The sequence below is a fragment of the Pantoea sp. EKM103V genome, assembly GCF_011800365.1.
Taxonomy (GTDB): Bacteria; Pseudomonadota; Gammaproteobacteria; order Enterobacterales; family Enterobacteriaceae; genus Pantoea; species Pantoea anthophila.
The window spans coordinates 368,858-416,596 of the sequence record NZ_JAALFQ010000003.1 but is presented as its reverse complement, the minus strand read 5'-3'; the positions used below and the strand labels follow the sequence as shown (position 1 = coordinate 416,596).

Genomic DNA, 47,739 nt, shown 5'->3' with positions numbered 1-47,739 from the left:
CCCTGCCTCTTCGCGACATCCCTGTCGCTCGTCCTGAAATCCCTCATCCGCTCAGCGGCTCAGACGGCCTCCCTCCCCGCTGTTAACTTTTCTATCTATCTGGCTCTCATATCGCGATGCGTTTAGGAGACTGCTTTAGCCTTCAGGCCAGCAGACGATGCTTCACATCAGAAAATAGAAGATTTCAAAGGCGGGGGAGAGGCATCCGGCGCGCTGAGGAGCAACCGGAGGCCAGGATGAGCCGACAGGACGTCGGCGAGAGGACGGCACGAGCCAGGGATGGCGAGTCCGGACGGTCCGTCGGCCGCAGGGCGTGACGAAGGCACCCCGCAACGCGGGGCGCGGAGGCTGCCGGACGCCGGGATTGTTAAGGGGCGGGCGTCCGCCCCTTGACGCGTCCGCCTGCACGGGCAGGCTGAAACTCCCTCACGCCTGGCGGGCGAAACCTACTCAGAGCCGGCCCACCGCCAGGTGAAAACGCCCCGCGCCTGGCAGGCCCCCCAGTATTAACTCACTAACATCAGCTCCCGCTCCTCGTTCAGCGGCGTGTTCAGCAGCGACAGCAGGATATTTTTCACCGCCTGCGCGGAAGGCGACAGCGGCAACCGCGCGGAGATGTTCAGCGACAGCGGCAGGCTGAGTGAGGGACTGTTGATGCGCGCCATCCAGGCATCCGTCGACCCCACCAGCGAACGGGCGGCGGATTCCGGTAATACGGTTACGCCCATGCCGCTGGAAATGGCGGCGGTCAGGGTAGAAATCGATTCAATCTCACCGATAATGCGGGCGCTCAGGCGACGCAGGGAAAACGCCTCATCAACCCGCTTACGCACCGCACTGTAGTCACGCGGCAGGAACAGGCTCATCTGGGCCACATCCGCCAGATCGACACTGGCACCCGGGCAGTCGGTGGCGCCCACCAGATAGAGATCCTCTTTCATCAGCGGCATGCTGTTGATCCCGGCTGTGGGCGCGCGGTCGTAGAGCACCGCCATATCCAGCTGACCGGACATCACTTTCTCATTCAGTACGCTGCCGCTGTTTTCGTGCAGGTAGACCAGGACTTCAGGAAACTGATCGCGAACGGTCTGCAGCAGCGGCATCGTCAGCGAAGAGGCCGCGGTGCCTGGTGCCAGACCAATTGAAACCTGACCACTGAGGATCTGACCGGCATTGATGACCGCCGTCTGGGCCTGCTCACACTGGCGCAGAATGGTGCGCGCATGACCGTAGAGAATCTTACCGGCCTCTGTCGGCGTGACGCCCCGCTTGGTGCGGATCAGTAACTGCTGATCCAGTTCATTCTCCAGCGTGGCGACCTGCTGACTGAGTGCAGGCTGGGCGATATGCAGCACTTCCGCTGCCTGCGTCAGACTGCCGATATCGACGATTTTCACAAAGTATTTCAGTCGTCTTAAATTCATCTTGCCTCCGTCACTAGCCCTGAATAGCGAATAGGATCTGCGTCCTTCGCCTGATAAGAGGGATTTTGCAAGATGCAGGCCAGGTTTAAATATCGCTCACTGACAAGGCTCAGGATTTTTCCTAACGGCCCGGAAAATAAGCGTTTCTGATTACCTCTTAGGGGTTAATAAGGATCGGGAATGGCTGAGCCGGGAAGCCAGACCGCCCGGACGCACTGTGACAGTGCATTTGCTGCGAGGCGGGTGTGCAGAAAAGTGATGACGGGTTGTACAGTTTTAGTGCAGTGAAAGGGCATGACATCGGCTGAAGGCCTGTCTGGCCTGCATTGCGGCTTAACCGGCCTGAAAACGATGTAACCGCTATCAGCGGGATTTCTTATCATGAAGCGCCGTGATGGATAAACAGCAGGCGCTGCCCTCTCCCTGAAGCTAAAGAGGGCAACGGTTGCCGGTCAGCGTTTTTTGCGGTTGCGATGCATATCGATAGAGACGGCGGCCACGATAATGATCCCTTTAATAATGTCCTGAATATAGGCATCGACACCCACGAAGGTGAAGCCGCTTTTAATCAGGCCGAGGATCACCGCACCAATCAATGTACCCGTGATACGCCCGACGCCGCCCATCAGACTGCTGCCACCGATAACGGCTGCGGCAATGGCGTCCAGCTCGTAGGACATCCCCATGCTTGACTGACCGCTGCTGACGCGCGCCGCCAGAACCACACCAGCCAGACCCGACAGGGCACCCGCAATGGTGTAGACAATGATCAGATACTTATTAACGTTGATCCCGGAGACTTTCGCCGAGGTCATGTTGCCGCCGATGGCATACACATATTTGCCGTAGCGGGTATGTTTCAGAGCGATATGGAACAGCAGCGCGACCGCCAGGAAAATCACGACCGGCATGGCGCCCTGGCCTATGGCGGTAAAGCCGTCAGAGAGGAAGCTGATCGGATTGCCCTGAGTGTAGTACTGCGCAAGGCCGCGGGCCGACACCATCATACCCAGCGTGGCGATAAAGGGCGGAATACCGGTGCGGGTAATCAGCACCCCGTTGACCAGCCCTGCCAGCAGCCCGACCCCGATACCGGCAGCAACCGGGATGACCGCGGGCATATTGACCAGTGACGGGAACATCGGTGAGAGACTGTCGGAGGTCTGCGCCAGACTTGCAGCCACCACCGCCGCCAGGGCGATCACGGAACCGGAGGAGAGATCGATGCCGGTCGTAATGATGACCTGGGTCACGCCGACGGCAATAATCCCGATAATCGCCACCTGCAGCACAATCAGGATCAGGCGATTGGTGTTGAGCAGGAAAGACTGGTCACGCACATACCAGCCGAACATTTCAAAAATCAGTGCAATCCCCACCATCACCACAAAAATGCCGGTATCTTTCGGCAGCTTATGACGCAGACTGGCAAAAAAAGAGGGTTGCTGCGGGGCTGCCGGGGTGGCAGTAACTTTCATATTGCTCATAGTGGTTTCGCGCCTCATTCGGATGCCAACGACAGAATGGTTTCCTGATCGGCTTCTTCTTTATCGAGGATGCCGGTTATACGCCCGCCGTGCATGACCATCACCCGATCGCTCATGCCAAGGATTTCCGGCAGTTCAGAGGAGACCATGATGATCGCCACGCCACGGTTGGCGAGTTCACTGATTAAGCGGTAAATCTCCGCTTTTGCGCCGACGTCAATGCCACGGGTCGGCTCGTCCAGAATCAGAATCTTCGGCTGAGCCAGCAGCCAGCGGGCAATCAGGACTTTCTGCTGATTCCCGCCGCTGAGGTTATTGATGATCTGATCCATGGTCGGGGTTTTGATATTGAGACGGCGGATTTGGTCCATGCAGTCCTGCGCCATCTTCACATGGCTGACAAAGCCGCTTTTACCGCTGTATTCCGGCATATTGACGATGCTCATGTTCTCCATCACCGAAAGCACCAGAAAGAGTCCGGATTTCTTACGGTCTTCGGTCAGGAACGCCATGCCCTTTTCGATCGCGGTGGACGGCGAGTCGATCGTCACCGGTACGCCATCAATTAAGATCTCGCCGCTGTCAAAGCTCTCCATGCCAAACAGACTCTCCATCACCTCGCTGCGACCGGCGCCCACCAGCCCGGCGACGCCGAGGATCTCCCCGCGCCGCACGCTGAAGCTGACATCGGTGAAACGATCTTTGCAGGTGAGGTTTCGCACCGTCAGCACCTCTTCGCCAATGGCGCTGTTAAATTTCGGAAACAGCTGGGTCAGTTCACGCCCGACCATCTGGGTGATCAGCGACTGGCGGGTATACTTCTCCGTCTGGTCGCTGGCGATCCAGCTGCCATCGCGGAAAATGCTGACCTCATCGGTGATGGTGAAGATTTCATCCATCTTGTGACTGATGTAGATGATCGCTTTGCCCTGCTCGCGCAGGTCGCGAATGATGGTGAAGAGATGCGCCACTTCGGTTTCCGTGAGCGCGGAGGTGGGCTCGTCCATAATGACGACGTCCGAGTCCCAGGAGACCGCTCTGGCAATCTCGACCATCTGCTGTGAGGCGATGCTCAGTTCGCCCACCATCCGATCGGCTTTCAGGCGGATATTCAGGCGGTTGAGCAGCTCCTGTGTCACCTGATTGAGCCGGGCGTGATCGACAAAACCAAATTTCATCGGCTCGCGGCCCAGCCAGATATTCTCAGCGACGGTCATGTAGGGCACCAGGTTAAGCTCCTGGTGAATCATCGAAATGCCGGAACGCAACGCGTCCATGGTGTCGTGAAACTGCACCGGCTCCCCTTTAATTTTGATGGTGCCCTTATCGGGACGATAGATCCCGATAAGGCACTTCATTAAAGTGGATTTGCCCGCGCCATTTTCGCCCATCAAGGCATGTACCGTTCCCGGACGCACCCGCAACGAGACGTTGTCGAGGGCTTTCACGCCGGGGAAGAACTTGCTGATGCCTTCGGCTTCAAGCGCAAACGCGTTCATACATCACCTCCGTCAGGCTGAGTCGGGAACGATTATTTCTGGTTACGCTGGGTAAACTGTTCCATGTTCTCTTTGGTAATCAGCTGGTAAGGGATGTTGATAATTTTCTGGACCTGTTCGCCTTTCACCAGTTTGATCGCCGTCTGCACCGAGCCTTCGCCCTGCCCCTTCGCATCCTGGAAGACGGTGGCGACCATCTTGCCCTGCTTCAGCATCTGCAGTGCATCCGGTGTACCATCGACGCCAGCAATCAGGATTTTGTTCGGGTTTTTACCCAGTGCCTGCAGCGCACCGATTGCCATTTCATCGTTGTTCGACGCGATAGCATTGATTTCATCACCGGCCGTCATCCAGTTACTGACCACATCCACCGCGTCGTTACGGGTAAATTTGGCGGTCTGCTTCTGAACAATTTTGATGCCAGGATATTTAGCGGCCACCTCTTCCACACCTTTGGTACGGTCGCGGGTCGATTCATTCGCCAGGTCACCCATCAGAATGGCGACGTTGCCTTTGCCGTTCATTGCTTTAGCCAGCGCTTCCATTTGTAACCGCCCGGCCAGTTCTGAATCGGACCCCACATAGGCCATTTTGCCGGTGAGTTCAGCTCCTGGACGGCGGTTAACAAAGATCAGCGGGATGCCCGCTTTTGACGCCTGATCCATAATCGGTTTTACCGCGTTGGTGTCGACCGGGTTGACGATCAGGGCATCGACACCCTGACCGATAAAGTTCTGCACCTGCTGCAGCTGCTGTGAAACGTCGCCTTTTGCATCCTCAACCTGCCCTTTAACGCCATCTTTCTGCATCTCTTTCTGCATGGCCGTGCGCAGAATGGTGAGGAAGTTGTCATCAAACAGCGCCATTGAGACGCCGACCGAAATATCTTTTGCCATAACCGCGGCAGGTAACATGCAGGCTAACAGTGAGGCGACAATCGTTTTTTTGATGTTCATAGGGACCCTTCTTATTTGTTAACTTGCTCAGCGGCTGTGACCGCGAATGAAAAATATCTTTTACATTCACCCAGCCTGTCTGGCGTCTGTTTCGGGAATTTTGAGGTTAGACTTCGGCTTCTGGCTATTTTTGTGATCGACCACTCCTTTTCACAATCACTTGATCTGCAAACAGTTACTTCCGACCTGCCGTTTCAGTTTCCGGGGAAAGTGACGACCGTAACGCTAAGCAGTTTATTTATTCCATAAAATCTCGTTTTGAAATTTTTATCATAAAAGCACTGAAACGGCTGTTTTGACATCGGCAAAGAACAAAACTTTGACATGCCTCTAACATCTGCAGAGAAATGCCCGCAAAGTGAGATCCTGTTGGCAGTTTGAAAAGCCAGCAGATTCGGGAAAAATTCACCAATCCGCTGCTTTTACGAGCATCCGAACGCATTTCGTTAAACAGGGCTTTGACAAGCGGGATCGGCGCCGCTAATATTCGCCCCGTTCAAGCGATTCCTCTGTAGTTCAGTCGGTAGAACGGCGGACTGTTAATCCGTATGTCACTGGTTCGAGTCCAGTCAGAGGAGCCAGAATTAGAAAAGCCCGCTCAGGGAAACCTGAGCGGGCTTTTTGCTTTCTCTCTCCGGGCAATACGGGAGGTCATCCAGGGCGGGAGGATTACACCTCAAACCCGTAGTGTGAGCCGTCCGGCAGTTCCACAACCAGGCGCAGTTTACCGCCTGCCGCATCAACATAGCGTTTCAGGGTTGAGAGCTTCAGGTCACGGCCTGGTTTCTCCATTCCGGCAACGGTAGGTTGTCTGATGCCCAGCGCTTCCGCCATTTCAACCTGCGTTTTCTGCACTTTTTCGCGCAGTTCAGCAAGGTGTATGTTAAGAAGGATATCCGTTGCCTTCCCCTCAGCGTCAGCAACGACGTCCGGTTTTTCATCCGCAATAAGCTGTTCCAGCGTTCTGCCCATCACGTTACTCCCTATATTTAAAGGTGTTCAGCCAGTGTGTGAATTCTAGATCGGCAATCGGAAGCATCTCCCGATAAAAGCGTTTGTCGCTGCCGGCCTTATTTCCGGCACAGAGCACGACCGCAGTACGATTCGGGTCAAATGCAAAAAATGCCCTGATGGGATCACCCCGGCTCTGAATACGCAGCTCCTTCATATTGATATAGGCTGAACCTCTGAGCGTATCTGCATAAGGTCTTCCCAGGCCCGGCCCTTTCTCCCGCAATACCATTAATGCAGCCAGCACACAGGCACGGTCGGTGTCATTCAGTAAGCTAAACCAGCGATCAAACCTGTCGGTCGTTTTAACCATCCACACAAGATATCCTTATCAATATAGTTCAGGGGCTATATAGGTGTAAAGCGATAATCGAGTGTGATGAAGAATCAGCCGGAATGCATGCGTCCCTGGCGCGAACAGCGAGAGGTATTCCGCCTTATCAGTGAAGAACACATAGTAATTTCACTGTTTTGCGACCCACGCCGGATCAGATAAGGGTGCGGCTCAGGGGATGGCTACACTAAATGAAAAAGCCCGCTCGGGCTGACTGAGCGGGCTTATAAATCGGGAGGGTTTGAAACGGGATGGTAAGCGGTTGCAGAATATGCGCCTTCTTACTGACGCTATGCTCTCTCTTTGTCCGGCTTCTGCAAAATGAAGCCGGTTCACTTCAGCGCTTTTTTCGCCAGAACAGAAAAGTTGCCAGCGCGGTCAGTACACCGATCAATGGCATCGTCGCCGCACTGGCAAGGAAGTTATGCTGATCGATACGCTGGTTTCTGTGCATATCTGCCAGCCGTGCCAGTGCCTGCTGCTCATCCGGGGCGCGGACCTCCTCAAACTGTTTTTTATACCCCTGCTCCGTCAGCGCGACGGCACGGGTGACGTCTGATCGATTCACTGCAACCGTGTGTCTGCCCCTGGTGTAAAAGTTATAGTCTGACATTCATGTAAGCTCGCGTGCGTAAGGGTAAACAACCTGCATTAATCAGCTCTGCGTAACAAATCCCTTAGCCTGCCTGACATATTATCTTTAAAAGAGTAAATAAATTGATCTTAATCAAAAAAAATTTCTCAAATTAATGTAACGGCATCACCTGCATCAGACATTCCCATTTGATTTTAAAATCAATGACATTAAGGTTTCCCCCTGAAGATTAGCAGGCCGATAGTTTCCAGGGAAAACAATGGCATTCTAATTAAGAAGATAAACTGAAATATATAATTTTTATTAAAGATTCACCCCACCCTGACGATAAGAAGAAGATGACAGAGATTATTTAATCGCCTCTCTCCCGCTTCAGAAACCTCATTAAAGGTGAAACTTATGGGCCTTGCTCAACACATCTCCAGTATTAAAATTGGGAAAAAACTGGGTGCCGGTTTTATCATCGTCATCGCCGCCTCTCTGGCTATTACCTGGCTCGCTTTCGATTGCTTCAGTCGTATCAAAGATAACTCGGCACGACGCACCATCACCGTTCAGATGGTAAACACCTTAAGTACTGCGCGCCTTAACCGCACGCTCTACCAGTACACTAAAGATCCTGAATTTGCCGCCCGTAACGTGCAGGCGCTGAAGGAGTTGGATACGCTGTATCAACGCCTCAGTGGCTTTCAGTGGGACGAACTCGGTCAGCAGAAAGTCGCGCAGATGGGGCAGTTGCTCAACGATTATCAGAAGCAGCGACAGAAATTTGTCACCGCCGCACAGACCACATCTCACGCCTTTGATGCCATTAAACCGGACGCCCTGATTGCCCTTGCGCATCAGTCGGAGTCGCTGGATCTGGCACTGACACCTGATGCCGGATTACCGGTCATGCGTCTGGCCGCCGCGCTGTTTGATGCCGCAAACATTGAACAGGCGTTTCTGGATAAACCTTCTCAGGCCAGCAGAGAGTCGGTTGTTGAGGAGTTCACGGCGATCACCACGCTGAGTGAGCAGCTGGACAGCTTTGCACAGCCTGCAATTAACGAGGTGTCCCGCACTGTCCTCAGCACCCTTGCGCAGCAGCGCGAGGCGTTAACGCGCTATGTCGATGCTGCAGAGAAAGAGAAAAGTGAGTCGGCGGGTCTGACCACCAGCGCCGAGCGTCTTAATGCGGCGGTTTCCGATACATTCGCTTTCCAGTCACAGCTCTCTGCGGAATTTATTAAACAGGCAGAGTGGCGCATTGCCTTTGCCGCACTGATTTGTGTGGTACTGAGTCTGCTGATCGCCTGGCGGATCACCCGCAGCATTACCCAGCCTCTGAAAGAGACGCTGAGCGCCGCGCAGCGTATTGCCGGGGGAGATTTAACCACCTCACTGACCACAACACGTGGAGATGAATTCGGTCAGCTGATGCTGGCGGTCGATGCCATGAACAGCAGCCTGCAGAACATCATCACCAACGTGCGTGACGGCGTCAGCAGCGTGGCACGTGCCTCAGCGGAAATCGCAGCAGGCAATACCGATCTCTCCTCCCGTACAGAACAGCAGTCTGCGGCCGTGGTCCAGACCGCAGCCAGTATGGAAGAGCTGTCGTCGACGGTTAAACAGAATGCGGAAAATGCGCATCATGCGAGTCAGCTGGCGACAGAGGCGTCGGTGAATGCCGGTCGCGGTGGCGAGATCATCCGTGATGTGACGGTGACAATGAACAGCATCAGCCAGAGTTCCGGCAAAATTGGTGAAATCATTCACGTCATCAACAGCATCTCCTTCCAGACCAATATCCTGGCGCTCAACGCCGCGGTCGAAGCCGCACGTGCCGGTGAACAGGGACGCGGGTTTGCAGTGGTCGCGGGTGAAGTGAGAAATCTGGCACAGCGCAGCGCGCTGGCGGCCAAAGAGATTGAGACGCTGATCCGGGAGTCACTGGACCGGGTCAGTGAAGGGTCCGGATTTGTAGAACGCGCGGGGTCCACCATGGATGATATCGTCCGCTCCGTCAGTCAGGTGAAAGATATCATGGGCGAAATCGCTGCGGCCTCGGACGAGCAGAACCGGGGCATCTCCCAGATCGCCGTGGCGATGGCCGAGATGGACACGACGACCCAGCAGAACGCCGCACTGGTTGAAGAGTCCTCTGCCGCAGCGAGTTCACTGGAAGCACAGGCAGAGGAGCTGGAAAAAACGGTGGCGGTGTTCCGCCTCTCTGGTGCTCAGCACGCCGTCAGCCGCCCCGCGCCTGCTTCAGCGCCTCGCCTTGTTCCGGCCGTGCCGCTTAAGGCTTCTGCAGAGAGCAGCTGGGAAAGTTTTTAACTGGGTATCGTCTGGCCAGTCCTGATCAACAGGGCTGGCTGCGCGATGATCGTTCAGGCTGAATAACGCGGGCGGGGAGATAAATAGGGTCTGGCGAGAGGAGTGTCGTCCATGACAGTTTCTCCGGCCGGTATACGCTTTCGCGCAACCTGTGAGGTTATTCGCTTCGTCGTTTTCCGGCCGGAGCCGGACTACGTCCACTGGTGTCAGTTCAGTTGCTGCTAGTTCAGTTCGTCGTTCAGGCCTGTAAGTGTCTGCAGATACGGCACCTGTTGCTGGGCAATCGCCGGTGACGTAAAACTGCTCAGCCAGCTTCGGGCCTCGGAGATCTGCGTCAGCCGGTCGGGGTTGCTCTCGGATTTCGCCATGTATCCCAGTTGAGTAAAGAGTGATGCGATACTGATTTCCCTCTCACCCAGGGCAAGGCTCAGTGCCGCTTCGCCAATAATTACGTGGCCTTTCTCGTCGTTTTGAATTAACACAGAAAATCCTCCATTGGTACGAATTGAAAACAACCTCACCAGAGACTGTAGTCGTAAAAGAGAGAACTGCCCGAATTTATCACTAAAAATCGCGCAAGTTGCTGAACAAAATACTAAATGTTTTTTTGCCATCCCTTCACTGTGTCTCTGCCCTGCCAGACCGGGAGTCGTCACTCAACACACAATCGGTTATGATCCTCTGCCCTTCATCGTCCGGTTTTACTATGTCTGCCATTGTCGATACGTTTATTGCTCCACCCTGCCATGACGAGATCACCCTTCTGTTTCAGGATGATCATCTGCTGGTGGTGAATAAACCCAGCGGGCTGCTCAGCCTTTCCGGTAAGAATCCGCAAAACCTCGATTCAGTGCATCACCGGCTGGTCAGACTGTTTCCGGGCTGTACGCTGGTGCACCGGCTCGATTTTGGCACCTCGGGACTGATGGTCGTCGCGCTGAATAAAGCGATCAACGCGGCGCTCAGTCAGCAGTTCAGCCAGCGCAGCGTGAGCAAAACGTATCAGGCGCTGCTGTGCGGCCATCTGGCTGAGGATGAAGGTGTGATTGATGCCGCCATCGCGAAAGATCCGGCGCAGTTTCCCCGCATGACAATCTGCCCGCTTCAGGGCAAGCCTGCGCGATCGCGCTTCCGGGTTATCGCGCGCGGCCACTGGCAGGGACGAGAAGGAATGGAGGTGGCGGTTACACGGGTTGAGCTGACGCCGGAAACGGGGCGTACCCATCAGCTGCGCATTCACTGTCAGCAGCTGGGGCACCCGATTCTGGGCTGTGATCTCTATGGCGGGCAGGTGCTGCCGGGCGCTGAGCAGGCGGAGAGGCTGATGCTGCACGCCAGTGGATTAGCGTTTACACATCCGGTCAGCGGTGAGCCTGTACACTGCTCAGCCGCCAGCCCCTTCTGACTGCCTCAGTCCGCGGTTACCACATCAGGTCGTCCGGTACTTTGAAATCGGCATAAGGATCATCTTCGTCCTGCACGTCTTCGCTCAGTGCGCTGTTCAGGACGATAGCACTGGCATCACGCTGGGCAATTTTATCCGCCACGCTGGCCGGGATAATGGCGTACTGGCTTTCGCCATTTTTGTCAGCAGTCAGGCGGGCAATGGCGAGACGGCCATTAATCAGCTGGGTCTGCGTCAGCTTATCCACCACGATTTTTTTAATCAGGTTGTTGTCGGTAAAGTTAAAGCTGATGTCGCCTTTTGCCACCTCGATTTTGTTCATTTCAATCAGCTGTTTGACCTGTGCTTTGTACTCTTTCGACAGGACGGCCAGTTTCTGCTGCTCGTTAAGTTGCTTATCACGCTCAAGCTGCGCTTTTTTGTTGTCTTCGACCGCCGCTCTGGCTTCACGCGCCTGAACCCGGGATTTCTTCGCTGTGCGCTGAACCTTATCCATTTTTTTGCTGGATACCAGGCCTGCTTTCAGCATCTGCTCTTGTAAGGTGAGTTTTGTCATTGTCGTCTCTGAATCTGTTAAATATTGTTCGGGATTATACCTGTAATCTTTCAGGCTGTGCCAGGCTGACGCCGCGATTGCGGGCTACGCCTCAACACTGTGCTACCATTCCCCGGTCAGAATCACCTTATTGAGCACCATGTCCGAAATTACGAAACGCAAAAATGACCCGGAAGGGCTGAAAAAACGCATTATCGCAGGCGCACTGAAAACCTTCGCAGAGTTTGGTATGCAGGGTGCCAGACTGGAGCAGATCGCCGAACACGCTCAGACCACCAAACGCATGGTGGTCTATCACTTCGGCAGCAAGGAGCAGCTCTACATCGAAGTGCTGGAGCAGGTCTATCAGCAGATACGCGCGCATGAAACCGATCTGAACCTGGCCGCCATGACGCCGGAGCTGGCCATGACCCGCCTGGTGGAAGCGAGCTTCGATTACCACGTTGCCCATCCCGACTTTATGCGGCTGGTCTGCAGTGAGAACCTGCTGCGCGGTCGCTACATCACGCAGTCACCGCAGATTAAAGCGCTTAACCGCAGCGCGCTGGATCTGCTGGATGACATCCTGGCCCGCGGTCAGCAGGAGGGCGTGTTTATCGCCGATGTGCAGACCATCGACGTTCATCGTCTGATCAGCAGTATCTGTGTTCATCACGTCTCAAACCGCTACACCTTCAATGCCCTCTTCAGTCCGGATAACAGCGAAGAAGAGAGTATCCGGCGCAATCGTCAGCTCGCTGTCACCGCCACACTGCGCTATATCTGCAAATAATTGCTCACCGCTCTGGCTCCGCTTACTCATGGTCTACGCTTAGTAAACATTCGTCATTAAATTGCCATAAAAGGAACGCTGTTGTGAGCAGAGACGCACGCCTCTATCCGCTTCGCCAGACTCATGTTGAACCCGATGATGATGCGCTCTGGAACTGGGCGCAGAACGCTAAAATCGGCAGCCGTCATCAGGTTCAGCGCCCCGCCAGCGAAGCGGAATTACAGACGCTTATCCGGGAGTCACGCGGCCAGATTCGGGTCATCGGCAGCAAGCTCTCCCCCGGACGGATGCTGCACGTCAGTGAAGATGATTTACTGCTCGACCTCAGCGCGCTCAGCGGTCAGCTCGCCAGCGATGAGGATAGCGTGACCTTCGGGGGAGCCACCCCGCTGGATCAGGTTTATCGCACCCTGACCCGCATGAACCGCATGCTGGCGTCGTCGCCGGGTGTGATTGCCATTCAGACCCTGGCAGGGGCGATGGCCACCGGCACGCACGGCCAGGGATTGCAGCAGAGTTCGATTGCCGATGAAGCACTGGCCATCCGCATGGTGCTGGCTGACGGCAGCGTGCGCGAGTTTGTCCGGGGCGACGCGGATTTCCCGGCAGCTCAGGTCTCTCTGGGGGCGCTGGGTATTGTCACCGCCGTGACGCTGCGCACCGGTCCATACCGCATCTTCACCTGTCATAAGAACGCGGTCTCTGCGGATACGCTGGAAGAGGATCTGCTGCGCTGGAACAACGATTACCCTCTCAGCAAAGCCTGGTGGTTCGTTGACGACAATCTGATGCATGTCTGGAACGCCCATGAAGCCAGCGAGGAGGAGCGCCAGCGCTATGAGCAGCAGGGGCGCAAAGTGGTCGAGCATGAGGGCGAAGCGGATGACAGTCTGAACGAGACGATCGATCAGACCCTGGCGCACATGCACCGCGATACCCAGATTCAGGGGAAAGGCGGCAAGCAGTTTCGCACCGTGACCCGTTTTCGCGACTTCACGGATGTTACCGGTGACATCTATCAGCTCTTCTGCCGGGGCATTGCGGTGCCACAGATCAACGTGGAGATCGGCGTCCCGCTGGCAAAAACGCCAGCCATCATCCGCCGGATAAAGCAGTGGTATGCAGAGAACCGGCCGCATATGCACTACCCGATTATCCTGCGCTGCACCGGCGCCTCCTCGGCCTGGCTCAGCCCGGCCGCCGATCAGCCCACCTGCTTTTTCGGCTTTGTCGTCTATTACGCTGACGATGGTTCGCTGTCGCAGGAGGGACTCCACTTCCTGACGGAAGTGGAGAAACTGCTGGCCGAAGAGGGAGGACGCCCGCACTGGGGCAAATATTACGATGAAGAACGCTACAACTGGCGTGAGATCTACCCGCAATGGGACGCCTTCCGCGCCCTGCGCAGCCAGCTCGACCCACAGGGACGACTGGGTAACGACTACATCACGCCACTTTTTGACTGAGGAAAGCCATGTTTGCCTGGGTAACGCTGTTAACACAACCCGATTATCTGGTGGGCGTACAAGCGCTGCACCGTTCGCTGCAACAGAGCCACAGCCAGTGGCCACTGGTGGTGATGACGACTCCCGCCATTTCTGAGGCGGACTGTCAGCGTCTGCAGGATGCAGGCTGCGTGATTGAGCCGGTTGAGCCACTCTATCCGCGTGAAGATCTGGATCAGCACTATGCTTCGGCGCAGTTCGGCGAGGTCTGGACCAAGCTGCGCGCCTGGCAACTGACGGATTACGAGCGCGTCGTTTTTCTGGATGCGGACATGCTCGTGCTGCAGAACATGGATGAGCTGTTTACTCTGGATCTGGGTGATAATCTGCTGGCGGCCTGCCACGCCTGCCGCTGCAATCCCAACCAGATCGCCTCCTATCCGCCAGAATGGCAGCCGGAGCAGTGCCACTACACCTGGCAGGCCCGCGGTGAGACAGCACCACAGAGTGTGGATCTCTACCTCAACGGCGGTTTTCTGGTGCTGAAGCCCGATAATGCGGTGTTTGAGGCGATGGAAAAACGTATTGCCGCCATTGATGACCTGAGCGCCTACCCTTTCTCGGAGCAGGATCTGCTGAATGAAATCTTTGCCGACCGTTGGAAGCCGCTCTCTTATATCTACAATGCGCTGAAAACGCTGCCCTTCCAGCACCGCGGGCTCTGGCAGGACGATGAGGTGAAAAACCTGCATTACATACTGGCCAAGCCGTGGAAGCGCGATCTTAACCAGCCTGAGAGCCAGCGCGATCGCTTCTATGCGCTGGATAAGCTGTGGTGGGAGAAAAGCGGCCTGATCTGATTTTAAAGGGCGGGAAGCTCTCTTCCCGCCCTGCCCCCTTCTTATCTGCACTCTTCCTGATCTGCCGTTACACTTCCACCCAGCGCCGCTGCTCAGCAGAGTGCGCGATCGCTTCCAGCACCTTCTGCACCTGCAACCCCTCAGCAAAATCGGGCCACATGCGGTCGTCCGCCGCGATACCGTTAATCAGATCGCGGACCTCCACCGTTTTCTGGTCGTTAAAGCCGATGCCATGTCCGGCTGAAACACAGAAGTTCGCATAGTCAGGATGGGCGGGTCCTGTCAGGATCGTTTTAAATCCCTGTCGCCCGGCGGGCTCGTCATGCAGATAAAGCTCAAGTTCAGCCATGCGCTCCTGGGTGTAACGCAGCGTGCCTTTGGTTCCGGTCACAACATAGGTCAGGCCCATTTTCGCGCCGCAGGCGATACGCGAGGTTTCAATGACGCCGTGCGCGCCATTGCGGAAGCGCAGCAGCGCACTGGCCTGATCTTCGTTTTCCACCGCTAACTGACGTCCGGGCGCTTTCGGGTCGGGTCGTGCGGTGATGACCGTCATCATGTCACCGCTGACTTCCGCAATATCACCGACCAGATAGTGCGCCATGTTGACGATATGCGCCGCCAGATCGCCCAGCGCACCCAGCCCTGCCAGCGCTTTCTGACAGTGCCAGTCGAGCGGTGTCTCCGGTCTGGCAAGATAATCCTCGTTATGCGTGCCGTAAAAATGGACCACCTCGCCAATTTCTCCGCGGGCAATGATCTCTTTCGCCAGCTGGCTGGTCGGGTTCTTCATATAGTTAAAGCCGACCAGCGTTTTCACCCCTGCCGCCTGCGCAGCGCTCACCATCTCCTGCGCATCCGCCACGCTTAATGACAGCGGTTTTTCTGAGTAGACATGCTTGCCGTGGCGTATCGCCGCCAGTGCCATCTCTTTGTGCAGAAAGTTGGGCGCGCAGATATCCACCACATCAATGGCGGGATCGCTGACCAGCTCGCGCCAGTCTCCCGTGGAACGCGTAAAGCCAAAGGTGGCTGCCTGACGGGCCGCCAGCTCTGGATTTACCTCGGCCAGCATCTCCCGCACGATCTCACCTTTCAGCGCAAACACCGTCGGGGCCTGAGCATAAGCAATCGCATGGCAGCGCCCGATATAACCACTGCCGATCATGCCGATTCGGACTTGTTTCATTTCAGCTCCGGATATTCATTTCAGGGTTGAAATGAAATCTACGTTTCGTTTTATCTGCTGACAAAGGCGTAATGAAAACTTTGTGACGGCAGTAAAAAACTATCCGGGCAAACCACGCCTCGTGCCGCCTGGCAAGGGAGGCGGAACGGTAAAACACCTCATAAATACCTCAGTCTGCCGCACGGACTGTTACACCCCTGTTCAGCGTCTGACGGACTTCTTCTGGCGTATTAAACGCCGTTCTGGCGACTATTTCAGCAGTCGCGCAGATTTATGAAAAAGAGCTTTGACATGGCTCAGCGTGGCCGTTACTATGCGCCCCGTTCAAACGATTCCTCTGTAGTTCAGTCGGTAGAACGGCGGACTGTTAATCCGTATGTCACTGGTTCGAGTCCAGTCAGAGGAGCCAGATTCGAGAAACCCGCTCAGGGAAACCTGAGCGGGTTTTTTATTGGCTTTCAGTCATATCGGCGATTCAGTTCAGAATGGCTTCCAGCCGTGCCAGCACTTCGTTCACGATAGCGTCAGGAAGTCTCTCAAGCCGCCTGCCTTCGCGGGCTTCCATATTGAGCGTTCTCGGCTGATCGCAGCGAACGACACCCTTTGTTCTGCACCCCGCTCCATCCAGTGAAACAGCAAAGCCTGCTGCGCGGGCAAAATTCCCACCGCTGGTCACCGGCACCACAATCGGTAATCGGGTAAATGCGTTAAAGGAAGCCGGAGAAACGATAAGTACCGGACGCTTCCCGCTTTGTTCATGACCTGCTGTAGGATCGAGGGTCACCAGCCAGATTTCTCCTCTCTCCATTTACAGGTTCTCCTTACCTGCTGCAGGTGCATCAATCCAGTCTCGAACTTCTTTACTGATTTCCGCATGCGGATCGCATTGCGCAAGCAGTTCCTCAAGTGAATAGCGCGGTCGGGTCCTGGGTTTGACGATCAGATAACCATTATCGATGGTCATTCCGACTTCGCTGTTTGCCGACAACGACAGCGTTTTCAGAACGGCGGGAGGAACCGCCAGCATGACCGATCCGCCTACCTTTTTAAGACGCGTGATGAACATAAATCTCCTCCTGATGTTATATTTTAATATAACACCGGCGGGCGATGGCGAGCAATTATTAATCAGTTCCATTGTACTATCCTCCTGAAGCGGACCTGCGCGGGGATTGCCTGTCTTCGTCAGGATGAGAGTAAAAAATGTGTCGAGGGAGGCAAAGGATTACGCCAGATCCGATAAAAATTTTGCGGCGAGGATTCCATACAGAGATAACAGGAGCCGTAATCAGAAGAAGCGCGGCAAAAAAAACTGCACCCTACTCAGTCGGGTCTCCGACCTTTGAGGTGCAGCCAGGTTTCAGCTTTTAGAGCTATCAGAGTTCAAAGCGATCCAGATTCATCACTTTGGTCCAGGCGGCCACAAAGTCTTTGACGAATTTTTCACGGGCGTCGCTGCTGGCGTAAACTTCCGCCGAAGCGCGTAACACCGCGTTGGAGCCGAACACCAGATCGGCGCGGGTCGCGGTGTATCGGGTTTCACCGCTGACGCGATCGCGTCCGATGAAGGACTCGTTGCTCGCATCGGCAGCCTTCCACTCGGTGCGCATATCCAGCAGATTGACAAAGAAGTCCGTGTTCAGCGAACCCACCTTGTCCGTGAAGATGCCGTGCTGGCTGCCATCGAAGTTAGCGCCCAGTGCACGCATCCCGCCCACCAGTACCGTTAACTCCGGCACGGTCAGGGTCAGCTGCTGCGCCTTGTCGATCAGCAGGTTTTCGGTGGTGGTTTTGCCGAAGCCGGTGCCGTAGTTACGGAAACCATCGGCACGCGGTTTCAGCAGGTTGAACGACTCAATGTCGGTCTGATCCTGACGCGCATCGACACGTCCTGGCGTAAAGGGCACGTCGACGGTCACGCCTGCCGCTTTCGCCGCCTGCTCAACCCCGACCACACCAGCCAGCACAATCACATCCGCCAGCGAAGCCTTGTTCACTTCACGCTGAACCGCTTCCAGCGTCGGCAGCACGCGCGCCGCAACGGCGTTAACGTCCCACTCGCGCTGCGGCAGCAGTGCCAGTCGGGCACCGTTGGCACCACCCCGTTTGTCGCCACCGCGGAAGGTTGACGCCGACGCCCAGGCAACGGAAACCAGCTCGCTGACGCTGAGGCCGGATGCGGCAATCTTCTCTTTCAGCTGCGCAATATCCGCGACGGTCGGATGATAAACCGGTGCAGGCAGCGGATCCTGCCAGATCAGATCTTCCTGTGGTACTTCAGGTCCGATGTAGCGCGCTTTCGGCCCCATATCGCGGTGCGTCAGCTTAAACCATGCACGAGCAAACGCTTCGTTGAACGCCTGCGGGTCGTTAAGGAAGCGACGCGAAATTTTTTCAAATTCCGGATCAAAACGCAGCGTCAGGTCGGTCACCAGCATGGTCGGCTTGTGTTTTTTCGCCGTGTCAAAGGCATCCGGGATAATTTCCGGCGCATTGACCGCTTCAAACTGGATAGCGCCTGCCGGGCTGCGCGTCTGCACCCACTCATATTTGAACAGGTTCTCGAAGAAATAGTTGCTCCACTGGGTAGGCGTTTGCGACCAGATCACTTCCAGGCCAGAGGTAATCGCATCGGCACCTACGCCGCTGCCGTGGCTGTTGACCCAGCCCAGACCCTGCGCTTCAATCGGAGCGGTTTCCGGGTCGACACCGACATGGCTGGCCGGAGCGGCACCGTGGGTTTTACCCAGCGTATGGCCACCCGCAATCAGTGCCACGATCTCTTCGTCGTTCATGCCCATGTTGCCAAAGGTGGCACGAATAGCCGGGGCGGCAGAGGCGGGCTCGCCACTGTGTTCCGGGCCTTCCGGGTTGACGTAGATCAGACCCATCTCGGTCGCGCCAAGCGGTGACTGCGCCAGCGATTCCGGATGACGATGTTCCAGCCAGGTCGCTTCTTCGCCCCAGTTCACATCCATATCCGGTTCCCAGACATCTTCACGTCCGGCACCAAAGCCGAAGGTGCGGAAGCCGGAATTTTCCAGCGCGACGTTACCCGCCAGGATGTAGAGGTCGGCCCAGGAGATCTTCTGACCATACTTCTGTTTTACCGGCCACAGCAGGCGGCGGGCTTTATCCAGGCTGACGTTGTCCGGCCAGGAGTTTAACGGAGCGAAACGTTGCTGACCACGACCTGAACCACCACGTCCGTCTACGGAGCGATAGGTTCCGGCGCTGTGCCAGGCCATACGAATAAAGAGACCGATATAGCTGCCCCAGTCAGCGGGCCACCAGGCCTGTGACTCCGTGAGCAACCCTTTGATGTCCGCTTTCAGCGCTGAGTAGTCTAATTTTGCAAATTCTTTGCGGTAATCGAAGGATTCATCAAGGGGATTTGAACGGGATGAGTGCTGATTCAGCAGGTCAACGCGCAGCTGATTAGGCCACCAGTCACGGTTCGTTGTTCCGCCGCCCGGCGCCTGATTTGGCTGCGCTGACTTCCCTGCATGAAAGGGGCATTTGCCCGCTGGTGCTTCACGGTCAGCTTCACGGTCGGCTTCGACGATTGGCTTTGCATCTTTTGCATCTTCATCAATGGAATTGCTCATGGTCACACCTCTTTTTGTATTTTCATCGCTACTCTATAGAGGATTTTCAGGAAGGCACACCTGTCTTATCCTATATGATTGATAGCTTATCCCTTTGAATAAGGTCTTATTTAACAGTTCCCAGCGATGGCAAACGGCTGTTATGCGCGTCACCTTCAGCGAAACGACACCGTTCTTCATCAGACTATTCTGACAAACCACGTTTAACAACCGGCTGATGAAAGAGTTGCTGAGCGGTGACACAATCCGGTGCATAAAGCGTGCGTGATCTGTTGCCAGAACAGCCTGGAAAAGGCGTGGGAATACAGAGAAAAAAGAACAGGCAGAGCGGAAGAGAAAAGAGGTGGGGCTGACGAGGGGATCGGATCAGGGATAAAACCGCAGCGCCCTCCGCAGGAGAGCGCTGCCGGTCATTAACGCCAGCCCAGCTCCGGAGCGACGTACTTCAGAATCGCTTCAATCACATGGGCGTTATAAGCCACACCCAGCTGATTTGGCACGGTAAGCAGCAGCGTATCGGCTTCAGCAATCGCCTCATCCTGCGCCAGTTGCTTAATCAATACCTCTGGCTCAGCGGCATAGCTGCGGCCAAAGATGGCGCGGGTTTTCTCATCGAGAAAACCGACAGAGTCACGGTCGTTGCCGCTGCGGCCAAAGTAAGCGCGGTCCATGTCGTTGACCAGCGCAAAGATGCTGCGGCTGACAGAGACACGAGGGGTATGCTGATGCCCCGCCGCTTTCCAGGCTTCACGGTAGGCGCGGATCTGCTTCGCCTGCTGAATGTGGAACGGCTCGCCCGTTTCATCATCTTTCAGCGTCGAACTCTGCAGGTTCATGCCCATTTTCGCCGCCCACTCCGCCGTTGCGTTGGAGCCGGAGCCCCACCAGATACGGTCGCGTAACCCTTCAGACAGCGGCTCCGGGCGCAGCAGACCTGGCGGGTTCGGGAACATCGGCTGAGGGTTCGGCTTAGCAAAGCCTTCTCCGCGCAGCACCTCCAGAAACTCCTCGGTGTGACGACGGCCCATATCGGCATCGCTTTCCCCTGGTTTAGGTTCAAAACCAAAGTAGCGCCAGCCATCAATGACCTGCTCCGGTGAGCCGCGGCTCAGACCGAGCTGCAGACGACCGTTGGAGATCAGATCGGCCGCGCTGGCATCTTCCACCATATAGAGCGGGTTTTCGTAACGCATGTCGATTACGCCAGTGCCGATCTCAATCCGGCTGGTGCGTGCCGCGACCGCCGCCAGCAGCGGAAACGGTGAACTGAGCTGACGGGCAAAGTGGTGGACACGGAAGTAAGCGCCATCGGCACCCAGCTCTTCCGCGGCAACCGCTAAGTCGATCGACTGCAGTAATACATCCTGCGCCGTGCGGGTGGCAGACTGTGAAGAGGGGGTCCAGTGACCAAAAGATAAGAAGCCGATATTTTTCATCTGTCATTCTCCTGACGGGGTAAACGCCCGTGGATGTAAGGCAATTTCTGATAGGCAAAGGTTACGCCCTCCGCGCCGCAACTGATAGTCAATATCTTTCAGCGCTATATTCAGGAATTTCGACATAGCCAGGCTGATTATCTGCTTTGCTTATTTATCCCCTGATGCAGCCCGATCTTCGCGCGGGGGAGCTACCCTATCCTGACCGGGAGAAACCTGATGACTAACCGGCTCGCGCTGCCCATGTACGCGATTCACCCGCCCGCCACGCGGGCGCTGATGCAGGCCATTAAGACGCTGCTGGCGCGGCGCGGCATCGAAGCGCAGCCGGTCTGGCCTGACGACCTGCAGGCACACTGGCAGGATGCGCATCTGCTGCTGAGTCAGACCTGTGGCTATCCACTGGTCACCCGGCTTACCGCGGTCCAGCCTGTCGGCACCTTTCACTATCGGGCGCCCGGCTGCAGCGGTCGCGACTATCGCAGCTGGCTGGTGACGCGGGATAAACAGGCGACGCTGGCCGATTTCACTGGCCGGCGGGCGGTGGCGAACAGCCTGGACTCTCACTCCGGCTATAACGCACTGCGGTTTGTCGCGGCGCGTCAGGGCGTCACCTTTTCTCAGCTCATCCTGAGCGGCGGGCATCGCGGGTCGCTGGCTGCGTTGCAGCAAGGCCATGCCGATATTGCTGCGATCGACTGCGTCAGCTGGGCGCTGCTGGCGCGTTATGAACCGCAAGCACTGGAGGGCCTGCATATTATCGGTGAAACACCCCTGGCACCCGGACTGCCGCTGATCACGGCAGCGTTAACCTCCTCCACCCGGCTGGCGCATCTCCGGATGGCGCTGCACCAGCTGGTGCAGGAGACGGCCTGGCGTGGCGTCTGTGACGACAATCTGATCGGCGGATTCAGCCCGGCAGAGCGGGACGATTATCAGATTGTGCTGGACTGGGAGCACGACGCGGCTGCGCAGGGCCTCCCCCGGCTTTAACGTGTTACGCCCTTCCGGCCCGCTGCTCCGTCAGCGGAAGCCCAGCTCTGCCCGTCGGTGACGACCCGCATCGATCCTTTTCTGCTGACGTCAGCACTGGTAAGCCCGCTCACACCGCTTTAAGGTAGAGGTTTTCAGCAACGGGAGATGCAGATGCGCATTCTGATGGCAGGAGCCGGCGCGACCGGCGGATATTTTGGTGCCCGACTGGCTCAGGCGGGTCAGGACGTCACGTTTCTGGTGCGCGAACGCCGTTTTCAGCAGCTACAGATGAATGGACTGGTGTTACAGACGCCGCAGGGAACGGAAAAGCTGGAACCGCAGCTGATCCAGGCCCGCTCGCTGAGCGGCCACTATGACCTGATCATGATTACCGTAAAGAGTTTTGCGCTTGAACAGCTCATGGAGGATATCGCGCCTGCGGTCGGCCCTGACACGCTGATCATGCCGATTCTCAACGGGATGCGACACATCGCGATACTTCAGCAGCGTTTCGGTGACAATAAGGTGATAGGCGGCCTGTGCAAAATCAACGCCACGCTGGGTGACAGCGGTGAAGTGATCCAGATGACGCCGCTGCATCAGCTTTACTACGGTGCGCTGGATGGCAACAACGATGCGCGCCTGCAGCGGGTTGACGCCGCCCTGCGCACCAGTCAGGTCGATAACCGCTTCAGCGATAACATTATGGATGAGCTGTGGGAGAAGTGGCTGCTGCTGAGTACGCTCGGGGCGGTCTGCTGCCTGGCGCGTGGCGATACGCAGCAGATCCTGACCACCCGCGGGGGCGAAGCGCTGCTGCAGGGGATCTTCAGCGAGATTCTGGCGGTGATTTCCGCCGAGGGGTATCAGCCGCGTCCGGCCGTCACTGCCCGCATTTTTGAACTGCTGAATAACCCGGAGACCCCGATGACCTCCTCGATGTATCGTGACCTGACTCAGGGATTTGATATCGAAGCCGATCAGGTGATCGGTGACCTGCTGCTGCGGGCAAAACGAAAAGGTCTGATGACTCCGCTGCTTAACGCGGTCGATGTGAATCTGCAGGTCTATCTGCAGCAGCGCTAAGCCGGATAGCGGTAATCCGTTCTGACCGGGGCCGCATGGGTCCCGGCTGGCAAAAGAGTGAATGTGTAATGAGCAGCAGCAGTGTGGCAGGAAATTTTGTTACACTCGGCGCTTCATCTTTTGGAGAGTGCAATGACTTCCCGCTCCGTGACCCTTGATGATGTCGCGCAACTGGCCGGCGTCTCATACCAAACCGTTTCACGTGTTTTAAACCGTTCTGAACAGGTGTCAGCCCGCACGCGAGAAAGGGTTGAGGCGGCGATGCAGCAGCTCAATTATGTGCCTAATCGCGTGGCACAGCAGCTGGCAGGCAAGGCGACGCGCACGCTGGGTCTGGCTACCAGCGACCTGGCGCTGATGGCACCGGCTCAGATCGCCTCGGCGATCCAGCAACGGGCCGCCGCCGCGGGGTATCATCTGGTGATTGCGATGGAGAGCGGTCATGATGCGGCCGCGACCGTGAATGAACTGCTGGCGCAGCGGGTCGACGGACTGCTGATCAACCTGCCGCTGGCGGCGGATGAGGCGCAGCAGATTCAGCTACTGTGTGGCAGTAAGCCGGTGCTGTTTCTGGATGTCGAACCGCGTGCCGCGGTGGCGCAGTGTCAGTATCCGAACGCCTCCGGCGCGCGCGCCGCGGTTGAACATCTGGTGGCGCTGGGTCATCGCCGGATCGGCCTGCTCAACGGGCCGCTGCGGTCGGTCTCGGCGCGTCAGCGTGAAGCGGCCTGGCTTCAGGCGTTGGCTGAGCATCAGCTCACCCCGCACTGCTCTCTGCGCGGCGACTGGAGCGCGCAGTCGGGCTATCAGGCGCTGATGTCGCAGCTGCCGGACGCCCTGCCCCAGGCACTGCTGGTGGCGAACGATCAGATGGCGCTGGGTGCGATGCGGGCGTTGCATCAGTATGGCGTGGCGATTCCGGGCGAGATCTCAGTGATTGGTTATGATGACACCGCGGAAAGTGCCTGGTATCAGCCGCCCCTGACCACGGTGCGCCAGGATTTGCATTATCTGGGCGCGCAGAGCGTTGAGCGGATGCTGGCCCGGCTGCGTGGCGAAGAGGTTTCTGACGCTGCGCTGGAAACCACGCTGGTTATCCGGGAAACCACCGCCCCGCCAGCCGATAACTCGCTCGATTTAGTCGCGCTGTCCCAGCAGCTTCAGGCGATCGCCCGTCGGCTGGCCGGCCAGTAGCACCAGCTCTGCCGGCCGCCATAAAAAAACCCGCGCCACCGGGGTGGATGCGGGTCATCTTCAGTAACCGGAGCCGCTGCGCTCCGTTATCGGCTATCAGGCTTTCGGATGTTCACCCACGCCCATAGCTTTGATCTTTTTCGACAGCTCGCGACGCTCTTTCGAGAGGTCGGCGTTTTTGATGATGTACTCATCCACGCGATCTTCATAATCCACGCGCATGCTGGCAATGATCTCCTGAATAGCCTCAACGCTCATGCCCGGCTTGATGTATTCGCTCAGGTTGTCGAGCAGCAGAACGCGCTTCTGGTTGTCACGAATTTTCTTCTCGTTGTCGACAATTTCACGCTGCAGTTTGTTTTTGCGGCGGAACATACGCACGAACTCCAGTACGTCCTGAAATGACTGCTTGGCATTTTCCATGATGGCACCTTTCTTTAAGCCTGCTGACGCAGGGAGAGAGTCAAAACGATCAGCTTAGCGGCTAGCCCGCCAGGTAAGCAATTTTCACAGCTAAATTCAGACTGGCTCTTATCTTAGCGCAAAGAAACCCTGTTTCACATTAAGTCATTGTCTGAGGTGATTATTTGCGCAGCGCCATCCGCATCAGATCGGTCATCCGCTCCAGCTGTTTCGCCAGTTCCAGCGTCAGCCAGACGTAACCGTAGATCGGCGTCTCCTCCAGCGCGTCGCTGCCCGCCTCCGCAATCAGACGCCGCAGTTCATCACTGATTTCGGTGAGTTCATGACTGTTGGCGACCACCTCTTCCGTTTCCCCCTCGATTGCCATGACGGACAGCGCCCGCAGCGTGTTCTCGGTCATCTGCTGGGTACGGCGTAAGGCGGGTGCATTGAGCATAATCAGGTGGCTTTCACGCGACGCCCACCAGGCATTAATCTGCATCTCAATGGTGTAAACCATATTACGGTTAATGGTCTGAATGGCTTCAAGCACCGACTTCGGGATGCGCGTCTCTTTGCTGGACGGCTCCAGCAGTGCCCGCATTTTGATGACGCTGCTCAGCAGCTTGCCCAGCGGCTTGTTAAGGCGCGGCTTTTCGACCAGATTGGGTGAGAAACCGGCGTGGTAGATTTTTGCCATCTCCGCCAGCGTGTCAGAAAGCTGGATGCGCCAGTGGGTATAGGCGCGCTGCGCCCAGATGGCGGTGAACAGCAGCGCCATCAGCGACCCCAGAATCACATCCCCGCCGCGCCACAGCGCCATCGTGAAGTCACCGGTCGGTGCCCCGACGACGACGCTGAGCGTAATCCCGATCAGCAACGCCATATAGGGGTGCTTGCCCAGCGTCAGGAAGCCACTGATGAACATGATCATGCCGCACCAGGCCAGCATCATCGGCATGGAGATCAGCTCCAGCTTCAGCGCAATCAGACCGGAAATCGAGCCGGCTACGGTGCCGCTGATGCGCTGCAGGGCGCGTGGAAAGACGTTTCCCCACGTAGAGATGGGCCCCATTACCACCACCAGCGTGATCAGGGGCCAGGTGCCTTCAGGGATATGAGTGGCCCGGACAAAGATAAAGCAGAGCAAAAAGGCGATGGCAATGCGCACGCCATGAACGGCGCGATAGTGACGGTAAAACCAGAATTCTAGTTTTGAGATGGGTTTATCAGAACGCAAAGTGACTTTCCGGTTGCGGGATTATATTGCCGCTATCTTAACCCCGAACGGGGTTCAGGCTTAGCCTGCGCCCGCTATTTACAGACCATTTTGACGTTATCTTACAAATATCAACATCCGGCTCACATTGCCGCCCGTAAATTAAAAACAATTTATTACTGCTCGTTAACCTTAACCGGCGCCGGATCAGACGGGAAGCTGCTCCCCTGTAAAAACGGGCAGCTCAGAGGCTGCCCGTTTCAGTGGTGACCCATTGATCGATCAGAACTTCTGTTTGAGATAGTCGGTCAGGCGGGTGATGACACCGGCGGGTTCAACCGCACTCAGCGCCACCAGCGGATAGTGGGCGATCTCCTGATCTTTATCCATCACCTGAATCTCACCGATCACCTCATTGGCTTTCAGCGGCGCCTCCAGATCTTTGCGGTCGATGACATATTTCGCTTTCACGTTCTGCACTTCACTGCGCGGCAGCGACAGATAGATATCCTCTGCGGTGCCAACCTCGACCTGATGCGGATTGCCGTACCAGACGTTTTCGCTGCCAATCTTCTTACCGGCGTGGAACAGCTGAACGGTATCGAAGGTGTTCTGGCCCCAGACCAGCAGTTTACGCGCCTGCTCTTCACGCCCTTTCGCGCTTTTCCCGCCCATCACGACAGCAATCAGGCGATGCTTACCCACCACGTTGGAGGCGATGATGTTAAACCCGGCCGTTTCGGTGTGGCCGGTTTTCAACCCGTCGACATGCAGGTTATTGTCCCACAGCAGACCATTACGGTTGTTCTGGGTGATGCCATTCCAGGTCAGAGTCTTCTCACTGTACATCGCGTAGAAGTCAGGCTCACCGTCAATAATCGCGCGGGAGAGTTTCGCCATATCCAGTGCGCTGGAGTACTGACCCGGCGCATCCAGACCGTGAACCGTTTCAAAATGGGTATTCTGCAGGCCGAGTTTCTCAACGTAGTGATTCATCATGCCGACGAAATTTGCTTCGCTGCCTGCGACATAGTCGGCCAGGGCCACGCAGGCGTCATTCCCGGAATCAATGATGACCCCGCGGCTTAAATCCCGGACGCTCAGCTTATCGCCAGGCTTCAGGAACATCAGCGAGGAGCCTTTGAACACCGGATTTCCCGCCGCCCACGCATCTTTTCCCACCGTAACCATGTCGTCACGGCTGATTTTCTTCTGGTCGATGGCGCGGTCGACCACATAGCCGGTCATCAGTTTGGTCAGGCTGGCGGGATTACGGCGCTCATCGGGATTACCGGCAGTCAGAACCTGCCCGGTCATGGCATCCATCAGCACCCAGGAAGCGGCATCAATTGCCGGCGGCGTCACAGGAAACGGGATCCCATCGGCCTGTGCCAGCGAGGCCCAAAAAACAGTAGCGGTAACGGTGAACAGCAGACGCCTTTTCAACACTTCATCCTTAATTACACGGGAGAGAAAATTTCTAAAACGAAACGGAAACAGCCGCACGTTTTACGGCAAAAGCGTTGTGAAGGTTTGAATAAATTGAAAAAAAGTATGAACCGGGATGCCTCTGCCTTATTCGGGACAGCCCTTAACTCCTGACGCGTGACAATAGGGTTTGCCATAGAGACAGGCCCGCAAACGCTAAAGTGGTTCGGTCACGCTTAATCATTGAGGCGTATAACAGACAACCATCTTCACTCACCCTGCTGCGTGCAGAGGCGCAGAGAGCGGACAGAAATACGGAAGTGTCTCACTTCAAATCTTATGCTTACCTCTTATCCCCCCTAATTGCGCAGAACATAAGTGCAGTTATTTTAAAGGTATTGACAGCCCGTATCAGATTACTTTTCTGTTTACAATATAACCTGAAGACCTTATTTTTAGTAAGGTTAACTGCTTTGCTATAGCAGGTGGCAGCCAGAGATTTATCCGGTGAGTAATTAACTCTCACTTTTTGCTAAGGGATTGAGCATGGCACTACATGGAAAAATGATTCTCAATGGCGCTGATTACGCGCCATTTAATCTGTACGGCGTTGGGGTTTTTATGGCGCACTCCGGGCTGAGCGTCTATCGAAACAATGGGAATTGCGCAGCTATTCCAGACGTTGGCCCCACGCCTCCCGGTAAATACTGGATTGTTGATCGCAGAGAAGGTAACTGGTTCTCTCAAAAAAAAGCAGAAATCCATGATGGACTGAATAAGCTGATGGGTCGTCGAGAGTTCGGCAGAACTGATTGGTTTGCTCTCTGGCGCGATGACTGGGCGATAGATGATTATACATGGATAGAGGGGGTTGAGCGGGGAAATTTCCGGCTCCATCCAGGAACCGTGTCTAAGGGCTGCATTACCATTGCACACAATTCAGATTTTGCAATGATCAGAAATGCTCTGATGAATACTTCTCTTATTTCTGTTCCCTGTAAACGGTCACTTATGGCACGCGGCTGGGTGGAGGTGGTGGCCGGTGGCTATAAAAAAATTTGCCCTTAGTTTTGTCAGATTAGCTTATTTTGTAGTGCTGTTTTATTGCACTGGCCATGGTTTGCCTTCGCCAGAAGGTTACATTGACTATGAAATGGCCAGGAAATTAGCATTAATTATCAATGATAATGAAAATGCTGATTCTATATATGATGCCTATTCATATATAGACTTATTTATAATGCTGACTATCAGCACTCTTTTTTATATCGTAACAATGAAGTTAATCAGAAGATTAAGGAGCACTTAGAATGCCAATTCCTCCCTATATGTGGCTTAAGGACGACGGCGGCGCAGATATTAAAGGTTCCGTTGACGTGCAAGATCGTGATGGTAGTATCGAAATTATCGGGCTCAGCCACGGTATAAATCTGCCTGTGGACAGCGCAAACGGTAAAATAACGGGTACGCGGCAGCATTCACCCATGATGATAGAAAAAGAGGTTGATAGCTCTACGCCCTATCTCTATAAAGCTGCGGCCACAGGCCAGACACTTAAAAGTGCTGAGATAAAATTTTATAATATTAACGATGCTGGCCAGGAAGTTTGTTATTACAGCGTCTTGATGGAAAACGTTAGAATCACTGGCGTTAATTGTAGCGTCCCTAATGTTAAACTTGAGGGTAATAACAAGATGAATCATACTGAAAGCGTGAGCATTCAGTATGAAAAAATAACGTGGAAGATCGTAGATGGTAATATTCAATATGCAGATGCATGGAATGAAAGACATACAGCGTAATTAATAAAAAACTCGGTGAAAGCCGGGTTGATGTTGGCAGATAAAAAGTAAAGCCAATAGCATCGGAAAGGGTTTATGAGTACGGGTATTATTAACTACGCTACCGCACATCCAACTATCACCGATTACCCCGCCATCCTCCTTTTCACTACCAGCCTCCCTGCATCTGCGACCAAAATACACGCAGTATTACAAGTGCTCTAATCCGATTGCAGGCATACTGAAGAGTAAGTGCAGGATATCAACTGAACTCAGCCGCTGGGCTTTTACCGTTCAATTTGTAGGGATACTGAATCAGTATCCCCCTGTTTGGCGATATGTGTCCCCAGCCCATCAGCATCTGAAATTTCAGCCGGGCCGGATTATGGTTTACCATGTAGAGAGCGTAATTAAGGGTCACTCAGCGCCTTAATAATTTCTGGTACACAGCAAAATGTGCTTCTGGTACGCATCCGGAACACGATGTTGCCGGTATAACAGCGAACAGCAACGAAAGGAAAATGTGAACAAAGCCAGGCAATGAAATGATGAAAATTGTTTTAACTCAGCAAGTTAATGAAAAATGACGAACGGTAACGCACATTGAAAAACGACCCCGGACAACCTACCTTCCTCTTTCACGATTACGAGACCTTCGGCACCAGCCCGTCGCGCGACCGGCCTGCTCAGTTTGCCGGGCTGCGCACTGACAGTGACTTTAATCCGGTGGGTGAGCCCGAAGTCTTCTACTGCCGTCTGCCTGATGACTATCTGCCGCAGCCCGAAGCGGTGATGATTACCGGTATCACGCCTCAGGTGGCGATGACGCGCGGCGTGAATGAAGCGGAGTTTGCTGAACGTATCCATTCCCTGTTTACCACGGAACAAACCTGTGTGGTGGGCTACAACAACGTGCGCTTCGACGACGAAGTCACGCGCAATATCTTCTATCGCAACTTCTACGATCCCTATGGCTGGAGCTGGCAGAATGGCAATTCCCGCTGGGACCTGCTCGACGTGATGCGTGCCTGCTATGCGCTGCGGCCGGATGGCATCAACTGGCCGGAGAATGAGGAAGGCTTTCCCAGTTTCCGGCTGGAGCATCTGACCAAAGCCAACGGCGTGGCGCATGAAAATGCGCATGATGCGATGTCCGATGTGTACGCCACGCTGGCGATGGCGAAGCTGGTGAAAGAGAAACAGCCAAAGCTGTTTGAATTTTTGTTCACTCATCGTAACAAGAACAAGCTGATGACGCTGATCGACATCCCGCAGATGAAGCCGCTGGTGCATGTCTCAGGTATGTTCGGTGCCGCGCGCGGGAATACCAGCTGGATTGTGCCGCTGGCCTGGCATCCCGATAACCGGAATGCGCTGATCGTGGTGGATCTGGCGGGTGATATGTCACCGCTGCTGGAACTGGATGCCGCTGCACTGCGTGAGCGTCTCTATACGCCGAAAAACGATCTCGGCGATCTGCCGGCCGTGCCGGTTAAACTGGTGCATATCAATAAGTGTCCGGTTCTGGCCCCGGCCAGCACGCTGCGCCCGGAAGATGCTGCCCGGCTGGGCATCGATCGTCAGCACTGTCTGGCGAATCTGGCCCTGCTGCGCCAGCAGCCCGACGTGCGGGAGAAACTGGTGACGCTGTTTGCCGAAGCCGAGCCGTTTACGCCATCAGACGACGTAGACACGCAACTCTATGATGGCTTCTTCAGTGATGCGGATCGCGCGGGGATGAACATCATCCGCCAGACCGCCCCGGCGAATCTGCCTGCGCTGGATCTGACCTTCGAGAGTGCGCGGGTGGCGAAACTGCTGTTCCGCTACCGGGCGCGTAACTTCCCCGGCACGCTGGATGATGCCGAGCAGCAGCGCTGGCTGCAGCATCGGCGTGAAGTGCTTAACAGCGATCGGGTGCAGGCGTTTATGCAGGAGCTGGAGTCGCTCGCCAGTCTGCATGAAGCCGATGCGGAAAAACTCGGACAGTTGAAAGCGCTCTATCTTTACGCGCAGGAGCTGGTCTCCTGAATCCTGAATGCCGCCCGGCATCCTCTGCCGGGTCTGGCACCGGGCTGTGTCGTGGATTACAGCAGCGTCCACGCCAGCCAGGTCAGGGCAAAACCGCTCAGCCCCATTAAAGTGGTCAGTACCGTCCAGGTGCGCAGACCGTCAGCCACTGACAGCCCGAGATAGCGCGTCACCACCCAGAAACCTGCGTCATTGACATGTGACAGTCCCAGCCCGCCAAAGCAGGCCGCCAGCGTCACCAGTACCCGCTGCATGTCCGTTACGCCGGTCACCGCCTGCGTCAGCAATCCGCTGGTTGTCAGGATCGCCACGGTGGCGGAGCCCTGTGACGCACGCAGCGCCAGCGACAGGATAAACGCAGCAGGCACCAGCGGCAGATGCAGCGTTTCAAGCGTAATCGCCAGCGCTTTGCCGACGCCCGACTCCACCAGCACTTTGCCGAAAGCGCCACCGGCACCCGCCACCAGTATCACACTGGCGGAGGTGGGGATTGCCCGGCCGGTCAGGTCTTCCAGCTTATCTTTGCTCCAGCCACGTCGCACACCCAGCAGCCAGGCCGCCAGCCCCAGGGCAATCAGCAGAGCAATGGGCGGGGTACCGATTACGGTCATCACGCTCCGTAGCAGATTGCCCTCATCCATCAGGGTGTGGGACAGCGTGCCCAGCACGATCAGGACAATCGGCACCACAATCAGCCCGCTGATGGTCAGCGCGCCAGGCGGTGCGGGTTCATTCTTCTTTTCCTGCCCCTCGGGTTTTGCCATCTGCAGCTGTTCGAGCACGTCCACTGACAGATGATAGTGGCGACGGTTCATCACCTTCGCCACGTAGTAGCCGATGATCCCGACCGGAATCGAAATGGCGATACCCAGCATCATCAGCCAGCCCATGTCGGTGTGCAGGATCCCCGCGGCGGCGGCGGCACCGGGATGGGTCGGCAGCGCCACGTGCACCGTCAGCATCACGCCCGCCATCGGCAGGCCAAACTTCAGGGGTGAGACCCGCGCCACTTTGGTAAACCCATAAATCAGCGGGATAACTATGATGAAGCCCACTTCAAAAAAGACCGGGATTCCGAGGATAAAAGCCGCCATGGTCAGGGCCGCCACGGTCCGTTTTAACCCCAGCGTTTTACTGAAACGCTGCGCCAGCGACTCGGCGCCCCCAGAGGCTTCGATGATCGCGCCGAGCATGGCACCGAGAACGATAATAATGGTGATGTGACCGAGCAGCCCGCCCATACCGGTAACAATCGTCTCCATGATTTTTTCGGCCGGGATGCCCGTGGCGATCGCCACCAGCAGACTGACAATTAACAGGGCGACAAACGGATGGACTTTAGCTTTGATCACCAGCAGCAGCAGGATCACAATGCTGGCGGTCGCTATGGCTAACAGCAGTGCGGTGGACATAGTAAGCCTCAGAAATATTTATATTTTTTAGGTTATCGGGGTACAGGGAGAGCAGGTGCAGGGCCGGAAAAAGGGCAAGCCGCTCCCTGCCAGTGCCGGAACACCGGTTTTTTACAGCGCGTTAAATCAGGCTTTTATCTTCCAGGGCGCAAACCAGCCCAGCCCCTCGGTAGTGCGACCGCGCGGGATATACTCGCAGCCCACCCAGCCGCTATAGCCGACTTCATCCAGTAGCGAGAAGAGATACGGATAATAGATTTCACCCTCATCCGGCTCATGACGGTCCGGTGCTGAGGCGATCTGCACGTGGGCATAGCGCCCGGCATAGTGACGAATCAGGTGCGTGAGATTGCCATCCACAAGCTGTGCGTGGAAAAGGTCGAGCTGTGTAAAGACGTTAGGGCGATCGATCTGTTCTGCCATCTCCAGCGTCTGATACTGGCTGGCGTAGAGATACCCCGGTTTGGTGGTCGGATTCAGGGCTTCAATCAGCAGGTTGATGCCGTGGGGCGCGAAGCGCTCCGCGGCATAACGCATGTTGTGAATGAAGGTGTCGGCATAGCGCTGACGGTCAGCACCCGGCGGCACGGTGGCCGCCATGACATGCACCTGCGGGCAGTTCAGCGCCAGCGCATAGCTCAGGGCGCGATCGATGTCTGCCCTGGCATCCGCTTCCCGTCCAGGAATGGCGGTGACGCCCCACTCACCCGCTGCGACGTTGCCGGGGGCAGTATTGAAGAGCACGAGCTGTAGCTGATGCTCATCCAGCCACGTTTTGATCTGGCTGGCGGGATAGTCATAGGGAAACATAAACTCTACGGCGCGGAAGCCCGCGTCAGCCGCCGCCGCGAAGCGCTCCGCGAACGGCAGTTCCGTAAACAGGGTGGTCAGGTTAGCAGCAAACTTTGGCATTATCGGCTCCTTAATTCCGCCACTTCGGCAGCATTGAGATAACGAATGGGCCGGTCACCCAGCGTAAAGATTAACCGGGCCGTCTCTTCCAGTTCTTCCGTGTTATCGGCGGCTTCCTGCAGTGATTTTCCCACCACCACCGGGCCATGATTCGCCAGCAAAAAGGCGCGATAGCGGGGGGCCAGCCGCGCCAGATCCTCCGCCAGTCGCCCATCGCCGGGCTTATAGTAGGGCACGACCGGCACATCCCCGACACGCATCACCACATAGGGGGTGAACGGCCGGATACAGTTGTCCGTGTCCAGCCCCTGCAGACAGGAGAGCGCCGTCAGGTAGTGGCTGTGCAGGTGCACCACCGCCCGGCAGTCGGGATTATTCAGGTAGAGCGCGCGGTGGAAAGCGATCTCTTTGGAGGGTTTGTCGCCAGAGAGCCACTCCCCCTCCGGCGTCACTTTTGCCAGCCGATCAGCCTGTAACTCGCCGAGGCACGAGCCGGTCGGCGTCGCCAGCAGATTACCGTCTTCAAGCAGCAGGGAGAGGTTGCCCGCCGAACCGGTGGCATAGCCGCGCTGAAAAAATGAGGCCCCCAGCCGCACCATCTCATCACGCGCCTGCTGCTCAGTTAAAGAGAAAGATTCAGTCATAGGTAAACTCCGTTTGCGCGCGGCGGAAAAAGTCTTCGTCGCCAAAATTCCCCGACTTCAGTGCCAGAGAGAGCGGCTGGTGGATATCACGCACCCAGGGCACGCCCGGCGAAATTGTCGGGCCGATGTGAAAGGCGGTCACGCCCAGCGTCTGCGCCACCACACCGGAGGTTTCTCCCCCGGCTACAATAAAGCGCTGCCAGCCGCGCCGTTTCAGCTCCCGTGTTACGGCGGCAAACAGCTGCTCAACGGCCTCACTGCTGCGCTGCGCACCATAGCGCTGCTGGATCGCCTGCAGCTGCTGTGCGTCGGTGGTGGCATAAAGCAGCGGAGCCAGAGAGTGCTGGCTGTTAACTTCCGTCCAGTCACAGAGCTGGCGGGCATAGTCATCTGAATTCTGCAGGCAGGCTTCGACCTGCACTTCGCAGGCCGGTGCCTGCTGGCGATAGAGGCTGACCTGCCGGCAGGTCATCTGCGAACAGGAGCCGGACAGCACCACGGCGCGCCCACCCTGCGGACGCCCTGCCTGCTCTGCCTGAGCATCCGCCCCCGCTCTCGCCCACTGCCGCGCCAGACCGATAGCCAGCCCGGAACCGCCGGTCACCAGCCGCAGATCGCTGAGGGCCGCGCCCAGCGTCAGCAGATGCTGGTGATGCAGCGTGTCGATCACCACGTAGCTGACGCCCTGCTCTGCCAGCTGATGCATCGCCTGCCGGACGGAGTCGGCGCCCTGGTCGACCTGTGCGGCCGCGATCAGTCCGGCTTTGCCCGTCGCCTGTGACGTCATCAGACGCAGCAGGTTGCTCTCGCGCATGGGCGTAACCGGATGATGGCGCATCCCCGACTCCGACAGCAGCTGGTCACCAACAAACAGATGGCCCTGATAGACCGTGCGGCCATTGACCGGCAGAGCCGGACAGATAACGGTCTGCGTCTCACCCAGCACCTTCATCAGGGCATCGGTCACCGGACCAATATTGCCCTGGGCGGTGCTGTCGAAGGTGGAGCAATATTTAAAATAGAAGCGCTGGCAGCCCTGCTGCTGTAACCATGCCAGCGCAGCCAGCGACTGAGCAACCGCCTGCTCTGCCGGACAGGAGCGACTCTTCAGGCTGATCACCATCGCCTGGGCATCGGTGGCGATTTCACCGCCGGGAATGCCGTTGAACTGAATGGTGCTCAGCCCGTTCTGCACCAGAAAGCTGGCGATGTCGGTGGCACCGGTAAAATCATCTGCGATTACACCAAGACGCATCATCCCTCCTCCTTCGCCTGCGGCAGCGTTATGCCGCTGAAGATCTTGATCACGGCGCTGTCATCCTCACGACCATAACCGGCGTTGCTGGCTTCGGTGAACATAGTGAGCGCGGTGGAAGCCAGCGGCAGCGGAAAATGCAGTGCTTTGGCGGTGTCAGCCACCAGGTTAAGATCTTTCACAAAGATATCGACAGCCGATTTCGGGCTGTAGTCACCGTCTACCACATGCTTCATACGGTTCTCGAACATCCATGAATTTCCCGCAGCATGGGTGACCACTTCATACATGGTTTCCAGCGGAATACCGGCTCGCGCCGCCAGCGCCATCGCTTCTGCTCCCACTGCGATGTGAACGCCCGCCAGCAGCTGATGGATGATTTTGACGGTGGAGCCCGCCCCAATCTCACTGCCCACGCGATAGACTTTGGCCGCGACCGCATCCAGTACCGGCTGCAGCTGGCTAAACGCCGCCTCACTGCCGGACGCCATGACCGTCATCTCACCGCTGGCGGCTTTGGCAGCCCCGCCGGAGACCGGTGCATCGAGCATCAGCAGCTGATATTGCGCCAGCTGCTGCTCAATCTGCTGCGCGTCGCTGGCTGACAGCGTGGATGAGACCATCACCACGGTCCCCGGACGCAGCTTTGCCGCCAGGCCATTTTCACCAAACAGAACCGCATTCACCTGCTGCGCATTGACCACCAGCAGCAAAACAGCATCGAGCTGGTCAGCAAAGGCAGATGCCGAGGGCTGCGCATCGCGCGCACCTGCCCGGCGCAACGTTTCAAGCGCGACCGGATTTAAATCGACGCCCCAGGTGTTGAGACCGGCGCGCAGGCAGGATTGTGCAGCCCCCATGCCCATGGATCCTAACCCGATAACACAGATGTTCTTCGCTGGCACGTTACGCCCCCTGTTAAATTAAGTGATTATTTGTTTGTTACTGTTAATCGTGCCAGTATCCGGCGGCTGAAAATGTGTCACATCTCACAAAAAACATCACAGCCTCGTCAGAGAACAATTTTTAACACGGTCGGGCTTCCCTGTTCTGTCTAAGAATCTGAACATACGCTCAGCCCTGACCCTGTGATTATCTGTTCTGATAAACCATGAAATACTCTACAATGTGAAAAAATGGTAAATAGCAGGAGCAGGTATGATTCCGGTTGAACGTCATCAACAGATCCTTGCCTTGGTGGCCGATCGTGGTGTGGTGAGCATCGCTGAGCTGACGGAGCGGCTGGGGGTCTCACACATGACGATACGTCGTGATGTGCAGAAACTGGAGGAACAGGGTGCGGTGCTGTCAGTCTCCGGCGGCGTACGCACTGCCGATCGGCTGGCAGCTGAGCCTTCACATCTCACCAAAAGTACCCTCTTTAACGATGAGAAATATGCGATTGGCCGCGCCGCCGCCCGGCATATTCCCCGCAATAGCTGCATCTATCTGGATGCCGGCACCACCATGCTGGCCCTGGCGAGAGAGGTAGTGGATCGTGATGATTTACTGGTGGTGACTAACGATTTTATGGTCGCGAATCTGTTGATGGAGGGCAGTCAGTGCAGAGTGATCCACACCGGCGGAACGGTCTGCCGGGAAAACCGCTCCTGCGTCGGCGAATCGGCAGCAAGAAGCCTGCGTCATCTGGCGATTGATATCGCGTTTATCTCCGCCTCCTGCTGGGGGCCGCGAGGCCTGTTTACGCCCGATGAAGATAAGGTCACCGTGAAGCAGGCGGTCAGCGAGGTGAGCAGTAAGCGCGTGCTGCTCAGTGACAGTTCGAAGTACAGCCGGATAGCGACGTTTCTGGCGTTACCGCTGGAGAGGTTTGATCAGATCATTACCGACAAAAAGTTGAGTGAAGCGGCGCTGGAACAGTTAAATGCGGGGAGCTGGGAACTGGTACTGGCAGGCTAGGTTATTGCCGCCTTCCCGGAAGAGCCGGAAAGGCGGCAACGTCGTCGCGATTAAATCTCTTCGCTGAACTGCGGCACCGGATTACGGAAGCTGCGGGTCACGAAGGCCAGGTAGATAATCCCGATGGCGGCCCAGATCAGGCCCAGCACCATAGAACTCTCTTCCAGGTTCACCCACAGCGCACCGACCGTCAGCGCGCCGAGCAGCGGCAGCAGCAGATACTGAACGTGATCTTTCAGCGTGCGGTTACGCTTCTCACGGATCCAGAACTGCGCGATCACCGACAGGTTCACAAAGGTAAACGCCACCAGCGCACCGAAGTTGATCAGCGCCGTCGCCGTGACCAGGTCGAAGTTAATCGCCATCAGCGCAATCGCGCCCACCAGCAGCACGTTGAGCGACGGGGTACGCCATTTTGGATGGATGTAACCGAAGAAACGCTCCGGGAACACGCCATCACGACCCATGACATACATCAGGCGCGAAACGCCCGCATGCGCCGCCATACCGGATGCCAGCACCGTGACCACCGAGAAGATCAGGATGCCGACCTGCAGCGCTTTACCGGCGACGAACAGCATGATTTCAGGCTGTGACGAGTCCGGGTCCTGGAAACGGCTGATGTCCGGGAAGTAGAGCTGCAGGAAATAGGATGCCGCGATAAAGATCACACCACCGATCAGCGCCGTCAGGAAAATCGCGCGCGGGATGGTGCGTTCTGCATCTTTGGTCTCTTCCGACAGCGAACTGATACCGTCAAAGCCGAGGAATGAGAAGCAGAGGATCGTCGCACCGGTGATCATCGGCACCACGTGCGCATTCTCAGACCAGAACGGTCTGCTGCTCACCAGAGTGCCTGAACCCACGCCGCTTGCCACACCGTAGATCACCATACCGGTGATACCGAGCATAACAACAACCTGCAGCACCACAATGACGCTGTTGAAGTTGGCGACAGTTTTGATGCCCTTGAGGTTAGAGAGCGTCATGAAACCGACCAGCAGTACCACAAAAATCCACGACGGGATGCCGGGCACCAGCGACTCAAAGTAGTTTTTTGCCAGCAGGATGTTGATCATCGGCATGAACAGGTAGTCCAGCAGGGATGACCAGCCAACCATAAAGCCGACGTGCGGACTGATTGCCTTCTGAGCGTAGGTATAAGCGGAGCCCGCAGAGGGGAAGCGGCGTACCAGCTTACCGTAGCTTACGGCAGTGAACAGAATCGCAATCAGCGCGAAAGCATAAGCAGTGGCAACGTGACCATCGGTCAGACCAGAAACAATACCAAAGGTATCGAACAGGGTCATAGGCTGCATGTAGGCTAAGCCCATCATGACGACCGGAAGTAACGTTAGCGTTTTTTTGAGTTGCGCACGCTGCGGTGCGGCGGAGGTATTAAGCGACATGCTTCAGTCCCCCATGTGCGACAACCTGGCTGGGCTGGGTCACAGGGCAACTGCGCATTAAGCGACAGGGAGTAGGGTTAGCGGTTAACGCGGCGCCGTAATCATCACGAAAACGCGTGCCAGCATTGACTGGCAGTGTGGTAAACATCCCCATCTTTGTAATCCTCAATCTCACGCGTGTGCGTGTTTTCAGTGTTTATCTATCCGGGTGCGTGCCCGGCCTCGGTTAAGTCAGCAAAAATGCTCTGTTAAAACTGAATGCAAAAAAAATAACCGGCGCTTAAAGCGTCGGTTATCGTCTGATTTTGCAGGCCGCGTATTCTGCCCAACCACGGGCAGAAATTCAAGCCGTCGGGGCATCATAAGCAAAAAAAGCAATTCAGATTAGCGATTAACGCCCCGGTCAGGCATTTTTCAGCATCCAGTCAATTTCCGTGGCGGTGATCAGCCGTTCAAACTGCATCAGCTCATGGTGTTTGCAGCTGTGCCAGACGCTGGCAAAGCGTTCGCCGAGTAACTTCTGCAACGGATAGCTGCTGTCAAATTCATACAGGGCATCGCTCTGCCGGATCGGCAGGGCCAGGCCTTCCGCATGATGCCCATTGCCGGTCACCGGCTGCGGCAGCGGCAGTTGCGTATCCAGTCCGTGCAGCATACCGGCAAGAATAGCAGAAACCACCAGATAGGGGTTGGCATCCGCCCCGGCCACCCGATACTCAATGCGATGGTTGTCGATATCCCCACACGGCACACGCAGCGCGACGGTGCGATTGTTATGGCCCCATGAGGCCTGTAACGGCACATACGCATCCGGCACAAAGCGGCGATAGGCATTCACGTTGGGCGCCAGCAGTGCCATCGACGCCGGCATCAGGTCGATCATGCCAGCCAGCGCCCGCTTCATCAGCGGCGAATCACTGCCGTCGTCACAGGCGAAGGCGTTATGATCGGCGGCATCCAGCATGCTGATGTGCACATGCATCCCGCTGCCCGCATACTCCTCATAGGGCTTAGCCATAAAGGTGGCGGTCATACCGTGGTTCTCCGCCACCTGCCGGATCAGCCGCTTAAGCTGCACCGCATGGTCGCAGGCGCGCAGCACGTCGCGGGTATGATGCAGGTTGATTTCAAACTGTCCGGGCGAGGCTTCCGCCAGTGCGCCATCGGCCGGTATCCCCTGCTGACGCGCCAGATCGTCAATATCACGCAGCACATCCGCAAAGTGGTCGAGATTATCGACCGAATAAACCTGGCTCTGCATGTTGCGTTCATCACTGCCCGGCGCACAGGGCGGCTGGATAAACCCTTCAGCATCGCGCTTTTTGTCAACCAGATAGAACTCCAGCTCTACCGCTACCACCGGAAAAAGGCCTCGGTTTCGCAGCTGTTGCCACAGCCGGTTGAGGACATTTCGGGGTTCAACGTCAAAGGGAGTGCCATCTTGGTTGCACATGGTTAACAGCAGCTGCGCAATGTGTTGAGGATCGGAAGCGGAGGGAACTAAGGTGCCGCTGACCGGCAGGCAGAGATTGTCGGGTTCGCCCAGTGACTGGCCAAGTCCCGCTTCTTCCACCGTATTGCCGAGGATATCCATGGCGAATACCGAGGCGGGGAAATAACACCCTTTTTCCAGCTTGGGCAGCGCGGAGACCGGAATGCGCTTGCCGCGAAACACACCATTTAAATCATTTAACAGGATGTCGACATACTGCGTTTCAGGATGGCGCTCCAGCCAGGTTTTCACCTCAAGCTGGAACGCGCTGGTTCGTTTCTCTTCACTGTGAAGCGTGAAGTCTTCCACTTCTACCAGGTTAGTCATGATCTCACCCGCCCCTATAAGGTTTGCGTAATGCTCAAAATAACGGCCACACCACTAACATAGCGCCAACATAAAAAGTGTGCAAATGTAACAAATCTGTTTGAAGAACAAACAGCAGATTGCTAGATTGAAAAAATATTGAACACTTAACCGCCAGACGTGCCCTTTCGGTAGATATTTCGAACAGCGAAGCGAGGACGTGAGATGGGCATTATTTTTGACAAGCCGTTGATTGGCGTAGTGATGTGCCAGAAGGATACCGGCGGTCATCCGACTCAGACGGTGCATAACAAATATTGCGATGCACTCGTTCAGGCAGGAGGCGTACCGCTCGCCCTGCCCCACAGTCTGATTAACGCCCCTCATCTATTAGAAAACGCTATGGCTGTGCTGGATGGTCTGCTGCTGACCGGCAGTCCCAGCAATATCGAACCCTGGCACTATGGCGAGGCCGGTGAGGAGCCGCACACCGATCCGGGTCGTGACCGCCTCGCCTTTCAGCTGATCACCTGGGCCACCAGCCACAAAATGCCGATGTTTGGCATCTGCCGGGGACTGCAGGAGCTGGTGGTGGCGAATGGCGGCAGCCTGTGGCGGGATCTCAGCGCCCGGCCTGACGTTCAGCGTCATCATGAAGATGAGACGCGCCCCCTGGCTGAGCAGTATGCGCCGGTGCATCAGGTGACCGTCGAACCGGACGGCGTACTGGCGACGCTGTTTGCCGACAGCACCCTGGAGGTCAATTCTCTGCATCATCAGGGCATCCGCGAGCCGGGACCGCAGCTGCGCATCGAAGCACGCGCAGCCGATGGTCTGGTCGAAGCCGTGAGCCTGCGTCATCACCCTTTCGCCCTGGCGGTGCAGTGGCATCCCGAATGGCAGCCGGAAACGACGCCGGGCTCGCAGGCGCTGTTCAGCGGATTTATTCAGGCTGCTATTCGTTATCACAGGGGAAAAGACGATGAGTGATGCCACGCTGGCACCGGGACGGCGGCTGGCGGAGATCCGGCAGGCGCTGGGGCTGTCGCAGCGCCGCGTGGCTGAGCTGGCCGGATTGACCCACAGCGCAATCAGCACCATCGAACAGGATAAGGTCAGCCCGGCGGTCAGCACCCTGCAGAAACTGCTGAAGGTCTATGGCCTCTCCCTGTCGGAGTTTTTCTCCGAGCCCAGGCCGGATGCAGAGCCGAAAATTATCGTCCGGCCCGGCGAACTGCTGGAGATTGGCAGTCAGGGGGTCTCGCTGAAACTGATCGACAACGGAAAAGCCCAGCGTTCGCTGGGGATGCTGCTGGAAACTTACCAGCCCGGTGCCAGTACCGGTGAGAAGCTGCGTCATCCTGGTGAAGAGACCGGTACGCTGCTGGAGGGTGAAATTATCCTGATGATCAACGGGCAGCGCTTTCATCTCTCCGCCGGAGAGAGTTATGTGATTGATACCGGCTTACCGCACAGCTTCACCAACAGTGCCGATATCCCCTGTCGCATCGTCAGTGCCCACACGCCCGCTAACTTTTAGGCGCATTCAGGAGGTTGTTATGAATTATGTGGAGAGTTATTACGCGGCAACCGCCAATGCCCATGAACCCTGGCCGACGTTGCAGGAGAGCATCCAGTGTGACGTCTGCATTATTGGCGGCGGCTTTACCGGCCTCTCTGCGGCGCTGCATCTGACCGAAGTTGGCTATGACGTGGTCGTGCTGGAAGCCGCACGCATTGGCTTTGGTGCCAGCGGACGTAACGGCGGCCAGGTGGTCAACTCCTACAGCCGCGACGTGGATGTGATTGAGCAGCGCTACGGCAAAGAGAGCGCCCGCATGCTGGGCAGCATGATGTTTGAAGGCGCAGCGATCATCCGCGATCGCATTGATCGTTACGCGATTGACTGCGATTACCGGCCTGGCGGCATCTTTGCCGCCCTGAATGCTCGCCAGATGGCACATCTGCAGAAACAGAAAACCCTGTGGCAGCAGTATGGCAATCACGATCTGGAGCTGCTTGATGAACGGGGGATCCGCCGTGAAGTGGCGACCGAACGTTATGTCGGCGGGCTGCTGGACCGGCGTGGCGGCCATCTGCACCCCCTGAACCTGGCGCTGGGCGAAGCGGAAGCGATACGGCGACATGGCGGACGCATCTACGAACAGTCTGCGGCCCTGAAGGTGGTTTATGGCTCACCAAATCGGGTAAAAACCGCCCACGGTGAGGTCAGCGCCACCTTTGTCATCTTCGCCGGTAACGCCTATCTCTCGCCGCAGCTTGAGCCGCGACTGAGCAGGAAAAGCATGCCGTGTGGTTCACAGATTGTGGTTACCGAGCCGCTTTCACCCGATCAGGCCTTGTCGCTGCTGCCTAACAACTACTGCGTGGAAGATTGTAACTACCTGCTGGATTATTTTCGTCTGACCGCGGATAACCGGCTGCTCTATGGCGGCGGCGTGGTCTATGGGGCACGGGAACCGGCAGACATTGAAGCGTTGATCCGTCCCAAACTGCGCCGCACCTTCCCTCAGTTGCAGAACGTCAGGCTGGACTTTAGCTGGAGCGGCAATTTCCTGCTGACGCTGTCGCGCATGCCGCAGTTTGGCCGGCTGGAGAACAATGTCTATTTCATGCAGGGTGACAGCGGTCATGGCGTGACCTGTACCCATCTGTCCGGCAAGCTGATCAGTGAAGTTTTACGCGGCGATGCTGAGCGTTTTGACGCCTTTGCTCGCCTGCCGCATCTGCCCTTCCCCGGCGGCAGACGCTTTAAGGTGCCGCTGACGGCGATGGGCGCGGTGTGGTATGCGCTGCGGGACAGACTGGGAGTGTGAGGTAAGTGACGATCACCGCTGCCTGCCCGACTGAATTACCGGATTTCAGACGGGCACGGTTTCCCCCCAGAATCCCGCCAACAGTATGTTGTAACTAACACACAGTCAGAACAGGAGAAGATGCAGCGGGAGCAGCCGGCTCCCGCAAAACGGTGTTCAGCGCCTTACTCCAGCGGCATCTTCACCGGATCGTCATAGCGATATTCAAACCCCAGCTCGCTGCAGATACGCGACCCGTCAATCAGCTTACCGCTCTCTTTCACTGCCTCTGGCGCGAACTGAGGCGGCTGCAGCCCAAGCTGGCGCGTCACCGCCGGGTAAAAGGTGTCGCGTGAGGGGTGCTTAGGCGCACAGAGGTTATAGGTCCGGCCTCCTTTCGGCGACTGCAGCAGCAGCGTAATCGCCTCAACCACATCATCGAGGTGCACCAGATTGACGCCCTGCGAACCATTTGCCACATCCTGTTTACCCGCCAGGAAGCGTCCCGGATGGCGTTTGGGCCCGACCAGCCCCGCCAGACGCACAACATCGACGCTGGTGCCAGGCAGATCGTGCAGCCAGTTTTCCAGTTTCACCAGCGTCTTTCCGGCGACAGTTTCGGCGGTCAGCGGGCTGTTTTCCCGCTTAGGCCCGGAGCTGCTGCCATACACAGAGGTGGAGCTGGTAAAGATAATGCGTGGCACCCTGTAAACCAGCGCGGTGTCGACCACATTCTGCACCGCCTGCAGATAGGCCTCGCCCCCTTCTGCGGTGCGGCTGGCGGGCAGCGTCACGATCAGCGCATCAACATTGAACAGCGGTTCGATATCGGCGGCATCACACACCAGCTCAGGCGTCAGCTCCAGCTGAAAGGCCTCAATGCCGCAGCGGCGGGCCGCCTCAACACCGTCCGGCGTAGTTTTACTGCCTGTCACCTGCCAGCCCCGCGCCGTTAACGCCGTGGCCAGCGGCATGCCCAACCAGCCCAGTCCCACAATCGCGACCTTCTTCATATTGACTCCTGACGTAAAACATCCACCCTGACTTCACCGTAGTTTGCCCCCGGATTGCAAACCAGGACAACCTGTTTCAGTGCTTTCCGAACCGGGTCTATAAAAAAGTGTTGCCAACGGCACGCATCTTCGCTAGGTTAAACCCCACAAATGAATACTCATTCATCGACGAGATTATTATGACACGCGTTCAGTTTAACCATCACCACCACCATCATCCTGACTAGTCTTTCAGGCGATTGGTGCTGGAAGACTTTCAAGATCTTCCAGTGGTGCGAACGCAAGAGAACCCCCGGAAGATCGTCTTCCGGGGGTTTTTTTATGGGCTGACGTAACCACACATTCAGGACAGGATTAAGAGGACAGGAACCATGTTAGATAACACCCGTTTACGCATAGCTATGCAGAAATCTGGCCGTTTAAGTGATGATTCACGCGAACTGCTGGCGCGCTGCGGCGTTAAAATCAACCTTCAGCAACAGCGCCTGATTGCGTTTGCGGAGAACATGCCCATCGACATCCTGCGCGTGCGCGATGACGATATTCCTGGCCTGGTCATGGATGGCGTGGTCGATTTAGGCATCATCGGTGAGAACGTGCTGGAAGAGGAGTTACTCTCACGCCGGGCGCAGGGTGAAGACCCGCGCTATTTCACCCTGCGCCGCCTCGACTTCGGCGGCTGCCGCCTGTCGCTGGCGATGGGAACCGATGACGAGTACACCGGTCCGCAGTGCCTCGACAACGCCCGTATCGCCACCTCCTATCCGCACCTGTTAAAACAGTACCTCGACAAAAAAGGCGTCAGTTTCAAAACCTGTATGCTGAACGGTTCCGTTGAAGTTGCGACCCGCGCCGGTCTGGCTGACGCCATCTGCGACCTGGTCTCCACCGGGGCCACGCTGGAGGCCAATGGCCTGCGTGAAGTGGAAGTGATCTATCGTTCAAAAGCCGTCCTGATTCAGCGCGACGGCGAGATGCCTGCCGCCAAGCAGGAGCTGATCGATAAGATGATGACCCGTATTCAGGGCGTGATCAAAGCGCGCGAATCGAAGTACATCATGCTGCACGCGCCGAGTGAGCGCCTGGAAGAGGTGATCAGCCTGCTGCCTGGTGCAGAGCGCCCGACCGTTCTGCCGCTGGCGGGTGATGTCAGCCGCGTGGCGATGCACATGGTCAGCAGCGAAACCCTGTTCTGGGAAACGATGGAAAAACTGAAGTCACTGGGTGCCAGTTCGATTCTGGTGCTGCCAATTGAGAAGATGATGGAGTAAGCCATGGCCTTTTCTACCCCAATTGAATGGCAGCAGTGCACCCCGGAACAGCAGCAGGCGCTGCTGTTACGTCCTGCGATTGCCGCCTCTGACAACGTCACACAGACGGTGCGCGACGTCCTGGAGCAGGTGAAGTCCGGTGGTGATGAGGCGCTGCGCAAGTTCAGCGCCCGGTTCGACAAGGCGCAGGTTGACCATCTGCGCGTGACTCCACAGCAAATCGCAGAAGCCAGCGCCCGTCTGAGTGACGCGCTGAAGCAGGCGATGGCTGTGGCGGTGAAGAATATCGAAACCTTCCACAATGCCCAGATCCTGCCGCCCGTGGATGTGGAAACACAGCCCGGCGTGCGCTGCCAGCAGATTACCCGTCCGGTGAAATCGGTCGGGCTCTATATCCCCGGCGGTTCCGCCCCGCTCTTCTCAACCGTGCTGATGCTGGCAACCCCGGCACGCATCGCCGGATGCGGGCGCGTGGTGCTCTGTTCACCTCCGCCGATTGCCGATGAGATCCTTTATGCCGCGCAGCTGTGTGGTGTTGAAGAGGTCTTTCAGGTGGGTGGCGCGCAGGCTATTGCCGCCATGGCTTTCGGCACGGAAACGGTGCCGCGCGTGGACAAAATTTTTGGTCCGGGCAACGCGTGGGTCACCGAGGCAAAACGTCAGGTGAGTCAGCGCCTGGATGGCGCGGCAATCGATATGCCGGCAGGCCCCTCTGAAGTGCTGGTGATCGCCGATGAGGGGGCGACGCCCGCGTTTGTCGCCTCTGATCTGCTTTCACAGGCGGAGCACGGCCCCGACTCACAGGTGATTCTGCTGACGCCTTCCCTGAAGCTGGCTGAGGCAGTTGCGGACGCGGTTGAACAGCAGCTGGCACAGCTTCCGCGTGCAGCCACCGCCCGTCAGGCGCTGGAGAGCAGTCGCCTGATCGTGGCGCGTGACCTTGAAGAGTGCGTGGCGATTTCTAACCTCTACGGCCCGGAGCACCTGATTCTGCAGACCCGTCAGCCGCGCGAACTGGTGGACACTATCACCAGCGCCGGTTCCGTCTTCCTGGGCGACTGGTCGCCGGAGTCGGCAGGGGATTACGCGTCAGGCACTAACCACGTCCTGCCAACTTATGGTTACACCGCGACCTGTTCCAGCCTGGGACTGGCCGATTTTCAGAAACGCATGACGGTGCAGGAGCTGACGCCGCAGGGTTTCCTGAACCTGGCCGCGACGATTGAAACCCTGGCCGCCGCTGAGCAGCTGGATGCCCACAGGAATGCCGTCACCCTGCGCGTTGCCGCACTGAAGGAGCAAGCATGAGTCAGGATATTGAGCTGCTGGCGCGCGCCAATGTGCGCGCGCTGACCCCCTATATGTCGGCGCGTCGTCTGGGTGGTAACGGCGATGTCTGGCTTAACGCCAACGAGTTTCCGCTGCCGGTGCCGTTTGAGCTGTCGCAGCAGACGCTGAACCGCTATCCCGAGTGTCAGCCGAAAATCGTGATTGAGCGCTACGCCGCCTACGCAGGCTTAACCCCCGAGCAGGTGCTGGTGAGCCGCGGCGCGGATGAAGCCATTGAACTGATCATGCGCGCCTTCTGTGAGCCGGGTCAGGATGCGATTCTGTTCTGTCCACCGACCTATGGCATGTACAGTGTCAGCGCCGAAACCATCGGCATCGAATACCGCACCGCTCCCGCGCTGGACGGCTGGCAGCTGAACCTGCCTGCGATTGCAGAGCAGCTGGAAGGCGTTAAAGTCGTTTATCTCTGCAGCCCCAACAACCCGACCGGTAACCTGATCAATCAGGAAGATATCCGTCAGCTGCTGGCAATGACCGCCGGAAAAGCGCTGGTCGTGGCCGATGAGGCCTATATTGAGTTCTGCCCGCAGGCGACCCTGACCGGATGGCTTAAGGATTATCCGCATCTGGTGATCCTGCGTACGCTCTCGAAAGCCTTTGCGCTGGCAGGCCTGCGTTGTGGCTTTGCGCTGGCGAATAAGCCGGTGATCGACCTGCTGATGAAGGTCATTGCCCCCTACCCGCTGGCGACGCCCGTGGCCGACGTTGCGGGTCAGGCACTCAGTGAGCAGGGTATCGCCCTGATGCGTGAGCATGTGGCGCAGCTGAATGCCAGTCGCGGCTGGCTGCTGGATGCACTGGCTCAGCTCAGCTGCGTGGAGCAGGTTTTCCCCAGTGAAACCAACTATGTGCTGGCGCGCTTTACCGATTCGCCCAGGGTCTTCAAAACCTTATGGGATCAGGGCATTATCCTGCGTGATCAAA

44 protein-coding genes, 2 tRNA genes and 1 other annotated feature (1 of these 47 running past the window's edge) are annotated in these 47,739 nt (G+C 56.7%); of the genes, 21 read left to right on the top strand and 25 right to left on the bottom strand.

Annotation, left to right across the window (positions count from 1 at the left end; all coding sequences use genetic code 11):
• Positions 1-506 precede the first annotated feature (506 nt).
• The 4 genes from nac to HFD97_RS10795 form a co-directional block, all read right to left on the bottom strand.
• Positions 507-1,424, bottom strand: coding sequence for a nitrogen assimilation transcriptional regulator NAC (gene nac / locus HFD97_RS10810; RefSeq protein ID WP_009089395.1), 918 nt, complete (start codon positions 1,422-1,424; stop codon positions 507-509).
• A gap of 452 nt (positions 1,425-1,876) precedes the next feature.
• Positions 1,877-2,902, bottom strand: coding sequence for an ABC transporter permease (locus HFD97_RS10805; protein WP_181161923.1), 1,026 nt, complete (start codon positions 2,900-2,902; stop codon positions 1,877-1,879).
• A gap of 23 nt (positions 2,903-2,925) precedes the next feature.
• Positions 2,926-4,410 (bottom strand): sugar ABC transporter ATP-binding protein, encoded by a 1,485-nt coding sequence (locus HFD97_RS10800; RefSeq protein WP_046102148.1) that lies wholly within the window; start codon positions 4,408-4,410, stop codon positions 2,926-2,928.
• A gap of 32 nt (positions 4,411-4,442) precedes the next feature.
• Positions 4,443-5,366, bottom strand: a complete 924-nt coding sequence (locus HFD97_RS10795) for a sugar ABC transporter substrate-binding protein (protein ID WP_150041077.1) — start codon at positions 5,364-5,366, stop codon at positions 4,443-4,445.
• Between the two features lie 505 nt (positions 5,367-5,871).
• Between HFD97_RS10795 and HFD97_RS10790 the strand changes: the two genes are divergently transcribed.
• Positions 5,872-5,947 (top strand) — tRNA-Asn (locus HFD97_RS10790).
• A gap of 88 nt (positions 5,948-6,035) precedes the next feature.
• Here HFD97_RS10790 and HFD97_RS10785 read toward each other — a convergent pair.
• The 3 genes from HFD97_RS10785 to HFD97_RS10775 all read right to left on the bottom strand — a co-directional run bounded on the left by HFD97_RS10785 (position 6,036) and on the right by HFD97_RS10775 (position 7,279).
• Entirely contained in the window at positions 6,036-6,338 is a 303-nt protein-coding gene (locus tag HFD97_RS10785; protein ID WP_009089390.1) for a helix-turn-helix domain-containing protein, read from the bottom strand.
• 4 nt (positions 6,339-6,342) lie between these two features.
• Positions 6,343-6,696, bottom strand: coding sequence for a type II toxin-antitoxin system RelE/ParE family toxin (locus HFD97_RS10780; RefSeq protein WP_167431487.1), 354 nt, complete (start codon positions 6,694-6,696; stop codon positions 6,343-6,345).
• A 352-nt stretch (positions 6,697-7,048) separates the two neighbouring features.
• Entirely contained in the window at positions 7,049-7,279 is a 231-nt protein-coding gene (locus HFD97_RS10775) for a hypothetical protein (protein WP_370528411.1), read from the bottom strand.
• Positions 7,280-7,705: 426 nt separating this feature from the next.
• Between HFD97_RS10775 and HFD97_RS10770 the strand changes: the two genes are divergently transcribed.
• Positions 7,706-9,628, top strand: coding sequence for a methyl-accepting chemotaxis protein (locus HFD97_RS10770; RefSeq protein WP_167431485.1), 1,923 nt, complete (start codon positions 7,706-7,708; stop codon positions 9,626-9,628).
• Positions 9,629-9,849: 221 nt separating this feature from the next.
• Here the strand turns inward: HFD97_RS10770 and HFD97_RS10765 are convergent, their stop codons facing one another.
• Positions 9,850-10,110: a hypothetical protein gene (locus tag HFD97_RS10765; protein WP_150028788.1), complete on the bottom strand. Its 261-nt coding sequence runs from the start codon at positions 10,108-10,110 to the stop codon at positions 9,850-9,852.
• Between the two features lie 224 nt (positions 10,111-10,334).
• Between HFD97_RS10765 and HFD97_RS10760 the strand changes: the two genes are divergently transcribed.
• A complete protein-coding gene (locus tag HFD97_RS10760) occupies positions 10,335-11,033 on the top strand; it encodes an RluA family pseudouridine synthase (RefSeq protein WP_167431484.1) in 699 nt (232 codons plus the stop codon).
• A gap of 16 nt (positions 11,034-11,049) precedes the next feature.
• On the opposite strand, the gene HFD97_RS10755 is transcribed toward HFD97_RS10760, so the two are convergent.
• Complete coding sequence (locus tag HFD97_RS10755) at positions 11,050-11,589, bottom strand: DUF2058 domain-containing protein (protein WP_046102161.1); 540 nt, start codon at positions 11,587-11,589, stop codon at positions 11,050-11,052.
• 139 nt (positions 11,590-11,728) lie between these two features.
• On the opposite strand from HFD97_RS10755, the gene HFD97_RS10750 reads away from it, so the two are divergent.
• The 3 genes from HFD97_RS10750 (at position 11,729) to HFD97_RS10740 (ending at position 14,666) form a co-directional block, all read left to right on the top strand.
• On the top strand, positions 11,729-12,361 hold the full coding sequence (locus tag HFD97_RS10750) for a TetR family transcriptional regulator (protein WP_167431483.1): 633 nt from the start codon (positions 11,729-11,731) through the stop codon (positions 12,359-12,361).
• 83 nt (positions 12,362-12,444) lie between these two features.
• Positions 12,445-13,827, top strand: a complete 1,383-nt coding sequence (locus HFD97_RS10745) for a D-arabinono-1,4-lactone oxidase (protein WP_167431482.1) — start codon at positions 12,445-12,447, stop codon at positions 13,825-13,827.
• Between the two features lie 8 nt (positions 13,828-13,835).
• Entirely contained in the window at positions 13,836-14,666 is an 831-nt protein-coding gene (locus HFD97_RS10740; RefSeq protein WP_009089371.1) for a glycosyltransferase family 8 protein, read from the top strand.
• A 67-nt stretch (positions 14,667-14,733) separates the two neighbouring features.
• Here the strand turns inward: HFD97_RS10740 and HFD97_RS10735 are convergent, their stop codons facing one another.
• A complete protein-coding gene (locus HFD97_RS10735; protein WP_167431481.1) occupies positions 14,734-15,855 on the bottom strand; it encodes a Gfo/Idh/MocA family protein in 1,122 nt (373 codons plus the stop codon).
• A 333-nt stretch (positions 15,856-16,188) separates the two neighbouring features.
• On the opposite strand from HFD97_RS10735, the gene HFD97_RS10730 reads away from it, so the two are divergent.
• Positions 16,189-16,264 (top strand) — tRNA-Asn (locus HFD97_RS10730).
• A gap of 66 nt (positions 16,265-16,330) precedes the next feature.
• Here HFD97_RS10730 and HFD97_RS10725 read toward each other — a convergent pair.
• The 4 genes from HFD97_RS10725 to HFD97_RS10710 form a co-directional block, all read right to left on the bottom strand.
• Positions 16,331-16,663 (bottom strand): type II toxin-antitoxin system PemK/MazF family toxin, encoded by a 333-nt coding sequence (locus tag HFD97_RS10725; RefSeq protein WP_167431480.1) that lies wholly within the window; start codon positions 16,661-16,663, stop codon positions 16,331-16,333.
• The gene (locus HFD97_RS10720; protein ID WP_167431542.1) at positions 16,664-16,921 is read right to left on the bottom strand and encodes an antitoxin; all 258 of its coding nucleotides are present in this window, start codon (positions 16,919-16,921) and stop codon (positions 16,664-16,666) included.
• Between the two features lie 310 nt (positions 16,922-17,231).
• Entirely contained in the window at positions 17,232-19,463 is a 2,232-nt protein-coding gene (katG, locus tag HFD97_RS10715) for a catalase/peroxidase HPI (RefSeq protein ID WP_244319739.1), read from the bottom strand.
• A 413-nt stretch (positions 19,464-19,876) separates the two neighbouring features.
• Positions 19,877-20,899, bottom strand: coding sequence for an LLM class flavin-dependent oxidoreductase (locus tag HFD97_RS10710; protein ID WP_046102167.1), 1,023 nt, complete (start codon positions 20,897-20,899; stop codon positions 19,877-19,879).
• Between the two features lie 219 nt (positions 20,900-21,118).
• Between HFD97_RS10710 and HFD97_RS10705 the strand changes: the two genes are divergently transcribed.
• The 3 genes from HFD97_RS10705 (at position 21,119) to HFD97_RS10695 (ending at position 24,154) form a co-directional block, all read left to right on the top strand.
• A complete protein-coding gene (locus HFD97_RS10705) occupies positions 21,119-21,892 on the top strand; it encodes a phosphate/phosphite/phosphonate ABC transporter substrate-binding protein (RefSeq protein WP_167431479.1) in 774 nt (257 codons plus the stop codon).
• Positions 21,893-22,045: 153 nt separating this feature from the next.
• Positions 22,046-22,960, top strand: a complete 915-nt coding sequence (locus HFD97_RS10700; RefSeq protein ID WP_167431478.1) for a ketopantoate reductase family protein — start codon at positions 22,046-22,048, stop codon at positions 22,958-22,960.
• A gap of 132 nt (positions 22,961-23,092) precedes the next feature.
• Positions 23,093-24,154 carry a LacI family DNA-binding transcriptional regulator gene (locus HFD97_RS10695; RefSeq protein WP_167431477.1) on the top strand — a complete coding sequence of 354 codons (1,062 nt, stop codon included), beginning with the start codon at positions 23,093-23,095 and terminating at the stop codon, positions 24,152-24,154.
• Positions 24,155-24,250: 96 nt separating this feature from the next.
• Here the strand turns inward: HFD97_RS10695 and tmaR are convergent, their stop codons facing one another.
• The 3 genes from tmaR to dacD form a co-directional block, all read right to left on the bottom strand.
• On the bottom strand, positions 24,251-24,577 hold the full coding sequence (tmaR, locus tag HFD97_RS10690; RefSeq protein ID WP_004571340.1) for a PTS system regulator TmaR: 327 nt from the start codon (positions 24,575-24,577) through the stop codon (positions 24,251-24,253).
• A gap of 160 nt (positions 24,578-24,737) precedes the next feature.
• Complete coding sequence (locus tag HFD97_RS10685; RefSeq protein WP_009089353.1) at positions 24,738-25,796, bottom strand: FUSC family protein; 1,059 nt, start codon at positions 25,794-25,796, stop codon at positions 24,738-24,740.
• Positions 25,797-26,057: 261 nt separating this feature from the next.
• Positions 26,058-27,221: a serine-type D-Ala-D-Ala carboxypeptidase DacD gene (gene dacD, locus HFD97_RS10680; protein ID WP_185155350.1), complete on the bottom strand. Its 1,164-nt coding sequence runs from the start codon at positions 27,219-27,221 to the stop codon at positions 26,058-26,060.
• A gap of 528 nt (positions 27,222-27,749) precedes the next feature.
• On the opposite strand from dacD, the gene HFD97_RS10675 reads away from it, so the two are divergent.
• From HFD97_RS10675 to sbcB, 3 genes are all read left to right on the top strand, one after another.
• A complete protein-coding gene (locus HFD97_RS10675) occupies positions 27,750-28,271 on the top strand; it encodes a DUF2778 domain-containing protein (protein ID WP_167431475.1) in 522 nt (173 codons plus the stop codon).
• A 242-nt stretch (positions 28,272-28,513) separates the two neighbouring features.
• Positions 28,514-29,005: a type VI secretion system tube protein TssD gene (locus HFD97_RS10670; RefSeq protein WP_009089346.1), complete on the top strand. Its 492-nt coding sequence runs from the start codon at positions 28,514-28,516 to the stop codon at positions 29,003-29,005.
• Between the two features lie 582 nt (positions 29,006-29,587).
• Positions 29,588-31,015 carry an exodeoxyribonuclease I gene (gene sbcB, locus HFD97_RS10665; RefSeq protein ID WP_009089345.1) on the top strand — a complete coding sequence of 476 codons (1,428 nt, stop codon included), beginning with the start codon at positions 29,588-29,590 and terminating at the stop codon, positions 31,013-31,015.
• Positions 31,016-31,071: 56 nt separating this feature from the next.
• On the opposite strand, the gene HFD97_RS10660 is transcribed toward sbcB, so the two are convergent.
• The 5 genes from HFD97_RS10660 to ltnD form a co-directional block, all read right to left on the bottom strand.
• The gene (locus tag HFD97_RS10660; RefSeq protein WP_167431474.1) at positions 31,072-32,427 is read right to left on the bottom strand and encodes a GntP family transporter; all 1,356 of its coding nucleotides are present in this window, start codon (positions 32,425-32,427) and stop codon (positions 31,072-31,074) included.
• A 126-nt stretch (positions 32,428-32,553) separates the two neighbouring features.
• Positions 32,554-33,339: an HPr family phosphocarrier protein gene (locus HFD97_RS10655; RefSeq protein WP_167431473.1), complete on the bottom strand. Its 786-nt coding sequence runs from the start codon at positions 33,337-33,339 to the stop codon at positions 32,554-32,556.
• Positions 33,339-33,983 carry an aldolase gene (locus tag HFD97_RS10650; RefSeq protein WP_009089340.1) on the bottom strand — a complete coding sequence of 215 codons (645 nt, stop codon included), beginning with the start codon at positions 33,981-33,983 and terminating at the stop codon, positions 33,339-33,341. The genes HFD97_RS10655 and HFD97_RS10650 overlap by 1 nt, the downstream gene beginning before the upstream one ends.
• Positions 33,976-35,238, bottom strand: coding sequence for a 3-oxo-tetronate kinase (gene otnK, locus HFD97_RS10645; protein WP_167431540.1), 1,263 nt, complete (start codon positions 35,236-35,238; stop codon positions 33,976-33,978). The genes HFD97_RS10650 and otnK overlap by 8 nt, the downstream gene beginning before the upstream one ends.
• A complete protein-coding gene (ltnD, locus tag HFD97_RS10640; RefSeq protein ID WP_167431472.1) occupies positions 35,238-36,143 on the bottom strand; it encodes an L-threonate dehydrogenase in 906 nt (301 codons plus the stop codon). Before ltnD ends, otnK begins: the two co-directional genes overlap by 1 nt.
• Before the next feature lie 253 nt (positions 36,144-36,396).
• Between ltnD and ygbI the strand changes: the two genes are divergently transcribed.
• Entirely contained in the window at positions 36,397-37,158 is a 762-nt protein-coding gene (gene ygbI / locus HFD97_RS10635; protein WP_046102172.1) for a DNA-binding transcriptional repressor YgbI, read from the top strand.
• Between the two features lie 50 nt (positions 37,159-37,208).
• Here the strand turns inward: ygbI and HFD97_RS10630 are convergent, their stop codons facing one another.
• Both HFD97_RS10630 and HFD97_RS10625 read right to left on the bottom strand, forming a co-directional pair.
• Positions 37,209-38,567 (bottom strand): APC family permease, encoded by a 1,359-nt coding sequence (locus HFD97_RS10630; RefSeq protein ID WP_009089331.1) that lies wholly within the window; start codon positions 38,565-38,567, stop codon positions 37,209-37,211.
• 403 nt (positions 38,568-38,970) lie between these two features.
• On the bottom strand, positions 38,971-40,389 hold the full coding sequence (locus tag HFD97_RS10625) for a glutamine synthetase family protein (protein ID WP_181161925.1): 1,419 nt from the start codon (positions 40,387-40,389) through the stop codon (positions 38,971-38,973).
• Positions 40,390-40,590: 201 nt separating this feature from the next.
• On the opposite strand from HFD97_RS10625, the gene puuD reads away from it, so the two are divergent.
• The 3 genes from puuD to HFD97_RS10610 are packed head-to-tail and all read left to right on the top strand — an operon-like array spanning position 40,591 to position 43,202.
• A complete protein-coding gene (gene puuD / locus HFD97_RS10620) occupies positions 40,591-41,355 on the top strand; it encodes a gamma-glutamyl-gamma-aminobutyrate hydrolase (protein WP_167431471.1) in 765 nt (254 codons plus the stop codon).
• Positions 41,348-41,905 carry an HTH-type transcriptional regulator PuuR gene (gene puuR, locus HFD97_RS10615; protein WP_167431470.1) on the top strand — a complete coding sequence of 186 codons (558 nt, stop codon included), beginning with the start codon at positions 41,348-41,350 and terminating at the stop codon, positions 41,903-41,905. Before puuD ends, puuR begins: the two co-directional genes overlap by 8 nt.
• Before the next feature lie 19 nt (positions 41,906-41,924).
• Positions 41,925-43,202: an FAD-binding oxidoreductase gene (locus HFD97_RS10610; RefSeq protein WP_140029014.1), complete on the top strand. Its 1,278-nt coding sequence runs from the start codon at positions 41,925-41,927 to the stop codon at positions 43,200-43,202.
• 164 nt (positions 43,203-43,366) lie between these two features.
• On the opposite strand, the gene HFD97_RS10605 is transcribed toward HFD97_RS10610, so the two are convergent.
• The gene (locus tag HFD97_RS10605; protein WP_009089320.1) at positions 43,367-44,194 is read right to left on the bottom strand and encodes an NAD-dependent epimerase/dehydratase family protein; all 828 of its coding nucleotides are present in this window, start codon (positions 44,192-44,194) and stop codon (positions 43,367-43,369) included.
• A gap of 179 nt (positions 44,195-44,373) precedes the next feature.
• Here HFD97_RS10605 and hisL point away from each other — a divergent pair, with 179 nt between their 5' ends.
• From hisL to hisC, 4 genes are all read left to right on the top strand, one after another.
• Entirely contained in the window at positions 44,374-44,421 is a 48-nt protein-coding gene (hisL, locus tag HFD97_RS10600) for a his operon leader peptide (RefSeq protein WP_100396937.1), read from the top strand.
• Positions 44,397-44,517: a sequence feature (His leader region), on the top strand. (Overlaps the previous gene by 25 nt.)
• Before the next feature lie 48 nt (positions 44,518-44,565).
• Positions 44,566-45,465 carry an ATP phosphoribosyltransferase gene (gene hisG, locus HFD97_RS10595; protein WP_009089318.1) on the top strand — a complete coding sequence of 300 codons (900 nt, stop codon included), beginning with the start codon at positions 44,566-44,568 and terminating at the stop codon, positions 45,463-45,465.
• Between the two features lie 3 nt (positions 45,466-45,468).
• On the top strand, positions 45,469-46,773 hold the full coding sequence (gene hisD / locus HFD97_RS10590) for a histidinol dehydrogenase (protein WP_150028831.1): 1,305 nt from the start codon (positions 45,469-45,471) through the stop codon (positions 46,771-46,773).
• Positions 46,770-47,739, top strand: partial view of a histidinol-phosphate transaminase gene (gene hisC, locus HFD97_RS10585; protein WP_167431469.1) — the 5' portion only. 107 nt of this gene lie beyond the right edge of the window; 970 of the gene's 1,077 nt are visible here — the first part of the coding sequence; the start codon lies at positions 46,770-46,772; the stop codon falls past the right edge of the window. The genes hisD and hisC overlap by 4 nt, the downstream gene beginning before the upstream one ends.

What these genes read in the sequence shown, in the direction of transcription:
- nac (WP_009089395.1), bottom strand. Translation starts at nt 1,424, where the DNA reads ATGAATTTAAGACGACTGAAATACTTTGTGAAAATCGTCGATATCGGC.
- HFD97_RS10805 (WP_181161923.1), bottom strand. Translation starts at nt 2,902, where the DNA reads ATGAAAGTTACTGCCACCCCGGCAGCCCCGCAGCAACCCTCTTTTTTT.
- HFD97_RS10800 (WP_046102148.1), bottom strand. Translation starts at nt 4,410, where the DNA reads ATGAACGCGTTTGCGCTTGAAGCCGAAGGCATCAGCAAGTTCTTCCCC.
- HFD97_RS10795 (WP_150041077.1), bottom strand. Translation starts at nt 5,366, where the DNA reads ATGAACATCAAAAAAACGATTGTCGCCTCACTGTTAGCCTGCATGTTA.
- HFD97_RS10785 (WP_009089390.1), bottom strand. Translation starts at nt 6,338, where the DNA reads ATGGGCAGAACGCTGGAACAGCTTATTGCGGATGAAAAACCGGACGTC.
- HFD97_RS10770 (WP_167431485.1), top strand. Translation starts at nt 7,706, where the DNA reads ATGGGCCTTGCTCAACACATCTCCAGTATTAAAATTGGGAAAAAACTG.
- HFD97_RS10760 (WP_167431484.1), top strand. Translation starts at nt 10,335, where the DNA reads ATGTCTGCCATTGTCGATACGTTTATTGCTCCACCCTGCCATGACGAG.
- HFD97_RS10755 (WP_046102161.1), bottom strand. Translation starts at nt 11,589, where the DNA reads ATGACAAAACTCACCTTACAAGAGCAGATGCTGAAAGCAGGCCTGGTA.
- HFD97_RS10750 (WP_167431483.1), top strand. Translation starts at nt 11,729, where the DNA reads ATGTCCGAAATTACGAAACGCAAAAATGACCCGGAAGGGCTGAAAAAA.
- HFD97_RS10740 (WP_009089371.1), top strand. Translation starts at nt 13,836, where the DNA reads ATGTTTGCCTGGGTAACGCTGTTAACACAACCCGATTATCTGGTGGGC.
- HFD97_RS10735 (WP_167431481.1), bottom strand. Translation starts at nt 15,855, where the DNA reads ATGAAACAAGTCCGAATCGGCATGATCGGCAGTGGTTATATCGGGCGC.
- HFD97_RS10725 (WP_167431480.1), bottom strand. Translation starts at nt 16,663, where the DNA reads ATGGAGAGAGGAGAAATCTGGCTGGTGACCCTCGATCCTACAGCAGGT.
- HFD97_RS10720 (WP_167431542.1), bottom strand. Translation starts at nt 16,921, where the DNA reads ATGTTCATCACGCGTCTTAAAAAGGTAGGCGGATCGGTCATGCTGGCG.
- katG (WP_244319739.1), bottom strand. Translation starts at nt 19,463, where the DNA reads ATGAGCAATTCCATTGATGAAGATGCAAAAGATGCAAAGCCAATCGTC.
- HFD97_RS10710 (WP_046102167.1), bottom strand. Translation starts at nt 20,899, where the DNA reads ATGAAAAATATCGGCTTCTTATCTTTTGGTCACTGGACCCCCTCTTCA.
- HFD97_RS10705 (WP_167431479.1), top strand. Translation starts at nt 21,119, where the DNA reads ATGACTAACCGGCTCGCGCTGCCCATGTACGCGATTCACCCGCCCGCC.
- HFD97_RS10700 (WP_167431478.1), top strand. Translation starts at nt 22,046, where the DNA reads ATGCGCATTCTGATGGCAGGAGCCGGCGCGACCGGCGGATATTTTGGT.
- HFD97_RS10695 (WP_167431477.1), top strand. Translation starts at nt 23,093, where the DNA reads ATGACTTCCCGCTCCGTGACCCTTGATGATGTCGCGCAACTGGCCGGC.
- tmaR (WP_004571340.1), bottom strand. Translation starts at nt 24,577, where the DNA reads ATGGAAAATGCCAAGCAGTCATTTCAGGACGTACTGGAGTTCGTGCGT.
- HFD97_RS10675 (WP_167431475.1), top strand. Translation starts at nt 27,750, where the DNA reads ATGGCACTACATGGAAAAATGATTCTCAATGGCGCTGATTACGCGCCA.
- HFD97_RS10670 (WP_009089346.1), top strand. Translation starts at nt 28,514, where the DNA reads ATGCCAATTCCTCCCTATATGTGGCTTAAGGACGACGGCGGCGCAGAT.
- HFD97_RS10660 (WP_167431474.1), bottom strand. Translation starts at nt 32,427, where the DNA reads ATGTCCACCGCACTGCTGTTAGCCATAGCGACCGCCAGCATTGTGATC.
- HFD97_RS10655 (WP_167431473.1), bottom strand. Translation starts at nt 33,339, where the DNA reads ATGCCAAAGTTTGCTGCTAACCTGACCACCCTGTTTACGGAACTGCCG.
- HFD97_RS10650 (WP_009089340.1), bottom strand. Translation starts at nt 33,983, where the DNA reads ATGACTGAATCTTTCTCTTTAACTGAGCAGCAGGCGCGTGATGAGATG.
- otnK (WP_167431540.1), bottom strand. Translation starts at nt 35,238, where the DNA reads ATGCGTCTTGGTGTAATCGCAGATGATTTTACCGGTGCCACCGACATC.
- ygbI (WP_046102172.1), top strand. Translation starts at nt 36,397, where the DNA reads ATGATTCCGGTTGAACGTCATCAACAGATCCTTGCCTTGGTGGCCGAT.
- HFD97_RS10630 (WP_009089331.1), bottom strand. Translation starts at nt 38,567, where the DNA reads ATGTCGCTTAATACCTCCGCCGCACCGCAGCGTGCGCAACTCAAAAAA.
- puuD (WP_167431471.1), top strand. Translation starts at nt 40,591, where the DNA reads ATGGGCATTATTTTTGACAAGCCGTTGATTGGCGTAGTGATGTGCCAG.
- puuR (WP_167431470.1), top strand. Translation starts at nt 41,348, where the DNA reads ATGAGTGATGCCACGCTGGCACCGGGACGGCGGCTGGCGGAGATCCGG.
- HFD97_RS10610 (WP_140029014.1), top strand. Translation starts at nt 41,925, where the DNA reads ATGAATTATGTGGAGAGTTATTACGCGGCAACCGCCAATGCCCATGAA.
- HFD97_RS10605 (WP_009089320.1), bottom strand. Translation starts at nt 44,194, where the DNA reads ATGAAGAAGGTCGCGATTGTGGGACTGGGCTGGTTGGGCATGCCGCTG.
- hisG (WP_009089318.1), top strand. Translation starts at nt 44,566, where the DNA reads ATGTTAGATAACACCCGTTTACGCATAGCTATGCAGAAATCTGGCCGT.
- hisD (WP_150028831.1), top strand. Translation starts at nt 45,469, where the DNA reads ATGGCCTTTTCTACCCCAATTGAATGGCAGCAGTGCACCCCGGAACAG.